At 59.1% G+C, this 41491-nt stretch carries 39 protein-coding genes and 5 pseudogenes (1 of these 44 only partly in view); 19 read left to right on the top strand and 25 right to left on the bottom strand.

The window, feature by feature from the left end; all coding sequences use genetic code 11:
• Window positions 1–192 precede the first annotated feature (192 nt).
• The 4 genes and pseudogenes from FHL16_RS17195 to FHL16_RS17180 all read left to right on the top strand — a co-directional run bounded on the left by FHL16_RS17195 (window position 193) and on the right by FHL16_RS17180 (window position 5687).
• A pseudogene (locus FHL16_RS17195) lies at window positions 193–1628 on the top strand (IS1182 family transposase).
• Window positions 1629–2122: 494 nt separating this feature from the next.
• Window positions 2123–3256 (top strand): aminotransferase class V-fold PLP-dependent enzyme, encoded by a 1134-nt coding sequence (locus tag FHL16_RS17190; protein WP_077748808.1) that lies wholly within the window; start codon window positions 2123–2125, stop codon window positions 3254–3256.
• A 737-nt stretch (window positions 3257–3993) separates the two neighbouring features.
• Window positions 3994–4800: a glycosyltransferase family 2 protein gene (locus tag FHL16_RS17185; protein ID WP_077748807.1), complete on the top strand. Its 807-nt coding sequence runs from the start codon at window positions 3994–3996 to the stop codon at window positions 4798–4800.
• An 83-nt stretch (window positions 4801–4883) separates the two neighbouring features.
• Window positions 4884–5687, top strand: coding sequence for a 2OG-Fe(II) oxygenase (locus FHL16_RS17180; protein WP_077748806.1), 804 nt, complete (start codon window positions 4884–4886; stop codon window positions 5685–5687).
• 66 nt (window positions 5688–5753) lie between these two features.
• On the opposite strand, the pseudogene FHL16_RS17175 reads toward FHL16_RS17180, so the two are convergent.
• The 3 genes and pseudogenes from FHL16_RS17175 to FHL16_RS17165 all read right to left on the bottom strand — a co-directional run.
• Window positions 5754–5919: pseudogene (locus tag FHL16_RS17175) on the bottom strand (alcohol dehydrogenase catalytic domain-containing protein); the annotation flags it as partial.
• Window positions 5920–6079: 160 nt separating this feature from the next.
• Window positions 6080–6442 carry a DUF6463 family protein gene (locus FHL16_RS17170; RefSeq protein WP_010459092.1) on the bottom strand — a complete coding sequence of 121 codons (363 nt, stop codon included), beginning with the start codon at window positions 6440–6442 and terminating at the stop codon, window positions 6080–6082.
• A 453-nt stretch (window positions 6443–6895) separates the two neighbouring features.
• Complete coding sequence (locus FHL16_RS17165) at window positions 6896–7258, bottom strand: DUF6124 family protein (protein WP_010459091.1); 363 nt, start codon at window positions 7256–7258, stop codon at window positions 6896–6898.
• Window positions 7259–7903: 645 nt separating this feature from the next.
• On the opposite strand from FHL16_RS17165, the gene FHL16_RS17155 reads away from it, so the two are divergent.
• From FHL16_RS17155 to phnE, 4 genes are read left to right on the top strand one after another with little or no spacing between them, the layout of a single operon-like run.
• Window positions 7904–8755 carry a putative selenate ABC transporter substrate-binding protein gene (locus FHL16_RS17155; RefSeq protein WP_077748805.1) on the top strand — a complete coding sequence of 284 codons (852 nt, stop codon included), beginning with the start codon at window positions 7904–7906 and terminating at the stop codon, window positions 8753–8755.
• Window positions 8752–9549, top strand: coding sequence for a phosphonate ABC transporter ATP-binding protein (locus FHL16_RS17150; protein WP_077748804.1), 798 nt, complete (start codon window positions 8752–8754; stop codon window positions 9547–9549). Before FHL16_RS17155 ends, FHL16_RS17150 begins: the two co-directional genes overlap by 4 nt.
• Window positions 9543–10370: a PhnE/PtxC family ABC transporter permease gene (locus FHL16_RS17145; protein WP_077748803.1), complete on the top strand. Its 828-nt coding sequence runs from the start codon at window positions 9543–9545 to the stop codon at window positions 10368–10370. The genes FHL16_RS17150 and FHL16_RS17145 overlap by 7 nt, the downstream gene beginning before the upstream one ends.
• On the top strand, window positions 10367–11134 hold the full coding sequence (gene phnE / locus FHL16_RS17140) for a phosphonate ABC transporter, permease protein PhnE (protein ID WP_077748802.1): 768 nt from the start codon (window positions 10367–10369) through the stop codon (window positions 11132–11134). Before FHL16_RS17145 ends, phnE begins: the two co-directional genes overlap by 4 nt.
• 18 nt (window positions 11135–11152) lie before the next feature.
• On the opposite strand, the gene FHL16_RS17135 is transcribed toward phnE, so the two are convergent.
• Window positions 11153–11545 (bottom strand): GFA family protein, encoded by a 393-nt coding sequence (locus tag FHL16_RS17135; protein WP_010459086.1) that lies wholly within the window; start codon window positions 11543–11545, stop codon window positions 11153–11155.
• A gap of 261 nt (window positions 11546–11806) precedes the next feature.
• Between FHL16_RS17135 and FHL16_RS17130 the strand changes: the two genes are divergently transcribed.
• Window positions 11807–13513 (top strand): amidase, encoded by a 1707-nt coding sequence (locus FHL16_RS17130; RefSeq protein ID WP_077748801.1) that lies wholly within the window; start codon window positions 11807–11809, stop codon window positions 13511–13513.
• Between the two features lie 285 nt (window positions 13514–13798).
• On the opposite strand, the gene FHL16_RS17120 is transcribed toward FHL16_RS17130, so the two are convergent.
• The 8 genes from FHL16_RS17120 to FHL16_RS17090 form a co-directional block, all read right to left on the bottom strand.
• Complete coding sequence (locus FHL16_RS17120) at window positions 13799–14950, bottom strand: carboxylate-amine ligase (RefSeq protein WP_077748800.1); 1152 nt, start codon at window positions 14948–14950, stop codon at window positions 13799–13801.
• Window positions 14951–14983: 33 nt separating this feature from the next.
• On the bottom strand, window positions 14984–15913 hold the full coding sequence (locus tag FHL16_RS17115) for a ZIP family metal transporter (protein WP_077748799.1): 930 nt from the start codon (window positions 15911–15913) through the stop codon (window positions 14984–14986).
• Window positions 15913–16083 (bottom strand): hypothetical protein, encoded by a 171-nt coding sequence (locus tag FHL16_RS34055; RefSeq protein WP_154504182.1) that lies wholly within the window; start codon window positions 16081–16083, stop codon window positions 15913–15915. Before FHL16_RS34055 ends, FHL16_RS17115 begins: the two co-directional genes overlap by 1 nt.
• Before the next feature lie 65 nt (window positions 16084–16148).
• The gene (locus FHL16_RS17110; protein WP_077748797.1) at window positions 16149–17033 is read right to left on the bottom strand and encodes a manganese catalase family protein; all 885 of its coding nucleotides are present in this window, start codon (window positions 17031–17033) and stop codon (window positions 16149–16151) included.
• A gap of 328 nt (window positions 17034–17361) precedes the next feature.
• Window positions 17362–18186, bottom strand: a complete 825-nt coding sequence (locus FHL16_RS17105) for a DUF3618 domain-containing protein (protein WP_077748796.1) — start codon at window positions 18184–18186, stop codon at window positions 17362–17364.
• Window positions 18183–18614, bottom strand: coding sequence for a phage holin family protein (locus FHL16_RS17100; protein ID WP_077748795.1), 432 nt, complete (start codon window positions 18612–18614; stop codon window positions 18183–18185). The genes FHL16_RS17105 and FHL16_RS17100 overlap by 4 nt, the downstream gene beginning before the upstream one ends.
• A complete protein-coding gene (locus FHL16_RS17095; RefSeq protein ID WP_077748794.1) occupies window positions 18614–19240 on the bottom strand; it encodes a hypothetical protein in 627 nt (208 codons plus the stop codon). Before FHL16_RS17095 ends, FHL16_RS17100 begins: the two co-directional genes overlap by 1 nt.
• Window positions 19241–19477: 237 nt before the next feature.
• Window positions 19478–19858, bottom strand: a complete 381-nt coding sequence (locus FHL16_RS17090; RefSeq protein ID WP_010459079.1) for a RidA family protein — start codon at window positions 19856–19858, stop codon at window positions 19478–19480.
• A 164-nt stretch (window positions 19859–20022) separates the two neighbouring features.
• On the opposite strand from FHL16_RS17090, the gene FHL16_RS34050 reads away from it, so the two are divergent.
• A complete protein-coding gene (locus tag FHL16_RS34050; protein WP_162179681.1) occupies window positions 20023–20172 on the top strand; it encodes a hypothetical protein in 150 nt (49 codons plus the stop codon).
• Between the two features lie 63 nt (window positions 20173–20235).
• Here FHL16_RS34050 and FHL16_RS17085 read toward each other — a convergent pair whose 3' ends face one another.
• Window positions 20236–21252, bottom strand: a complete 1017-nt coding sequence (locus FHL16_RS17085; RefSeq protein WP_077748793.1) for a succinylglutamate desuccinylase/aspartoacylase domain-containing protein — start codon at window positions 21250–21252, stop codon at window positions 20236–20238.
• 173 nt (window positions 21253–21425) lie between these two features.
• Between FHL16_RS17085 and FHL16_RS34490 the strand changes: the two are divergent.
• A pseudogene (locus FHL16_RS34490) lies at window positions 21426–21911 on the top strand (TetR family transcriptional regulator C-terminal domain-containing protein); the annotation flags it as partial.
• Here the strand turns inward: FHL16_RS34490 and FHL16_RS17075 are convergent.
• From FHL16_RS17075 to FHL16_RS34720, 5 genes are all read right to left on the bottom strand, one after another.
• Window positions 21867–22874 carry a DMT family transporter gene (locus FHL16_RS17075; RefSeq protein ID WP_077748791.1) on the bottom strand — a complete coding sequence of 336 codons (1008 nt, stop codon included), beginning with the start codon at window positions 22872–22874 and terminating at the stop codon, window positions 21867–21869. The pseudogene FHL16_RS34490 and the gene FHL16_RS17075 overlap by 45 nt on opposite strands.
• Window positions 22874–23572: an ABC transporter permease gene (locus FHL16_RS17070; RefSeq protein ID WP_010459072.1), complete on the bottom strand. Its 699-nt coding sequence runs from the start codon at window positions 23570–23572 to the stop codon at window positions 22874–22876. Before FHL16_RS17070 ends, FHL16_RS17075 begins: the two co-directional genes overlap by 1 nt.
• A 5-nt stretch (window positions 23573–23577) precedes the next feature.
• Entirely contained in the window at window positions 23578–24291 is a 714-nt protein-coding gene (locus tag FHL16_RS17065) for an ABC transporter permease (protein WP_077748790.1), read from the bottom strand.
• A 173-nt stretch (window positions 24292–24464) separates the two neighbouring features.
• Window positions 24465–25253: a transporter substrate-binding domain-containing protein gene (locus FHL16_RS17060; RefSeq protein WP_010459068.1), complete on the bottom strand. Its 789-nt coding sequence runs from the start codon at window positions 25251–25253 to the stop codon at window positions 24465–24467.
• Between the two features lie 28 nt (window positions 25254–25281).
• Window positions 25282–27285, bottom strand: coding sequence for an aminotransferase class I/II-fold pyridoxal phosphate-dependent enzyme (locus FHL16_RS34720; protein WP_077748789.1), 2004 nt, complete (start codon window positions 27283–27285; stop codon window positions 25282–25284).
• 303 nt (window positions 27286–27588) lie between these two features.
• Between FHL16_RS34720 and FHL16_RS17050 the strand changes: the two genes are divergently transcribed.
• Entirely contained in the window at window positions 27589–28134 is a 546-nt protein-coding gene (locus tag FHL16_RS17050) for a hypothetical protein (RefSeq protein WP_077748788.1), read from the top strand.
• A gap of 39 nt (window positions 28135–28173) precedes the next feature.
• Here FHL16_RS17050 and FHL16_RS17045 read toward each other — a convergent pair whose 3' ends face one another.
• Together FHL16_RS17045 and glcC are read right to left on the bottom strand one after the other, a co-directional pair.
• The gene (locus tag FHL16_RS17045; RefSeq protein WP_077748787.1) at window positions 28174–28809 is read right to left on the bottom strand and encodes a hypothetical protein; all 636 of its coding nucleotides are present in this window, start codon (window positions 28807–28809) and stop codon (window positions 28174–28176) included.
• 107 nt (window positions 28810–28916) lie between these two features.
• Window positions 28917–29684, bottom strand: coding sequence for a transcriptional regulator GlcC (gene glcC, locus FHL16_RS17040; RefSeq protein WP_077748786.1), 768 nt, complete (start codon window positions 29682–29684; stop codon window positions 28917–28919).
• 235 nt (window positions 29685–29919) lie between these two features.
• Between glcC and glcD the strand changes: the two genes are divergently transcribed.
• From glcD to FHL16_RS17020, 4 genes are read left to right on the top strand one after another with little or no spacing between them, the layout of a single operon-like run.
• A complete protein-coding gene (gene glcD / locus FHL16_RS17035) occupies window positions 29920–31419 on the top strand; it encodes a glycolate oxidase subunit GlcD (RefSeq protein WP_077748785.1) in 1500 nt (499 codons plus the stop codon).
• Window positions 31419–32483 carry a glycolate oxidase subunit GlcE gene (gene glcE, locus FHL16_RS17030; protein ID WP_077748784.1) on the top strand — a complete coding sequence of 355 codons (1065 nt, stop codon included), beginning with the start codon at window positions 31419–31421 and terminating at the stop codon, window positions 32481–32483. The genes glcD and glcE overlap by 1 nt, the downstream gene beginning before the upstream one ends.
• A gap of 3 nt (window positions 32484–32486) precedes the next feature.
• Entirely contained in the window at window positions 32487–33728 is a 1242-nt protein-coding gene (gene glcF / locus FHL16_RS17025; RefSeq protein ID WP_077748783.1) for a glycolate oxidase subunit GlcF, read from the top strand.
• Window positions 33725–34126 (top strand): heme-binding protein, encoded by a 402-nt coding sequence (locus FHL16_RS17020; protein ID WP_010459048.1) that lies wholly within the window; start codon window positions 33725–33727, stop codon window positions 34124–34126. Before glcF ends, FHL16_RS17020 begins: the two co-directional genes overlap by 4 nt.
• A 150-nt stretch (window positions 34127–34276) precedes the next feature.
• Here FHL16_RS17020 and FHL16_RS17015 read toward each other — a convergent pair whose 3' ends face one another.
• The gene (locus FHL16_RS17015) at window positions 34277–34612 is read right to left on the bottom strand and encodes a hypothetical protein (protein ID WP_371917154.1); all 336 of its coding nucleotides are present in this window, start codon (window positions 34610–34612) and stop codon (window positions 34277–34279) included.
• Window positions 34613–34711: 99 nt separating this feature from the next.
• On the opposite strand from FHL16_RS17015, the pseudogene FHL16_RS17010 reads away from it, so the two are divergent.
• Window positions 34712–35093 (top strand): annotated as a pseudogene (locus tag FHL16_RS17010) (FAD-dependent oxidoreductase); the annotation flags it as partial.
• Between the two features lie 223 nt (window positions 35094–35316).
• A complete protein-coding gene (locus tag FHL16_RS17005; RefSeq protein ID WP_077748782.1) occupies window positions 35317–36777 on the top strand; it encodes a M15 family metallopeptidase in 1461 nt (486 codons plus the stop codon).
• Between the two features lie 74 nt (window positions 36778–36851).
• Here FHL16_RS17005 and FHL16_RS17000 read toward each other — a convergent pair whose 3' ends face one another.
• From FHL16_RS17000 to FHL16_RS16985, 4 genes and pseudogenes are all read right to left on the bottom strand, one after another.
• Complete coding sequence (locus FHL16_RS17000; RefSeq protein WP_077748781.1) at window positions 36852–37310, bottom strand: GNAT family N-acetyltransferase; 459 nt, start codon at window positions 37308–37310, stop codon at window positions 36852–36854.
• A 20-nt stretch (window positions 37311–37330) separates the two neighbouring features.
• Window positions 37331–37984 (bottom strand): peroxiredoxin, encoded by a 654-nt coding sequence (locus FHL16_RS16995; protein ID WP_010459028.1) that lies wholly within the window; start codon window positions 37982–37984, stop codon window positions 37331–37333.
• A 159-nt stretch (window positions 37985–38143) separates the two neighbouring features.
• Window positions 38144–38386: pseudogene (locus tag FHL16_RS16990) on the bottom strand (cytosine permease); the annotation flags it as partial.
• 72 nt (window positions 38387–38458) lie between these two features.
• Window positions 38459–40360 carry a potassium transporter Kup gene (locus FHL16_RS16985; protein WP_077748780.1) on the bottom strand — a complete coding sequence of 634 codons (1902 nt, stop codon included), beginning with the start codon at window positions 40358–40360 and terminating at the stop codon, window positions 38459–38461.
• A gap of 394 nt (window positions 40361–40754) precedes the next feature.
• Between FHL16_RS16985 and FHL16_RS16980 the strand changes: the two genes are divergently transcribed.
• On the top strand, window positions 40755–41491 hold the 5' portion of the coding sequence (locus FHL16_RS16980) for a glutamine synthetase family protein (RefSeq protein WP_077748779.1). Its footprint extends 637 nt past the window's final position; only the first 737 of its 1374 coding nucleotides appear in the window; its start codon is at window positions 40755–40757; its stop codon lies off the right edge, out of view.

The raw sequence follows: 41491 nt of genomic DNA, 5'->3' as shown, positions 1-41491 counted from the left end.
CATCCAAAAGAGCAAGTGGTCGCGTTAATTGAAGATACTCAAGAAACTAGAGTGCTTACTTTTGCCGCGTGAAAAACTTCCTGACGACCATTCGCCGATGTTCGCCAATGACGTCCGCTTTGGGTCCAGGCTGTGTGAAAACACCTGCAATTGTCTAATCTTCTGATCGTCTAGATCGTATCGAGGACGATCATGAAGCGATTCATTGAAGGCGAGGCCCGGACGCAAGTGACTCTGCTGCCGGAGTGCCTGGACGATTACGTAACCGAAGAAAATCCAGTCCGAGTGGTCGACGTTTTCGTCGATGAACTCGACCTGGGCGCACTTGGGTTTGAGGGCGTCGATCCTGCTGCAACGGGTCGTCCGGCCTATCATCCAGCGGTCTTGCTAAAGATCTATATCTACGGCTATCTCAATCGGATTCAGTCCAGCCGCCGGCTTGAGCGTGAGGCCGAGCGCAACGTCGAGTTGATGTGGCTAACGGGGCGTTTGGCCCCGGACTTCAAACCATTGCCGACTTTCGCAAAGACAACGGCAAAGCCATTCGCAGCGTATGCCGCCAGTTCGTAGTTCTTTGCCGCAACCTCAATCTCTTCTCCCAGTCGATCATCGCCATCGACGGCAGCAAATTCAAAGCCGACAATAATCGCGACCGCAACTTCACTCAGGGCAAAGTGAAGGCACGCATGCAGCAGATCGAGCAGAGTATTGATCGATATCTGGCGGCGATGGATTCGGCGGATCGGGCAACACCCGAAGTCGCCGAGGCCAAAGCAGAGCGGCTTAAAGAAAAGATAGAAACACTGAAAAAGCAGATGCAGAAACTCAAGGAAATCGAGGCGCAGCTCCACGAAAGTCCAGACCAGCAGATCTCCCTCACAGACCCAGATGCACGCTCAATGGCCACAAGCGGTCGAGGCACCGGAACGGTTGGCTACAACGTACAAACAGCTGTCGACGACAAACACCATCTGATCGTTGCCCACGAGGTGACCAACGTTGGTAATGATCGTGGGCAACTGAGCAATATGGCGAACCAGGCGCGTGAAGAAATCGAGGCTGAATCGCTAACGGTGGTGGCCGACCGAGGCTATTACAAAGGTCTGGAAATCCTTGCTTGCGAGCAAGCCGGCATCACTACCTTCGTACCGAAACCCCTCACATCTGGCAGCAAAGCCGAAGGCCGATTTGGTAAGCAGGACTTCATCTACCTTGCTGCATCGGACGAGTATCGATGCCCTGCGGGACAGTTACTGACCCGGCGGCATTCTTCGGTGGAAGACGGCATGCTTCTGCACTGTTATTGGTTCTCGGGCTGCCAGTCCTGCGCAATGCAGAAGCAGTGTACGACCGGTAAAGAGCGCCGGGTAAAGCGCTGGGAACATGAAGCCGTAGTCGATGCGATGCAGGTACGGCTGGAAAATGATCCAACGATGATGAGGCGTCGTCGACAGACCGTTGAACATCCTTTTGGAACGCTCAAATACTGGATGGGAAGTACCCACTTCCTGACCAAAACCCTGCCGAAAGTGAGCACCGAGATGAGCCTTCATGTGCTCGCCTACAACCTCAAACGGATGATGAGTATCTTCGGCATCTCAGGACTGCTTGAAGCGATCAGGGCGTGAATCCAGCCGTTTGATCGTCCGTGAGTGGCTGTTTGGGCCGCTGACGCGGCCCAAACAGCATTTACGAACGCCTATGTAACTGACGAGGGCAATTCACGCTTCAGTCTGCTGGTTTCGCAGGCAACGCCCGTAGCTCTCAACTTTCGACGTATTCAGTGCGTTTTCACACGGCCTGGGTCGGTTGCTGCCCTTCGCGACAGGCTGTAATCGGTCATAAGCAGTCAGTGGACAGACTGGTTGTAACCTGATTGCCGCGTTGCACCATCGTTGTCGGCCAACCGGACTGGGGGCAGTTGCACCGTTTTACTCGTTATCGGTAATTGCCTGCTTTTTACCGTTTCATGTGCGCAATCTACGCAGTTAGAACCCGTTGCCGCCCACAGGTGATGCCAGCCGCTCGACAGAAGTCGCAATTCGTCCCGAGCAATCTTGTCATTTGCCAAGGCTTAGGGCAGGGTCGATACCACTGACATCTCTGCCAAAGGAGTCACCCCATGTCAAAGGTATATCCCAGTATCGATCCCGAGGGGTTGGTCGAGTACTCAGTGGTCTACACCGACCGCTCGCTCAACCACATGTCGCAGTCATTTCAAGACGTGATGAAGAACATTTCCAGGACCTTGAAACAGGTCTACAACGCCCAGGCTGTTGCGGTGGTTCCGGGCAGCGGCACATTTGGCATGGAAGCGGTGGCGCGCCAGTTTGCCACCGACCAGCAATGCCTGGTGATACGCAACGGTTGGTTCAGTTATCGCTGGAGCCAGATCCTTGAGATGGGCAACATCCCGGCGGCCACCACGGTGCTGAAAGCCCGACCGGTCGAGACTGGTCGTCAGGCGGCCTACGCCCCGCCCCCTCTGAACGAAGTGCTGGCAGCCATTCAGGCGCAGAAGCCGCAGATTGTCTTCGCCCCCCACGTTGAAACCTCATCAGGGATTATCCTGCCCGACGAGTACCTGCGGGCCGTCGGCGACGCCGTGCACGCGGTGGGTGGCCTGTTCGTGCTGGACTGCATCGCCTCAGGCACGCTTTGGGTTGATATGCAGCAATGCGCAGTCGACCTGCTGATCAGCGCACCGCAGAAAGGCTGGAGCGCCTCCCCTTGCTGCGCACTGGTGATGCTCAGTTCGTTGGCCCTCGATCGCATCGAGCGGACGCAAAGCAGCAGCTTCGCCTGCGACCTGAAAAAGTGGCTTCAGATCATGCAAGCCTACGAACAGGGCGGATATGCCTACCATGCGACCATGCCCAGCGATTCCCTCGCGCGTTTTAACGAAGTGATGAAAGAGACGCAAGCCTACGGTTTCGACAAGGTCCGCGACGAACAACAGGCCCTGGGCGATCGGGTGCGCGCAATGTTGACCGGCAAAGGCATCAAAAGCGTGGCCGCAGCGGGCTTTCAGGCGCCTGGCGTAGTGGTGAGCTACACCGATGATGCCGACATCAAGAGCGGCAAGAAATTTGCCAACCACGGCCTGCAGATCGCCGCCGGAGTGCCGTTGCAATGCGACGAGCCGGCCGACTTCCAGACCTTCCGCATCGGTCTGTTCGGACTCGAAAAGCTGCACAATATCGAGCGCACGGTCAGCACCCTCGAGCAGGCACTGGACGAGGTGTTGGTTAACTAAGCCCTCATCGTGCCCGCAGCACATGCCGGACTTGTGAATTCCAGGAAGGCATCCTGCCCCGGGCACTGACGGCCCATGGCGCTAATCTTCGACAAATATGACGCTAGTCGCCCGGACGTCATGTTAGAACCACAAGGGAGCGCCCGTGCACGCGTCTTACTGACACGTGCCCCCTTCAGCGCTCTCAGAAAAGGGTTCCAACGAAGCCTTTCACGGGGTGGATGATTGGCGGCTGTATGACTCGGATTGCCCCATTGCAGACGGTGGCGACGGGCAAAAATCGGCCAAGAGCAGACGCTGCTTGTGTCTTAATCCCAAGTTACATTCACTGATGTGGACGTACCCTAAAAATGGATCGCGTGCACCCTATGCGCGCTCAAACGCGGCACACGCATGACGACCCTGCTTGGGAAGACTCTGTAGGTGCTAACACACCGAATGTGAACGCCACACGTAAGCTCAGCTCACCCTTCCCCGAGAAGCTCGCCTGACCAGCCTCCTTATGTGACGAATTAATTCACGGATATTTACCGATGGAGTAGGTCCTTATACGATGGAGTCCGCATTTATTCCTGCCCATCACGTCTGAGTAAGCTATGGTTATTCGGTGTATGACAAAACGGATTAACAAATTGTGTTTTATAGTCACGCGAAATTTTTCGCAGACAAATAAGCGGCAACTGTCCATAGGTCAGTTATTTCTATATTCACATACAACACCGTTGGGTGCCTGAGCGATGAATAACACTAGTTTTCTGGGTGAAAGCGCTAAGAGCTTCAGTATAGTGATAGTGAATTACAAGACACCAGAAATCACCAAGATATGTTTGGATTTATTGCATCAGCATGTGGGTGGTATCGTTCCAGTATGGGTAGTTGACAACTATTCCGCCGATGAAAGTACTGAGTACTTGCGGACTCTTGACTGGATCAACTTAATCGAGCGTACTGTTTCTGAACCAGAGCAGGGCCATATCGCCCATGGCAAAGCACTTGACATGGTTTTGGAGCGGATTGAGTCTGATTATTTACTCCTGATGCACACCGATACATTTATTTTCGATAAAAATGTTTTTCCAATGATGCTAAATAAATGCATGAAAAACCCCAACATTGTAGCCGTCGGTTGTGTAGAGCAACTAAATCGTGGGACCACGAGAACCCTTTGGCGGTTTAGCTCACGATTGTTAAAGCACCATTTCAGACGCCTGAAAATCTCCTTGGGATTACGTTCCAGAGAACCAAAACCGTACAGAGAAGTCTACTTGAAGAGTTTCTGTACATTGTGGAACTGCAAACTTATCAAACAGCACGGCTTGCGTTTCTCGATGGATGATCGTGTGCCCGGCTACACCCTCCAAGACCGCATGACCGAGCTTGGCTATGTCATTGAAATGTTATCGCCGCGTAAAATTTTCAGCTATCTAGATCACATTCAGTCCGGCACTGTCGCAGCGGCTGGTGGCTATGAAAAGACTCATAGACGAACCAAAATGTACAACAACATTCTCAAGCGTCTTAACAAAGACAACAGCCAAAGCTAAGCGTTGAAGGCACGCAGCGAGTAGTGTGTGCGACACGGCTTGAAATTATCCTTGGGTTTTTATATTAAGTTATTGGAGCGGTAATGGCCCCCATCACTCAAACACTACCTATCACCCTCTCCCCGGAGCTTGATTTCGACCAGAGCGCCGCCAGCGCTTTGGGTGACTCGCTAGCCAGTAGCTATATCCAGGCTACGCCATTTCCGCATATAGTCATCGATAACTTTTTACAGGAAGACCTGATTGCGAGTATCTGTTCGCACTTCCCAGTCGAGCCAACTAACAACGAAATGCTCTACGAGCGTGGCTATAAAGGTCAGCGCAAACGACAAATCAGTCCCAACGAATGCGCCCCCTATTTGAAGACTGTTTTCAACGCCTTTAACTCGGCCCCCATGTTGCAGTTTCTTGAAAAGCTCACGGGCATTGAAGGTTTGATACCCGACCCCTACTTTACCGGTGGCGGGCTGCATGAAACGAAAAGTGGTGGCTTCCTAGGTGTTCATTCGGACTTCAGACTCAACAAAAAGCTTAATATTGAACGCAGGTTGAATGCCATAATTTATCTGAATGAAGACTGGCAAGAGGAGTACGGCGGCAACCTGGAACTTTGGGATATCGACATGAAGACTTGTCTTAAAAAAGTGCTGCCAATTTATAACCGCTGTGTCATTTTCAACACAGACAAAGACAGTAATCATGGGCACCCCGAGCCTTTAACGACTCCGGAGCACATCACGCGCAGGTCTATAGCGCTTTATTATTACACCGCACAAACCATGGCGGCCGATCCCGCACAAAGAAATAAAACACATTACAAGCCAAGGCCCAAAGATCGTTTAAGCCTCAAGTACTATTTGAACAAACTAATCAAAAAGAGAAACTAAGCTATATCGCTAGAGAGGACGCCTCCCCCCCGCCGTTCCGCCGACTAGGCTCAGGCTTACCGCCTAAAGATGGCTCGGCGAGGGAGACTTCTTCCCGATAATGCTTTCTGCAGCAGCGTGGCACTCGGCATAATTTCCTGGCCGGGGTGTACCAGACTTCGTCTCCTGGTGCCAAGGCCATCACACCCGGCCCCACTTCTTCGACAACGTCAGATACGTCGTGTCCGGTAAGGGTAACCGCCGAGTTTATGCGGTAATACTCGGCCAACCGGATGACAATTGCGATGTGACTTCACTAGAACAACCTTGAACGCTCTGAATAACCAAGATTTCGTAGACTAGACCGACTGCTTTTGGCCGATTGTTGCCTGTCGTGAAGGATGAACCGTTTGTCAGGCATACAAGCCATACCCTGCCGCGATGATCAGCGGAGAAACCAGGAGCGTTGCCCAGAACCCAGATTTTGGAACAGCAATGACGCAAATGATCGAGATCATCAGCACATAGATGCCAACAATTTTAAGTAGCGCAAGATCGCCAACGGCTACGGCGTGGATCGCTGTCTGCCCTGCGAGCATAAAAAGCGGCCCCAGCATGGTAAACCAGAGGGCTGCACGCCGATCTTCGTGCGCCCTGAACTGGTCAACGAAGCCAGCATTTACAGCGGCGGCGAATGCTGCTTTGAACTTGAAAATACCGAATGGAATATGGAGCACACCCAAGGAGAACAGGGTCCATGCGACGATGTTTGACATGTCTTATATGCTCCGTAACGGTAAGGAGGTTTAGAAGTGGTCACGGCAAATGCGACATTGCTGAGGGAGAAACGCTGCATGGTTGACCGCAAGGACTGCAGCCCTCGAACGAAGCTATCCATTTGCCATCACCGTGTCCACCGTTCACTTTTGGCCGACTGCAGTCAGTCACGAAAAGCCGCAGTCGACCCAAAGCGCAGGATGTGTCGAGGCAAATTCGTCATTACTTTTTGCAGGGGCCTCGCGTCAGGGGGCGATGCGGCCCCGCTCATCCCGCCAGTGCAACGGTTCTTCGAACGGGAAGGAAGAGGGACGAACATACCTGAGCAATAGGCTGGGCAATTCGTGTAAATCTTTCATAACCGAATACCCCCCGGTTCGGACCTTTGATTCTGATGCAGTCACCTCCCCTCTGTGACGACGGGTTAACCCACCGTCACAGAGGGTTCACTCTTACTCTTTCACCTCAACCTTATCCAACGCCTGATTCACCGCCAACTCCCCCAACATCACCACTTGGGTAATCCCCAACAGCGTCTTGCGATGTGAGTTATCCAATAACGCCGCAAAATTGCTGAGCATAGTAGTGGCCGAGCCCAGTGATTCGCTGGCGTTGGCCAGCAGGGACTCGGTGTCGTATGCCGGGTTGGCGAGGAACATGGGTTCGGGTTCGTGGTTGCTGGCCATGATGTGGGCGCCCGGATTGAGGTAGTGGTCGAGGGCGCGTTCGGCGGCTTCGTGGAGTTTTCTGGAATCGAGGGATTCGTAGGGGGATGCCGGATTGGTGTCCGGTGGGTTGGGTGTTGGTTTGATCATAGATGAAGCTCCCGTCACAAATATAAGGAGCCATCACTCTCGCTACCAAACGAGGGTGGCGGCCATACGTGGGTTGGTAGACCGGTTGCGACAGGAAACCCGGCGCTCACAAAGGAGCCCCACGCATGCCCACCATAAAAGCAGAGTCCGAAAGAAGGGACTGCCTAAGGTGTCGCCATGCGACTGTCACAAGCGGGCTACCAAACCCGATCACTGTTTTTCAGTGACAGGGAAACGATATAGCCCCCCCAAAAGCCGCACAAGCCGGCGGATTCTGGCGCACGCGTAGGCAACGACGCAAGGCGTTGTAGCCGTTAGGACGTAACGCCGAGTGTCTTTAAACGCGCGCGCACAAACATGTTTAAAGCACTCAAAAAACAGCGACGCGTAGCGCTCGCCCAAAAGCGTACACGCAGGCCTGTTTGCGTCAGAAAACAATGAGAGCGATTAAAATGCCGGTTAAATGCCAACGGCGTAGTCAAGGTTCAGTTCGAGCAATGGTTGTGCAGTCCATCACGACACATATTGACTAGGTCAAAACCGGTTAATATGCCCCCGCTTCGTCTACCCTCACAAAGCGCCAAGCAAGTTCAGCTTGCGTCAGGCGCATCGATCATTTTTCAGTTTATTCACCGGAGAGCTTCCATGCTCAAGCGTACCCTGGCATTGGCCGTCGGCCTTACCCTGATATTTGGCAGCCTGTTGGCGCAGGCCGCCGACACCTTGAAAGTCAGCGCGATTCCCGATGAAGCCCCTACTGAACTGCTGCGCAAGTTCAAGCCGCTGGGCGTTTATCTGGAGCAAAAGCTGGGCATGAAGGTTGAGTTCGTGCCGGTGAGCGACTATCCGGCCGTGGTCGAAGCGCTGGCCACCGACCGCATCGACCTGGCCTGGCTGGGCGGCTTCACGTTTGTGCAGGCACGCCTGAAAACCGGTAATGCCATTCCGCTGGTGCAGCGCGAACAGGATGCCCAGTTCACCAGCAAATTCATCACCGCCGACCCGAACGTCAAATCCCTCGCCGACCTGAAAGGCAAGACCTTCGCGTTCGGCTCGGTGTCCTCCACGTCGGGCAGTCTCATGCCGCGCTATTTCATGCTCAAGGATGGCATCAAGCCAGAAACCTACTTCAGCCGCGTCGGTTACTCGGGCGCCCATGACGCCACCGTCGCCTGGGTCCAGGCCGGCAAGGTGGACGCCGGGGTGCTGAACGCCAGCGTGTGGGAAAAACTGGTCGCTGCCGGCAAGGTCGACACCAACAAGGTCAAAGTGTTTGCGACCACCCCGGCCTACTTCGACTACAACTGGACAGTGCGCGGGACCCTCGACCCGGCGCTGGCGGCGAAGATCAAGGCGGCCTTCCTCGCACTCGATCCGGCGAACCCGAAGGACAAGGAAGTTCTCGATTTGCAGGCAGCCAGCCGGTTCATCGAAACCAGCCCAGACAATTACAAAGGCATCGAGGAAGCCGCACGCGCTGCCGACCTGCTGAAATGACCTTGCGTCTGACCCAGGCCAGCCTGACCCATGCCAACGGCGTCAAGGCATTGCGAGAGGTGAACCTGCACATCGGTGCAGGCGAGCAGGTTGCCGTCATCGGCCCGTCCGGCGCTGGCAAGTCGAGCCTGCTCAACTTGCTGGCTACCGCGTTGCGACCGGACAACGGCGAGTTGCAGGTGCTCGGCGAGCGAGCGTGGCAGCTGTCTGCCCGGCAGCGCCAGCGTTTGCGCGCACGCATCGGTCTGATCCATCAATCGCCGCCCCTGCCACCGCGCCAGCGTGTGGTCACCGCGGTGCTGGCCGGAAAGTTGGGTCAATGGGGCCTGGGCAAGAGCCTGCTGAACCTGATGCATCCTCTGGATATTCCGGGCGCCCGCGCGGCGCTGGCCAGGCTGGACCTTGGCGATAAACTGTTCGCACACTGCCAGCAACTGTCCGGCGGCCAGCTACAGCGCGTGGGCATTGCCCGCGTGTTGTATCAAGCGCCCGAGGTGCTGCTGGCCGATGAGCCGGTTTCGGCAATGGACCCGGTGCTGGCCGAACACACGCTTTCGGTGCTCTGCCGCCACGCCCGGGAGCACAACGTCACCCTGATCGCCAGCCTGCATGCGGTGGAGCTGGCCCTGGCGCACTTTTCGCGGATCATCGGCCTGCGTGACGGGCAGATCCTGTTCGACCTTGCGGCCGGCGACGTCGACCGCGAGCTGCTCGACACACTCTACGCCAATGAGCAGTTGCACACCTCACCGGTGCCTCCAGTGTCCTTGAGTGTGCAGATTCCCCGATGCTGACGTCTGCCTCGCGCGATCCCGCCGCCCTGCCCCGTTTGCTCCTCACCCTGCTGGCGATCGCCCTGTTGTGGCCGGGCATCCACTTCAGCGAATTGGACCTCGGCGTTTTAGTGGCGAGTGACAGTCAGAGCGAGATGGGCCGGTTTGTTTCCGCCTTCTGGCCTCCGGCCCATGACGCCGAGTTCATCGAACTGCTGTTGCAAGCCACTCTGCAGACCCTGGCCATCGCCACGGCCGGTATGGCCCTGGCGTTGCTGTTGGCCGTCCCTGCCAGCCTGCTGGCCAGTCGCGCCCTGTCGCTGTCGGCCGCATCCCGTGCCGGTCACCCAAGCTTCGGCGGCCAACTGCTGCGTTGGCCGGTACGCGGTTTGTTGATCTTCCTGCGCAGCGTGCCGGAAATCGTCTGGGCCCTGCTGTTCGTGCGCGCCGTCGGCCTCGGCCCGACCGCCGGGGTATTGGCTATTGCGATTACCTACAGCGGCATGTTGGGCAAGGTCTACGCAGAAATTTTCGAGTCGGTCGACCAGCGACCGGCCCATGCATTACTGCGTTCAGGCAGCGGTCGACTGGCAGCGTTTTGCTACGGGATTTTGCCCAATGTCGCGGCGGAGCTGCTGTCGTACACGGTGTACCGCTGGGAGTGCGCGATCCGCGCCTCGGTGGTGATGGGCTTTGTCGGTGCCGGCGGTCTGGGTCAGCAGATGGATCTGTCGTTACGCATGTTCGCCGGGGGTGAAGTGGCCAGTTTGTTACTGACGTTCCTCGTCCTGGTGCTGCTCGCCGATCAACTCAGCCGCCTGCTGCGCTGGAGGCTGACATGAATCGCCTGATCAACCTGGTGCTGCTCCTGAGCATTGGCGCCGCGGCAGTCGCCTCGTTCATCTACCTGAGCATCGACCTCGGCGAACTCGGCAGCGCCGGCAACCTGAAGCAGATGGCTGCCTATGTGCAGCGTTTCCTCAGCCCGGACCTGAGCGCGGGTCATCTGCAAGCCATCGGTCACGGCGCGCTGGAAACCGTTGCCATGTCCGCCCTGGGCACCCTGCTCGCGGCGGTCTTCGGGCTACTGTTGGCATTGCCCGCGGCCGGGCGTTTCGGCTGGCCGTTGCAGAGTGCATCGCGCCTGGTCCTCAATGCCTTGCGCGCGGTCCCGGAACTGGTATGGGCGGCGCTGATGGTGCTGGCCGCCGGACTCGGCCCCAATGCAGGCACCCTCGCCTTGGCCCTGCACACCACCGGCGTACTCGGCCGGCTGTTTGCAGAAGCTCTGGAAAACACCCCGCCCGAACCGGCCGATGCCATCCGCCTGCAGGGCGGCAATGCCATCTCGGCGTTCTGTTACGGCACCCTGCCCAACCTGTTGCCGCAGCTGCTGGCGTACATCCTGTACCGCTGGGAAAACAACATTCGCATGGCCAGTGTGCTCGGATTCGTCGGTGCCGGTGGTTTGGGGCAAATGCTGTATGTCAGCCTCAGCCTGTTCCAGGAAGCTCAAGCCAGCACGGTAATCCTGGCCATGTTGCTACTGGTGATCGCCGTCGATTCATTGAGCAGCTGGAGCCGTCAACGCTGGGTCAAGGCTTGACTGCTTTCGCAGAACGCCCTACTCCTCCAAACGCCCTGTACCCTCACGGTCGTGTTCGTAGTGCCTGATGAGCGCAAACGCCGGCAACCAGGACTCGCGACGCACGATCCAGCTTTCGTAGGTTGGCGTCAGTTGATCAGGGGCATCGAGAGACCCCAGGTTCACTTCGATTTCATCGGCGGTGCGTGCGAAAACGGACGATCCACAGCGCGGACAAAAATGCCGCCCGGCGTAGTCGCGTGTTTCGCCCTCGATCGTCACCGCCTCCTGAGGGAAGATCGCGCTGGCATTGAAAAGGGCCCCATGATGCTTGCGGCAATCGAGACAGTGGCAAAGGCCGACCCGGTAGGGCCGTCCTGATGCCTCGATTCGAACATTGCCGCACACGCAGCCACCGGTGAATCGGTCCATGTTGCATCTCCTCTGAATCAAACACGACGGGATGGAACAGAAGGTGTCGTAACCGGCACAATCCGCTGCACCGTTTCCCTCCGTGCCTTCCTTGGTGCTAAATAGGCAGCCCAGGTTTCAAGTCCAGACCCTGTCGTGTATTGCCGTGAAACGAGAAATCGATATGAACACCCATTTTCAGACAAGTGATACCCCTGAGCCCAAGACCTGGCAAGAGGCCAACCGCCACCTCCTTCCCCATCAGCCGTCAGTGGTAACAGCATGATCGAAGTCACCGAAGTGTCCATTGCCCGATTGCGAGCGGCGCTGGAGTCTGGCCAGACCACGGCAGTTGAACTGGTCCAGGCCTACCTTGCCAGAATCGACGCCTACGACGGCCCCGACACGCCAACCGCGCTCAACGCGGTGGTGGTTCGCAACCCCGAGGCGCTCAACGAAGCGCAAGCGTCCGATGCCCGTCGGGCCAAGGGCGAAACGCTCGGCCCGCTGGATGGCATTCCCTACACGGCCAAGGACAGTTATCTGGTGAAAGGCCTCACCGCGGCCTCTGGCAGTCCGGCCTTCAAAAACCTGATTGCCTATCGCGATGCCTTCACCATCGAACGGCTGCGCGCCGCCGGGGCCATCTGCCTGGGCAAGACCAACATGCCGCCGATGGCCAATGGCGGCATGCAGCGCGGGGTCTATGGCCGTGCCGAGAGCCCGTACAACGCTGACTACCTGACGGCGCCTTTTGCATCGGGCTCATCGAACGGCGCCGGGACGGCCACCGCCGCCAGTTTCGCGGCCTTCGGCCTTGCCGAAGAAACCTGGTCGAGCGGCCGCGGTCCGGCCTCGAACAATGGCTTGTGCGCCTATACCCCTTCGCGCGGGGTGATTTCGGTGCGCGGCAACTGGCCGCTGACGCCGACGATGGACGTGGTTGTGCCCTACGCGCGAACCATGGCTGACCTGCTTGAAGTGCTCGACGTGGTGGTGGCGCAAGACCCGGATACACGCGGCGATCTGTGGCGAATGCAACCCTGGCTGCCGATACCGAGCGTCGCGTCGGTGCGCCCCGCGTCCTACGCCGGGCTGGCCGCGACCACCGATGCGCTCGCTGGAAAACGCTTCGGCGTGCCGCGCATGTACATCAACGCGGACCCTGACGCGGGCACCAGCGAGGCGCCGGGCATCGGTGGCCCGACGGGGCAGAAAATCAATACCCGCCCTAGCGTGATCGGTCTCTGGGAAGACGCCCGGCGGGCACTCGAAGCCGCTGGTGCCGAGGTGGTCGAAGTCGACTTCCCGCTGGTATCGAATTGCGAAGGCGATCGTCCGGGCGCGCCGACCGTGTTCACCCGCGGCCTGGTGTCCAAGGAGTTCCTGCACCATGAGTTGTGGGACCTGTCGGCCTGGGCGTTCGATGATTTTCTGCGGGCCAACGGTGATCCGAAACTGAATCGCCTGGCCGATGTCGACGGGCCGCTGATCTTCCCGCATGACCCAGGCACCCTGCCCAATCGCGAAGACGACCTTGCCGCCGGCATGGACGAATACGTGAAGATGGCCGAGCGTGGCATCACGCCGTGGGATCAGATCACCACGCTGCCGGACGGCCTGCGCGGGCTTGAAGAAACACGTCGAATCGACCTTGAAGACTGGATGGACCGGCTGAAGCTCGATGCGGTGCTATTCCCGACAGTGGCCGACGTCGGGCCGGCAAATGCCGATGTCGATCCGCAGTCGGCGGACATCGCGTGGAGTAACGGTGTGTGGGTCGCCAACGGCAACCTCGCCATCCGCCACCTCGGTGTGCCGACGGTCACGGTGCCGATGGGCGTCATGCCGGACATCGGCATGCCGGTCGGGCTGACCTTTGCCGGTCGTGCCTATGACGACTCAGCGCTGCTGCGCTTCGCTTCGGCGTTTGAGTCGGCCGGCAGCAAACGAATGATCCCGCCTCGGACACCGCCGTTGCAGGGCTGAAATAGCTGCGCGCGGGATTGGGCCAGTGCAGGCTCCAATCCCGCCTTGTCATCAATTCACCCGGACTCCAAAACTCAAAACTTCACTGATCCAAGACAATCTCCAGTCGAACAAGAACCCTGTGGCGAGGGAGCTTGCTCCCGCTGGGTCGCGAAGCGCCCCCAAAAAGGGCCTGCTGCGCAGTCCAACGGGTGCAAGCTCCCTCGCCACAGATACGACGTTGCGTTTAAGTGAACAGCATTACTCGCCACAGGGGGCTTGTTCGGCTGGAGATTATCTTCGGTCTTAGGTGAGCGCCGTTTCACTGATGCACGGCGCCTGCGACGTTTCCATCAGCAGTTGATCCACGACTTGCGACAACGCGGCGTCAACATCCCCTCCCCCACGCAAGGCTCGCGCATACACTCTCCGCTGCCGGTCCGCACTGGTGCCGTCCCGGAGAATCCGGCGGGCCTGGGCGAACACATCCTCCACGCCCATCTTCTGCGCCGTGTCTCCAAGAATCTGTTGCGCCCTGAACAGCCATTGCGCCGCAGAGAACGGTCGATCGTAGCCTTCAACGATGAAGGCTGCGTGGATGCCGGACCGTTTCGCCCGCCAGCGATTTTCCTTGAGGATCCATTGCGACACTTGCGAATAGCTCAATCCCGGGCGAGGTTGGTCAATGGCATGGGCCACCAGCAAGCGAAACAAAGAGGCGATGCACAAGACGTCATCCAGGCGCGGACAGGCATCCGTCATGCGCATCTCCAGCGTTGGGTATTTCGCGGCAGGTCGTAAGCCCCACCAGCAATCGCCCGCCTGCTTGATTGTGCCCGTGCGGATCAGCATGGCGACGTAGGCTTCATAGGCGCTTTGATCTTCGAAGAATTCAGGAATGCCCATCCGCGGCCATTCATCACACGCCGTTTGACGGTAGCTCATGAAGCCGCTGTCGGCGCCGTCCCAAAAAGGTGACGATGTGCTCAGTGCCAACAACAGCGGCAACCACGGCAGGACTTCGTTCATCACTTGAATACGGTCCACGTGCCCTGGCACTTCAACATGCACGTGCAGGCCGGACAGCACGCTGCGCCTTGCCACGCGCTGGTAGTCTTCAAACAGTTGAACAAAATGAGGATGGTCGGTGGCGTGCTGCAAACGCCAATCGCTCAATGGGTGGCTGCCGGCACTGAGCAGTCCCAGACCGTGACGTTCGAGCGTCCCCCGCAACCTTGAGCGCGCAGAAAACAGGTACTGCGCTGCTTGCGCGACACTGGTGAAGATGGGGGACGCGACTTCGATCTGCCCCTTGAACATTTCATGGGCGAAACAATCGCCGAGCACCCCCTGACACGCTTCAATCGATACGTCGGGAGGATTCTCGGCCATACGCCGGGTGGCCAGGTCCGTGATGAAGTATTCCTCTTCAATGCCAAACTTCAGGTGCCTGTCCATCGCCTCACCCCTCACCTTGCCCTTGAATCAAGCCTAGCCTAACGCCGTATCGAGAAACATCATGAGCCCGAACCCTAGCATCAGGCCCAGCGTCGCCGGGGTTTCGTGGCCATTGCGGTGTGTCTCGGGAATCACCTCGTGGGAGACGACGAAAATCATCGCGCCCGCCGCCAGGCCCAGAGCAACCGGGTAACCCAGCGCGAAGCCGGTGGAAATGCCCAGTCCCACGACAGCGCCCAATGGCTCCATCAGCCCTGAGCCGACCGCGATCAGCGCCGCCCGCAACGTCGACACACCCGTCACTCGCAGCGCCAGTGCAATGGCCAGTCCTTCGGGGATGTCCTGGATGGCAATCGCGGTGGTCAATGGCAGACCCACCGTCATGTCCCCGTTGGCAAAACTGACGCCGATGGCCATGCCTTCCGGCAAGTTATGTAGCGTGATAGCCAACACGAACAGCCAGACTCGATTGATGCGCTGTGCGTGCGGGCCCTTGCGACCAATCTTCTGATGCTCATGGGGGACAAAGCGATCCAGCCCGATCATCAGAGCCACACCCAAACCCAACCCAAGGACCACGACACACGCCGCCAGCAGCTTATTGCCGCAAATGGCCTGCGCCGCCGCGATGCCAGGAAGAATGAGTGAGAACGAACTGGCCGCGAGCATCATGCCCGCGGCGAAACCCAGCATGATGTCCTGAGTCCGTGCGGCAATGTCACGCAAGACCACGGCCAAAACGGCGCCAAGTGCGGTCGCGCCGAAACCCGAGACGCCGCCCAGGAATGCATACCGCAAGTTGACTCGATCCGCCCCGGTCAAGGCGCTGTAGCCGCTGACCAGCAGCAGAGCGGTGACACCCACCAGAGTTGACCAGAACAGAATGCTCAGCCAACTGCCGCTTTTTCCTGGGGCAAACCAGGCGCGCCAAGGGCCTCTTGCAGGCGAAGAATGGTCCGACATCAGGACACCTGTTTTCCGTTGGAGCGCTTACGGGTCGCTTCAGGCGCAGCCATCCGGATCTGTTTTGATATCCGCAAAGCGTCTCGTTCGAACGCCATTGCAGTGGTATTGAACAGCCGGTAAAAGTCCTGTGTAGCCTCTGCGGAAAAAGCGTCTGGATTGGAATTCATGGGGTTCACCTCAACTCTCCAGCACCACAAAAAACCGCACGCCGGGTGGCGTGCGGTGACCCTCGTCACGCATCGGGTTTTCCGTAGAGGCCCGCCCCCAAGTCAGCACCCGTGATCGGATCGCTTTCAGGGTCAGACATCGTGCGGACTTTCATGGCCAGCAACAGCTCCTCGTCTTCGGCGCTGAGCTGGACGCTTGCCGTGCCGTCCCCGCCATCGACTGCCGGCTGTGGATCGTTCACGTAGTTCCAGTCCTCGCCCTGGTTCCATGGCCCGCGAGTGCTGCCTTCGCCTTGGGACAGGTTGAAATAGACGTTGGTGAATTCCGGCATGCCGGGAAGCTTGCCCTGCGGAAAGTTCGGCTGGATCGCGTGCAGGGCTTTTTCAAAGGAGAGTTGATGGGCGATCTCGCGGGTCATCAGAAACCCCAGCGCCTCTTTCACCCCGGGATCATCCGTGATGTTCATCAAGCGCTCGTAGACGATTTTGGCGCGAGCCTCGGCGGCGATGTTGGAGCGGAAGTCAGCGGTCGGCTCACCGATGGTGTCGACATACGCGGCCGACCACGGCACTCCGGCCGAATTGGTCAGCGGTGCCCCGGCGCCGTACAGCAGGCTGGTAATGTGCGAGTCATTGCCCGCTCCATTGATCGCGCGGTACAGCTCGCCTTCTTCGTCCACCCCTTCTGCCAGTTGACCCTTGGCGCCCTTGTTGAGCATCACGATGATCGATCCGACGACCTCCAGGTGACTGAGCTCTTCAGTGGCAATGTCCATTAGCAGATCCTTTCTTCCCGGATCATCCTCGGCCAAAGCCTGGGTGAAGTAGCGGGACGCCGCCGCCAGTTCGCCTTGGGCGCCGCCGAATTGTTCGAGCAAAAGGTTCGCCAACCCCGGATTGGGTTGGGCGACACGCACGGTGTATTGAAGTCGTTTGTTATGTAGAAACATGACGAATCTCCTCAGGCCTGAAGGGGCGTCGATATCCATCCGGCAAATGACCAAATGCGCCGCCCACAGTTATCTGAAGGTGCCGCGCCTGAGAAAATTTTAAAAAGATTGGTCACTCGCGACAGGCGGCATTGGAGGCGGGTTTTGGCATGCTTTTGTCACCAGTCGTCGGCGATCAATCAATCGATTCAAACTTTTATCGGTCGCCAGATCTCCACCGCTGTCTCACCTGTTTTTCATCGTTCGACGGTGCTTGAGAAGCGGAAAAAAACGGGAGGTCTGTGTCAGGCCTCCCGCTGTTTTTTGCAGCCCTTTATGAAGCGCCGGATTACGAGGTGCCCAAACCTCGTGACAGATCGGCTGGCGTATCGGAGGCCGCGTGGTATTCCCCTTGCGGTTTCGTTTCTACGTCCGAGTGATCGGTGGTTTTGGTCACGGTGTCGCGCACAGCCTCGAACCCCTCCCTCGCCTGTTGCTTTACCTTATCGGCCAGGCCGGCGCTGGTTTTGCCCATGTAGCGTTGCTCGGTCGCTGTCGAAGGCAATGCCGCGCCCAGCATGGCACCTAACGCGATGCCCGCGGCGGCGACCATCAGGGGTTGCTCCTTCAACAACTGACTGAATTGAGTCCCCAGCACCTGCGAACTGCGGACCAACCGGTCACTGGCATCATGCACGGCATGACTGATGGTGTCGGTAGCAGCACCCAGGTTGTCGCCCATGTGAGCGGCCTTGCCCTTGATGGTCTGATAACCGTCCTTGAGCGTGTCAGTCGTCTGGTGCAAATGGTCACGGGCACTGTCGATGCCATCAGCCAGACCGTCGGCCCACTCGCCGACTTTGTTTTGATCCGGACCCACGCGATAGCCTGGACGGGGTGACGGCGGGCGATTCTGACTCATCATCAACCACAGCAAACCGACGGATGTCAGGACGGCGGGAACCGGATTGTTGCGAACGCTGGTGCCCAGGTTAGTCAGGAATGTCGTGCCGTTGCTTTGCATCATCGTCAGCGCCTGATCGAACATCTGCCCAGGGGTGAACTTGCTTTCCAGCGCATCGACGATGTTGCCGATACTCGCCCGCTGAGCATCGATTTCACGCTCGATGGCTTCAGGGCTTTTTGCCGCTTCGATGTCGAATTCACTGTTCATGAGACTTTCCTCCGCAGCGCTTCCTGGTCTTTGTTCAAGGCATCCAGCGTGCGATCAGGCTTGAAGTGGGACGGCTCGAATTGTTTTTTCCCGGACTGCAGCATGGCGAACCCGACGATCATCACCACCACGCCGACAATCAGCGCCGCCAGCCACGGCGCCATCACGGTGCTGAGGCCATAGACTGCGGACATCAACAGAATGATGAACCCCGCCAACAGGACAATCGCCCCTCCCGCAACCCCGGCGATGCCGGCTTTGAGTGTTGTGAGACTGGCTTGAAGTTCGGCTTTGGCCAGCGCCAGTTCCTTGGTGAACAGCGCGGGCACTTCACGGGATAACTGACGTAATAGACCGATGACCGAAGCGTCATGGTCCGGCGCGTGCACCGGTCTTGAGCCTGGAAAATCTGGATCTTCTCTGTTCATCACAGTGCTCCATTGACGTTTGTCGAACCCGGTGTGGAGGTCGTCGCGAAGTTCGAAGGGTGGTCTTGCTCGCTCGGGGAGGCCGGCGTGTTGTCAGTGCGTGACGCGACTGAGGTTTCATAGGGGCGTTGCGCACCAAAACCGCCTGGCGGAGGCATCGAGTGGCCGGCTGCCGGGTTGTTGGCATCGGTGAAGGTGGCCGCTGGGGAACTGCCGGCCTTCAGGAATCGCGACAGGCCGAAGCCCAGCGCGATGCTGCCGGCAATGAACAGCCCTGGATTGCTGCGGGCCAGCTCGGCCCCGTCATGCAGCAGCTGTTCGGCACTTTTGCCGCGCAAGTTTCCGGCCAGGCCACTCATGGATTCCGCCATGTCGGCCAGGTAGTCGGACATGCCGAGGGTGTCCTTGCTTTCGAGTTCGGAGACAACCGATTTCGCGCCCTTGGCCAAAGCCTCGATCTGATCGGCGGCGGTGTCGCGGTATTGCCCGAACTGAGCGTCCGCCTGTTGTCGTGCACCCTCAAGTGCCTCCGTCACGTCCTCCTTCAAGTGCTCAAAGCCTGGCTCCGGCCCTGGGGAATCGGGTTTGTCTGGCTGACTCCCGGTGGTGCTGTCTGAAGTATTCATGTCATCCCTCGCCTTCTGTCTGTAATCAAGCGTTCCGGGAGTTCGCAGTGAGTGCAGCCTCCCTCACTGCAGATGACGAAGGGGGGTGATGGGGAGTTCCAACGGAGTGATGATCTGCTTTTCTGTGGGAGGCGAAACTAAATTCGTAGAGGGATAAGGGGTATCGCGAGGAGGCATGCAAGGTCGTTTTTTTTGAAACCGGGTCAGGCGGATTTTCATCACACCTGACCCGCAACGTCAGGCTTTGGCGGCCATCGCGGTGACTTCCACGCGCATGCCTTCGACCGCCAAGGCGGCCACACCAACGGCGGCACGAACCGGCCACGGTTTGGCGAAGAAGCGTTTATAAACCTCGTTGAACGCGGCGCGGTCGGCCATGTCGGTGAGGTAAATGGTCAGGTGCAGCACCCGGTCCATGGAACTGCCGGCACGCTCCAGCGCGACCTTCAGCGCCTGCAGCGTGCACTCGCTCTGCAGGGTGATATCGCCCAGTTCCAGGCTGCCATCAGCGCGGGTGGGGATTTGGGTGGAGACCAGCATGCCGCCGAAACCGGCGACGTCGGAGGAGATGGAATCCGCGTCGGGATCAGGGGTGAACGTGATGTCTTGGTTTGCCATGGAGGATCTCTTTCTTGAAGGAATAACGAGGCGGTCGATGCCTTGAGCGCGGACAGTTTACAGGCCGAAGCCGGGATTGCATGTGCGCTTGAACCCCGGCAAAAAAATCTCGAACTCCCTCTGCGCCCCTGCATCCAATGTGTAGATCAACGGAGGTACACGCGATGAACAGCGATGACAGTGACATCGAACGGGATCGGAAAGACAAGGACGCCGAAGAGCTCGATTCAGAAACGCATCCCGAAGAGGATGAAGCCGAGGCGCTCCAACGAAAGATAGATGAGATAGAACGCAAAGTGGCGGATGGGAACTAGCGTGAAGGCCACCCCGCTTATCTTCAGCGGAGGTGGCCAACAGGCTGAACGAATGCTCTGCGCCTAGTTCGGGTCCAGCAACCCGCCACTCCAGTTGCGCGAAATCCGGCTCCCGGTGAATTTCGCCACCACCATGCCCTGCGACACGAGCCGGTCCCGATAGCGTGTGACCATCCGCCCCGCCTGCTCGGCCACCAGCACCACTTCGGAAGACGGATCACCGGGCCGCCGCAGAATCCGCGCAAAGCGCTGCCCTTCCTCGACGAAGTCACCGAGTTCCTTTTCAAAGATCAACACCCCGGGTTGCGGCGCGAGGATGGTTTCCATCTGGCCCATTTCCATCACTTCGACGGGCCAGTCACCGGGTGACAACGCCTCGTCGATGACCCCGCAACTGCACAGCCAGGCGTACAGTCCCGCGGCGTCCTGCTCGGCCAACCGATCGCTGACATCGCCCTGCCCACGCAGCTCCAGGGTCGCGGCCATGCGTTGCGCGGTGACGCCATCACGCAGCCACGGGGCGATGATGGTTTCTTCGAAGGAGCCGTCGCCGCCGTCATCCCAGATGATCGCCACGTCCATCTTCATCGCCGCCGCCAATTCGCGGGCACGGGGCCAGAAACGGCGGTGCACGTAGAGGTAGGGCAAGGCTTCGTCATCGGTGTGCAGGTCGAGCATCACCTGCGCCGTGGACGCCAGTTGCACCAGGCTTTTCTGCCATTCCTGGACGTTGGTCGAAGGTTGCTCCATCGCGGCTGACTGGTCGAACGCGCGGTTGAAGTTATGCCCGGTCGCATCGTGAAAGCGACCGAGAATCCGCCCCTGGCGAAACTGCCCGATCCCCAGGGGATTGGCCTGCGGCACCACCGTCACACTGCCCTTGAGCCGGCCCTCGGCCTCGACGACTAGAAGCCGTTGCATCAACAGATGCAACACCAGCATCCCGGCGATTTCATCAGCGTGCACCCCCGCCTGCAAATGCACCATCGGCCCGCTGCCGTCGCCCCCGAAACGCCACGCGCCGACCTGCACCGGATCGCCATTGTTGTTGCGAACACTGAACGAAATATCCTGCGCCATCTGCTTGTCCTCCCCCGTCATGAACGTTAAAAACCGGTGCATCACTGCGGCCGACACTGGAGATTGAACGCATGTTCAACTAAGCTCGCCAACCTGGCACTGCATCCAAGGATTTTCGTGTGACAACCCCCTCTCCAAAAAACCGTCGCGCGGAGCCCGATGAGCGTCGCGAGATGCTGGTGGCCGCCACGTTGCGTTGCCTGGTCCGCGACGGCCATGCGGGCATTTCCGTGCGCCGTATTGCCACCGAAGCCGGGGTGTCCGTCGGCCTGCTTAATCACCATTTCGGCAGCATCGATGCGTTGATTGCCGACACGTACCAGAAGATCGCCAGCGAACTGACTACCGCCCTGCGCCTGGAAATCCAGCAGGCCACCACCCCGGCGCAAAAAATGGACGCGTTTCTCGTCGGTTCTTTTTCGCCAAGGGTCATGGACCCGCAATTGCTTGGCGTCTGGGTGGTGTTCTGGAGCCTGATTCGGCACTCCGAACACGTCAGCCAGTCCCACGAAAAAAGCTACCGCGCCTACCTCGATCTGCTGCGCCAGTTGCTTGATGACATGGCCGCCAGCGAAGGTTTCGTGATCCACGACACACGCCTGGCCGCCATCGGTTTATCGGCGATGCTCGACGGACTCTGGATCGAGTGGTGCCTCAACCCCGAAACCTTCAGCCCCGCCAACGGCCTCCACATCTGTCGCTGCTGGATAAAGGGGCTGCGTCACGGAGCATTCAGCACCGACGACATCCTGTGAGGGGTGGCGCCCGAAGATCATCGCCAGGGTGCCGCTGACCGCGATCAGGCCGGCACCGATCATCAGCGACACATCCATCAATGTGCCCCAGATCAGACTCGACAGCAGGAACGCCCAGATCAACCCGGTGTACTCGAACGGCGCGAGCAAGGTGGCAGTGGCCCGTTGAAAACTGGCAAACAGCAGGAACTGACCGATACCACCCACCAGACCGGCAACCAGCATGCCCAGCCACGCCGGCGTCGGTGCCGGGGTGAACGTCCAGGGCAGCGCGACGGTCATGCACAGCACGAACACCACGTTGGTGATCAGCATCTGCTCCAGCACTGACGTCTGGTCATCCACCTGACGCAACTGGATGTAAGTGAACGCCCAGCACATCGCCGCCAGCAGCGTCAGCACGATGGGCCACGGATCGGCGATGTTGCTTGGACGACAAGCGATGATCACCCCGACAAACCCCAGGATCAGGGAAAACCACTGCCAGCCGCTGGCCCGTTCCTTGAGAATCACCGTCGCCAGCACCGTGACCATGATCGGCGCGGAAAAATACAGGGTGGTCATTTCCGCCAGCGACAGGTCCCGGGCGGCCGTGTAATACAGCAGCCAGGCCACGATCGACAACAAACCGCGCACCACCAGCAAGCGCCGGCTCGGCGAACGCCAGGCCCGCTGGACCAGGCGCAGGCGCCCGGCCAACAGGCACGCGACGACCACCACCAGGCTGCGCCAGAACAGGATGGTGACCACCGAATAATCGGTCACCAGCCACTTGATGACCGCGTCCTGCAACGTCAGAAACATGTACCCCAAGGTGCACAGGCCGATGCCCTGCAGCGAACGGTCGACGACCTGTGAGGTGCTCATTACACCGACCTGCGCACAGGCGTCCCGCGCCGTTCGGCAAAGGCAAACAGCGCCTCGATCAGGAACGTCAGGCAGACGTAGACCCCGGCCACCAGCAACAACGGTTCATAAACCTGCAAGGTCTGCGCCCGCACCACGTTCGCGGCACCCAGCAGATCGACAATCGCAATCGTCGAGGCCAGCGCCGTGGATTTCAGCAACATCACGGTTTCCCCGGCCAGTGTCGGCAACAGCAACCGCAGCGCCCGAGGCAATCGCACCCGCAGCAGCGATTGGCGCGGCGTCATGCCAAACGCCGAGGCCGCTTCCATCTCGCCTTTTGGCACCGCCAGCAGCCCGCCGCGAATCACTTCGCCGACATACGCACCCACCGACAACACCAGGGCGAACACGATGTACCAGTAACCGTCGCGCAAATACGGCCAGAGAAAACTGCCGCGTATCAGCGGGAACTGCGCAAACACGCTGCCGAGCCCGTAGTAGAAGATGTAGATCTGGATCAGCAACGGCGTACCGCGCAACACGCTGGTGTAGAACTGGCTGGCCTTGGCGATCCCCTTGTTTTTCGAGATCCGCGCCAGCGCCACCAGCACCGCCAGCGCAAAACCGAGCACACTGGAAATTAACAGGATGGTGATGGTCGTTTGCAGTCCCCGGCCCAACAGCGCCGCGTATTCAACTATCCACGCTGGAATCATTTCATTCACTCAGCCAAAGGCATCCAGCGACGAATACGCCGCTCGAGCCGTCCAGACAGGTAGTTGGACACCAACGTCACCGCGTAATACAACGCCGCGGCCGTGAGGTAGAACAACAAGTAATGACGCGTCGAACCCGCCCCTTGCTTGGCGGTGTACAACAACTCGTTGGTGCCAACCACACTGATCAAGGCGCTGTCCTTGATCAGGTTGATCCACAGGTTAGCCATGCCGGCCATCGCATACGGCGCCATGATCGGCAGCGTGACGCGTCGGAACAGACCGAAACCGCTCAGGCCGAAGGCCTTCGCCGCTTCAATCTGGCCGAAGGGGATCGCCTGGATCGCCGCGCGGAAAATCTCCGAGGCGTACGCGCCCTGCACCAGCCCCAGCACCACGATGGCGGCCAACGGACCGCTGACATTGACGACGCCGTAGCCCATCTGCGTCATCAGCGAATTGAGGAGCATTGAGCCGACGTAGTACAGCAGCAGGATCAACAGCAACTCCGGAATCGCCCGGAACAAGGTCGTGTAACCACGCATCAGCGCCGCAATCGGCTTTGGCGCACCGAGCTTCAGGCAGGCCACCACCAGACCGATGAACAGCCCGACCACAAAAGCCCCGGCCGAGATTTGCAGGGTCATCCAAAGACCCTTCAACAGCGCACTGCCCCATCCTGTTTCGCTGAAGTTGATCAATTCGAACATGGCTGGCATTTTCAGTCTCCAATCGGTGGCCTGGACGCACCACCGCCCTCTTGTAGGCGCGAGGCTTGCCCGCGAAGCTTTTGGCGGCTTCAAGGGCCCTTTCGCGGGCAAGCCTCGCTCCTACGGGGATGGGTGTTTCTTCAGGAAAATTTCATTCCATGGAGTTGTTTTGCGCGTGGCCGTCAGAACGCGGGTTTCACGCTGGTACCGAAATAGTGCTGGGACAGGTCGTCATAGTCTTTGCTGGCCAGCAAAGAGGTGATGGCTTTGTCGAGTCGGGCCTTGAGTTCGGCGTCATCCTTGCGCAGACCAGCGCCCACGCCTTTGCCGAAAATCGGGTCATACGGCACGGCGCCCAGGTATTCCAGGTTGCTGTTGCGGGCATCCGGGGTCTGCACGAAGGCTGCCATCGCCGTGCCGTCCGCCATCATCAGGTCGATGCGACCGGCAATCAGGTCGGCGTTGGCCGAGTCCTGGGTGTCGTAATACTTCACGTCAGCGATTTTTTCGTAGTACTGCTTGAGGTAACTGGCGCTCACCGTCGAGTTCTGCACACCGATGATCTTGCCCTTGAGGTCATCCGGATACGTTTTCACCGACGAGCCCTTCGGCCCGACAATCGCAATCACGGAGTCGTAATACGCCTTGCTGAAGGCGATCTGTTTTTCGCGCTCCTCAGTCACCGACATCGACGAGAAAATCACGTCGATCTTCTTCGCCAGCAACGATGGAATGATCCCGTCCCATGCCACTTCCTTGATCTCGCACTCGGCTTTCATTTCGCTGCACAGCTTGTGGATCAGGTCGACTTCAAAGCCTTTCCATTCACCGTTGGCCTGCTTCTCGGTGTACGGCGGATAGGGTTCGGCTGCGACTGCGAACCGTATAGGTTGTGCTTGTGCCGCGCTCATCCCGGCCAGCAATACGCAGGCCACGCCCGTCATCCAGTTTGCCAAACGTCGATTTCCCATGATTTTTCCCCGTCTTTTTATGATGTTTTCAGCGAGTCTGATGAGCGTTGACGAATTGTCGGCAACGCTCGCTGCGTGGGTGTACAAACACGTCGTCCGGCGAACCGGTTTCCTCGATCAGCCCTTGGTGCAGGTAGGCGACTTGGGAAGAGACATCGCGGGCGAAAGCCATTTCATGGGTCACCAGGATCATGGTCCGGCCTTCTTCCGCGAGGGAGCGGATCACCCGCAGCACTTCGCCGACCAGTTCCGGGTCGAGTGCCGAGGTGGGTTCATCGAACAGCATGACCTTGGGCCGCATGGCCAGGGCCCGGGCGATGGCCACCCGCTGCTGCTGTCCCCCGGAGAGAAACGCCGGGTACTCGTTGCGCTTGGCCGCCAGTCCCACGCGTTCGAGCAAGGCTTCGGCCCGTTCAGTGGCCTCCGCACGGCTTTCACGCAGGACCTGGGTCGGCGCCTCGATGAGGTTTTCCAGCACCGTGCGATGGGGCCAGAGGTTGAAGTTCTGGAACACCATGCCCAGGCTCGAACGGATACGCACCAGTTGCCTGGCGTCCTTCACCAACGGCGTGCCGGGACGATCGAAGTTCAGGTGAATGCTTTCGCCGTCCACCAGAATGCGCCCCTGGTCCGGCACTTCGAGCATATTGATGCAGCGCAGCAAGGTGCTTTTGCCCGAGCCGCTGGCACCGATCAGTGAGATCACATCACCTTCGCGAGCAGTAAGGGAAACGCCTTTGAGGACCTCGATATTGCCAAAGCGTTTGTGCAGGCCATCGACTTCGATCATGGTTTTGGGCTTGACCGGCTCAACCGCCGCTTCGCAGGTCACACGGCTGATCACCGGCCGCGGCGCTTCGCCTTTCAACACCCGCACAAAGTCGCGAATGCGCTGGCAGGCCTGGGCCAGTCGTTCTTCACCCAGAGTGAACGAGAGCCGCACAAAGCCCTGGGCCGGCTCGCCGAACGCCGCCGCATCCAGCACCGAGACACGCGCCTCGCGCAACAGCCGCCAGGCGAACTCCAGAGAGGTCAGGCCGGTGTCACGCACGTCCACCAGCACGAACATGCCGGCATCGGGAGTGAGCACAGAAATTCCCGGGCAATCCGACAGGCTGGTCACCACCAGATCGCGACGACGGCGATAGATGTCGCGCATGCCGTGGGTCACCTCTTCATGGGCTTGAACTGCCTTGAGCGCAGCCTCCATGACAAAGCCCGGCAAACCGTAAAGCATGCTCAACACCAGGGTTTCGGCGTGAGCCACGAGGGCTTCATCGGCAACGATCCAACCGGTACGCCAGCCGGTCATCGCGTGGGATTTGGACAGGCTGCCGATCACTACGCAGCGCTCGGCCATGCCCGGCAACGCGGCCAGGCTGAGGTGCTCGCGTTCGAAGGTCAGGCTTTCATAGACCTCGTCCACCACGACCCACAGGTCGTACTGGATGGCGAGGTCGGCGATGGCTTGCAGCTCTTCGCGGTTGAGCACCACACCGGTCGGATTATTCGGATTGGAGAAGAACAGCGCCCGGGTGCGCGGGGTGATGGCCTTGGCCAGTACGGCGGCATCGAGCCGGAAACCTGAATCCGCCGAGCACGGCACGCGCACCAGCGTGGCGCCGGACGCCTTGAGCGTTGCCTCATAGGTCACGTACATCGGGTCCAGGGCAATCACTTCGTCGCCGGTATTGAGCAGGCACATCGAGGTGATGAACAGCGCGTTCTGTGCCCCCGCCGAAATGATGACGTTTGGCGCCGTCACCTCACGGTCAAACAGCACGCTGTACCGAGCGGCGATGGCTTCCCGCAAAGCCTGGCGACCGGCGATCTCGGTGTAATGGGTGTCACCCTCACGCAGTGCATGAATCGCGGCATCGGTGATGAAGTCGGGGGTGGGGAAATCCGGGTCGCCGACGCTGAGAATAATCACATCCTCACCGCGGCGCTGGGCTTCAAATGCCGCATTGTGAATATCCCAGGCCGCTACACCGTCGCCAGAAATCCGCTCAACAAAGGGTGAAAACCGCATGCCAGTGCCTCGTTCGAAAAGAAGAAACGCAAGCCCGCGCAACCAGCCGGGGAGGTGGAACGAACATAGTCGAAGCTGAACACTCGTTCAACAGAAAAGTGAACAGGGTTCGCGTTCAGCGTAAACAGGTCGTTTTTACGACAGTCGTGCCGTTTCCAGGGGTAATCGACAGCCCAATCAACTTAAGGGAAACAACTTGCCCTGTGCGCAACGCTTCTCTGAGCGACGTTTAAAAGCGAGTTGCTAGCCATATGCCATCAGTCGATAATCCTGCCCCCGGTAACACTCACGTAAGGAAACGCCGTGAAAAAACTTCTATTGTTGGTCCCTCTGTTCGCCCTGTTGCTGCAAGGTTGTGGCGTGACCATGACCCGTTATGAGCCGAGCTTTGAAAACGTCCAACAGCTCAAGCAAACCCCACCCTTGCAATCGATCAGCAATGCTCTGGTCAAGGCGGATGCCGGTAAGGGCTCACTGACAGTCCGGGCCAACCCGATCAGCTCGCCGAGCGGCAGTATCACGCAACATATACAGGACGCGATTACCGAAGAACTGGGTCGGGCGGGCCTGCTGAACCCGCAAGCTCAGCGACATCTGGATGTGCTGGTCGTCAAGAATGAACTGACCGCAGGCATGGGCACTGGCACGGGCCAGCTTGCTGCGCGCTTTACATTGCTCAAGGGCAACGAGGTGGTTTACGACGCGACCAAGGATGTCAGCCGCCAGTGGGACAGCAGCTTTTTCGGCGCCATTGCGATCCCCAATGCGGCCAATGCCTACAACCCGATGGTTCGTGATTTGCTGAAGACGTTGTACAGCGACCCGCAGTTCATTCAAGCCCTCAAGTAAGGGCAAAAAAAGAGCCGCTTGTGCGGCTCTTGTTTTTTGTCAGGCCCGCGGCACATGTGCATCGAGTGCCGAGTATTTCAGGCTTTTGCTCTCGACGACTTGCTTGAGCAGAGCATTGACCTGGCGGCTGAAGGTATCGCTGATTGCCTCTTTCGGGGTGTTGGCCATCAACGGCACAAACCAGATGCCCATCCAGGTATTGATTCCGTCATGGTTGCTCGCGTTGGTCAGCGTCTGCCCTTGGGAATCCAGCGTCTCCAGGCTCATGGTGTATTGGTCGGTCGCCAGTGTCGGGATGACGGTAAACGTCAGGCCACTGATAAAGGCCATGACCATCTGACCACCGCCCGGTGGATGGTTGTAAACCTTCAAGCGCAGGTTGTAATCACCCGGCTGCTTCTGGAACTCGTCCAGTGTGACGCGACCGAACAGACCGGAATCGGTCAGCACTTTTTGCAGCTCCGGCTTTAGCATGTCGCGTGCTTGCGGCATTTCAACGGCTGAAGCGCTTTTCGGCTCGCCTTGATAGAAATCGAAGTCTACGTAGACATTCGGTTTGTTCGAATAACTGGCCATCGATGGCAAATTGACCGGAGCGACTTCGTCTTTGGTAAAGCTGGCGCAACCACTTAGCCCGAGCACCAAGGCCAACCCTAGAATTTTCCCAAATTGCATGACAACTCCTTTAAATGATGGCATTGCGCCTCCACACCAGAGGGCGGCCGCGAATTCTAGAGCCTTGCCAGCAATAGTAAAAGGCCATCACTCAAAAACGGCAGGCCTCACGCCCACCCTTCCAGGCGTAGCGTGGCCCGGACCAGACGCTGCTCCTCGCTTTCGATTTCCCTGAGGTTCTCGCAGATGCTCTGGATGTGCGCGATGGCCGCCTTGCGCGCCTGCTCCGGCATGCGGCCGGTCACGGCGTTGTAGAGCCGGGCGTGCTGACGGTCGATCTGGCGTTTTTGCGGTGCGCGGTGGTAGAGGTTGTTGACCGAGGCAAACACGGTGTTGAGCAGCAAGTCCGTCAGCGAGCGCAAGGTTTGCACCAGCACCGGGTTGTGCGAAGCCTCGCAGATCGCCAAGTGAAAGGCATGATCGAGCCGGGCGTGTTCGCTCGCTTCCATCGACCGCGTGCGGGCATCGAGCAGCGCTTCATAGCTGCGGGTGATGAGGACAAAATCCGCCTCGGTCCCGCGCAAGGCGGCCAGGCGAGCGGACTCTCCCTCAAGCAGGCTGCGCACCTCGAACAAATCGTAAAGTGTGCGCGGTTGTGAGCTGAACAAATGCATCAGCGGCGATGCGGCGCCGTGGCCCGACAGATCAGCGACAAAGGATCCCTTGCCCTGCTCCGTCTTGATAATCCCCCGGGCGCGCAACAACTTCAGGCCCTCGCGCAGCGCCGTGCGCGAGACGCCGAGTTTTTCGGTCAGGCGCCGTTCCGAAGGCAACAATTGCCCGGTCTTGAGGACCCCGTCGACGATCAGGCGTTCTATGCGCTCACAGACCACGTCTGCGACTTGAGGATTACGGGTCACTTTCGCACTCTCCATCGAACCTCCCACTGGTATGACCAGCCTCACCGGCAAAACCCGTCACGTTCGAATACAACCCTAAGTTTATGTATAGGCAGTTATTTTTCTCAAAAACGGGGAAACAACCCCTGAAGAACTGGTTCGACCACTCAAACAACACATGGACAGTAGGTCGCGTCAGGCCAATGATGCAAGTGAGCTTTCACCGCAAACAGACCTCTAATAAAAACAAACGGAGGGTCGTGAACCGCCTATGAACATCCTCTACGATGAACGCGTCGACGGCGTTCTGCCTGATGTCGACAGAGCCGCCCTGCTCCAGGCACTGAGCGCTCGCCTGCCGGACCTGGAAGTCCTGCATCAGCGCGAAGAACTCAAGCCGTATGAATGCGACGGACTGTCCGCTTACCGCACTACACCGATGCTGGTGGTGCTGCCGCGCCATATCGACGAAGTCCAGGGTGTGCTCAAGCTCTGCCATGAGTTTCACGTCCCGGTGGTTGCTCGCGGCGCCGGCACCGGTTTGTCCGGCGGTGCTCTACCGCTCGAAAAAGGCGTACTGCTGGTGATGGCGCGTTTCAACAACATCCTGCACATCGACCCCGCCGCACGCACGGCGCGGGTTCAACCGGGCGTGCGCAACCTGGCGATTTCCCAGGCCGCCGCACCGTTCGGCCTGTATTACGCGCCGGACCCCTCCTCGCAGATCGCCTGTTCAATCGGCGGCAACGTGGCCGAAAACGCCGGTGGCGTGCATTGCCTGAAATACGGCCTGACCGTGCACAACCTGCTCAAGGTCGACATCCTCACCGTCGATGGCGAACACCTGAGCCTGGGCTCCGAAGCGCTCGACTCGCCCGGGTTTGACCTGCTGGCGTTGTTTACCGGTTCCGAAGGCATGCTGGGGGTGATCACCGAAGTCACGGTCAAACTGCTGCCCAAACCGCAAACCGCCAAGGTGCTGCTGGCAGCGTTCGATTCCGTCGAAAAGGCGGGTCGTGCAGTCGGCGACATTATTGCCGCCGGCATCATTCCGGGCGGTCTGGAAATGATGGACAACCTGGCCATTCGCGCCGCAGAAGATTTTATTCACGCCGGTTATCCGGTCGACGCCGAAGCCATTCTGCTGTGCGAGCTCGATGGCGTCGAAGCCGACGTCCACGATGACTGCGACCGTGTGCGCCAGGTGCTGGAACAGGCCGGCGCCACCGAAGTCCGCCAGGCCAGGGATGAGGCGGAACGCGTGCGCTTCTGGGCCGGGCGCAAGAATGCGTTCCCGGCAGTGGGCCGCCTCTCGCCGGATTATTACTGCATGGACGGGACGATCCCGCGCCGCGAGCTGCCCGGCGTGCTGCAGGCGATTGCCGCGCTGTCGGCTGAATACGACCTGCGGGTGGCCAACGTTTTCCATGCCGGTGACGGCAACATGCACCCGCTGATTCTGTTCGACGCCAACCAACCCGGCGAACTCGACCGCGCCGAAGTCCTGGGCGGCAAGATCCTCGAATTGTGCGTGAAAGTCGGCGGCAGCATCACCGGTGAACACGGGGTCGGCCGCGAGAAAATCAATCAGATGTGCGCGCAGTTCAACAGCGACGAACTGACCCTGTTTCATGCCGTCAAAGCCGCGTTCGATCCGGGCGGCCTGCTCAACCCTGGCAAGAACATTCCGACGCTGCATCGCTGCGCCGAATTCGGCGCGATGCACGTACACCTGGGTCAGATGCCCTTCCCTGATCTGGAGCGATTCTGATGCGCAGCGAACACGACATCGATGACAGCGGCGCGCTACTGGACCAGGTTAATCAGGCCCTGCAAAACGCCACGCCCCTGCGGATCCAGGGCGCCAACAGCAAAGCGTTTCTGGGCCGTATCGCGGCGGGCGAAGTGCTCGACACCCGCAGCCACCGAGGCATCGTCAGCTACGACCCGACCGAATTGGTGATCACCGCACGCTGCGGCACGCCGTTGGCAGAACTGGCCGATGTGCTGGATGCGGCGCAGCAGATGCTGCCGTGCGAACCACCCTCCTTCGGAGACGGCGCCACCGTGGGCGGGATGATTGCCAGTGGACTGTCCGGGCCGCGGCGCCCGTGGTCAGGCTCGGTCAGGGACTTTGTGCTCGGGACACGGGTCATCACCGGCCACGGCAAGCATTTGCGCTTCGGCGGCGAAGTCATGAAAAACGTCGCCGGCTACGATTTGTCGCGCTTGATGGCCGGCAGTTATGGCGCACTGGGTGTGATCACTGAAGTCTCGCTGAAAGTGCTGCCGAAACCTCGGCAAGCGTTAAGCATCAGCCTGGAAATGGACAGCGATCGTGCCTTGCTGCGCCTCGCCGAATGGGGCCAGCAACCGCTGCCGATCAGCGCCGCGTGCCACGACGGTCAGCGCCTGCACTTGCGGCTTGAAGGTGGCGAAGGTTCGGTGGCAGCGGCGCATGACCGCTTGGGTGGCGAAGTGCTGGACGCTTCGTATTGGGCGGATCTCAACGAACATCGACTGAGCTTCTTTGATGAAGACCAGCCGCTGTGGCGCCTGTCGGTCCCGCACAACACGCCTCGACTGTCCCTGCCCGGCCTGCAAATGATCGACTGGGGCGGCGCCCAGCGCTGGCTCAAATCCGATGCCGAAGCGGCGTTCATCCGCAAGGTCGTCGCTGAAGTCGGCGGGCACGTGACCTGCTACAGCCACGGCCTGATCGACAGCCCCTTCCAACCGTTGCCGGACGCGCTGATGCGCTATCACCGCAACTTGAAGGACCAACTCGATCCACGGGGCATCTTCAACCCCGGTCGCCTGTACGCGGAGCTTTGACCCATGCAGACCACCTTGAGCGAACAGGCCCGCCAACTGCCCCGCGCCGAAGAAGCCGAAAGCATCCTGCGCACGTGTGTGCACTGCGGTTTCTGCAACGCCACCTGCCCCACCTATCAACTGCTCGGCGATGAACTGGACGGGCCGCGCGGGCGCATCTACCTGATCAAACAGGTGCTGGAAGGCAACGAGGTCACCCAGAAGACCCAACAGCATCTGGATCGCTGCCTGTCTTGCCGTAACTGCGAAACCACCTGCCCCTCGGGCGTCGACTATCACAACTTGCTCGACATCGGCCGCGCGGTGGTCGATGCGGCTGTGCCGCGTTCGCTCGACCAACGCTTGTTGCGCGAAGGCTTGCGCAGCATCGTACCCAACCCGGGGTTGTTCAAAGCGCTGCTCAGCAGCGGTCAGGTGTTCCGTGCGCTGCTGCCCGACACGCTGCGAGCCAAGCTGCCGCGCCGTGTGTATCCGGCCAAACAACGTCCGACCGCCCGCCACACCCGACAGGTGCTGATGCTGGAAGGGTGCGTGCAGCCGAGTCTGTCGCCGAACACCAACGCGGCCACCGCGCGTGTCCTGGATCGACTGGGGATCAGCGTGACACCGGCGCGCGAGGCCGGTTGCTGCGGCGCGGTCGATTATCACCTGGACGCCCAGGCGGCCGGCCTTGATCGCGCGCGCCGCAATATAGACGCGTGGTGGCCGAGCATTGAACAAGGCGCCGAGGCCATCGTGCAAACCGCCAGCGGTTGCGGTGCCTTCATCAAAGACTACGGCCACCTGCTCAGCACCGATCCGGCGTATGCCGAGAAGGCCAGAAAGGTCAGCGCACTGGCCAAGGATCTGGTTGAAGTGTTGGGCGAGGAGCCGCTGGACCAGCTCGGCATCCACAGCGACCAGCGCCTGGCCTTCCATTGCCCCTGCACCTTGCAGCACGCACAGAAACTCGGCGGATCGGTTGAGGCGCTGCTGACGCGCCTGGGTTTCAACCTCACGTTCGTTCCCGACGGTCACCTGTGTTGCGGCTCGGCGGGCACCTATTCGCTGACCCAACCGGAGCTGTCCCGGCAACTGCGCGACAACAAGCTCAATGCGCTGGAAAGCGGTCATCCCGAAGTCATTGTCACGGCCAATATCGGCTGTCAGTCCCACCTTGACGGCGCGGGCCGAACCCCTGTGCGCCACTGGATCGAACTGGTCGAAGCCGCGTTGCCCTCATCGAACCCCGGAGTATCCCCATGAAAAGCAAAGCCGTCCTCAGCCAGACCGAAGTCAGCCGGATTCTCAGCGCCGCACGCAACGAAGCACAGAATAATCAATGGGCCGTGACCATCGTGATTGTCGACGACGGAGGCCATCCTTTGGCCCTGGAGCGCCTCGACGGGTGCGCCCCGATCGGCGCCTACATCGCGACCGAAAAGGCCCGCACCTCAGCCCTTGGCCGACGGGAATCGAAAGGCTATGAAGAGATGGTCAACGGTGGACGCTACGCGTTTTTGTCCGCGCCGTTGCTGACGTCCCTGGAAGGTGGCGTACCAATCATCGTCGATGGCCAGGTGATCGGCGCGGTCGGCGTGTCCGGCGTCAAGGCCGAGCAGGATGCACAAGTGGCCAAGGCCGGCGCGCAGTGCCTGAACTGAACTGAAAGCCCGATCAACACCGCATAACCCTGTGGGAGCGAGCCTGCTCGCGAATGCGGTGGATCAGCTGATATCAATGTTGATTGACACACCGCTATCGCGAGCAGGCTCGCTCCCACAGGGAATTGCGGTGGGTCCTACACCTCAGTTTTACTTGCGCACCAGTTTGTAGCGCACGCACTCTTCATAAAAATTCTGCCGGACATCCGCTGGCTTGAACCGCGACTTGCTGTCGTAAGTCTGTTCGGTGATGCCCATCGCCATCATGCGCATCCACGCCTTGCTGAATTTGTAGGCCTGTAGCTTCTGCCGGGCGGCATACAGGGAGACCCCGGCCAGCTTGAGTTCCTGGGCCCTCGCCGCCGTGCCCGCCCCCCAGCTGCACATATACCGGTCATTGGACGCCAGTTCCTTGGCTTGGGCAGAAGCTGCAACGCTGGCCAGGGCAAACGAGATCATCGTGACAAATACTCTTCGCAATTGCATTCCGCCTAACCACCTGAAAATGAAGTGGATTTTGGCGATAACCGTGACGCTTCGGGGCCAGCAAAATGCCTCTTTTTCAGCTATTGCAGCTTGAGCGTCTACGACAGCATCGAGACCGGCACCGAAATGCCGGCGCGCCTGCGGGCCGTGCTCGGTGACGATCAAGATGTGCGCGTGATCATTGTCGACCGTGCGCCGCAGATCGGCGCGACGATGGGGGATGGCATTCGTCCCTCCATCATCGAAGCGTCCGAACACCTGGGCGTCGAATGGGTGGTCAACGCCACTGTCGCGGCAGTGGACGGTGATCTGGACCGTCGGTTTCCGCGCCAGCCCGCTGACCGAACACCTGACCAGCGATCGCGACCCACAAGGGCGCTTGCACGTCGATGAGAACCTGAAGGTATTGGGCCAGACGCATGTCTATGCTGCCGGCGACGTCGCCTATGCCGCGACCGACGACCTTGGCAACTTCGCCGCTGATCGTGCCACCGCTCTGGCAGCGGCCGACCCGATGATTCCGGTGGCCTGAAGACCCGCCTGAACGTGGCGTCCGCGACAGCATCGCGGGCGCCTTTGCGTTTTCCATCGTAATGCCTGCACCCAATATGAATCAGCCAGACACTGGCGGTCATGGTTTAAGATCGTTTGAAGCGTCCTCCGGACTTGATAACCACTTCATGCGCTTAAACCTGAAGGTTCGTATGCCCTCCTCGCCACCCTTACCGGTTCAATGCCCCCGCCAGCCCGCCCGCACATGGCTGCGGTCACTGCTGTTGCAGAGCGCCATCCTGCCAGGCATCGCCAATGCCGGGCCCAGACCCGACAACATGGTTTATCTGCGCACGATTGACCCCACCATCGAGCAAGATATCCGCTACGCCAGCGCCCACAACTTCACCGGACACTCGCTCGACGGATACGATGCCGCCGAGTGCCTGCTGTCGCTGGACACCGCCCAGGCCCTCGCCCGGGTGCAACGGGCACTTCAAAAGCAAGGCTACGGCTTGAAGGTGTTCGACTGCTATCGACCCAGCCGTGCGGTGGCCGATATGGGCCGCTTCGCGACTGAGCCGGGGAACCCGCGCAAAGCCGAGTTCTATCCGCGCGTCGACAAGCAGGACTTCTGGCGGCTGGGGTATGTGGCGCGGGTGTCGAATCACTCCAGAGGCTCAACCGTGGACCTGACGCTCATCGGCCCCAAGGCTCTGCCCGCCGACACCTGGATACCCAAGGCCGCGCAAGTCGATTGCACCGCGCCTTATGCCCAGCGCTGGCGCGACGGCGCACTCGACATGGGCACCGGGTACGATTGCTTCGATGAGCGTGCGCACACCGCCAACCCGACGATCAATGCGACGGCAAAGGAAAACCGTCAGCGGCTCAGCAGCGCCATGGAGAAAGAGGGTTTCGCCGGTTACTCGAAAGAATGGTGGCACTTCACTTTCGGTGGAGACGGAGCGCCGAAGAACGTGATGGATTTTCCCATCACACCGCTGAGTACCAACGAGGTACTGGACAGCAGTCACCAATTGATTGTGGTCACCACAAAAAACTGGGATGACATTCAGGGCATCGCCCAGCGCTATGAACGAGACGGGGCCAGCTTTCGAAAAGTCGGCGACGGCTTTGCGGTGGTGGTCGGCAAGAACGGGATGGCGTGGGGTAAAGGGTTGGGCAACGTTGAGCCTGGTGAAGGACCGGTCAAACGTGAAGGTGATGGGAAAGCACCTGCCGGGATCTTCAGACTCGGGACTGCGTTTGGTTATGACGCGACGGCCGCGACAAAGCTGCCTTATCTTGCGCTGACCTCGACCACAGAGTGTGTGGATGACAGAAAATCCGAACGTTACAACGAATTGGTCGACGGCGCGGCGATAGCCAAGGACTGGAACAGTTCCGAGCAGATGCGCGAAGAGGCTGGGTATCGCAAAGGGATCTTTATCGAGCACAACACGCCAGCGTCACCGGGTGCAGGTTCGTGCATCTTTTTCCATATCTGGCGGGGACCTGCTTCGCCTACGTTGGGGTGTACGGCAATGGATCAGGGGGATATTTCGCGGTTGTTCGAGTGGCTGAATCCCCGTGAGTCTCCGGTGTTGGTGCAGATGCCTGAGGGGGAATATGAGCAATTGCGCGAGCGATGGAAGTTGCCTCAGCGTTGATGGAAGAGGTGAATCGAGTGCTGGATAACAGGTTCCGGCCGGCTAATCACGGAGCCCTGTAGCGGCTGCCTTGGTCAGCCCTGCTTCAAATCAAGGCAGTAGGTGTAATACCCCGTGTCGCGCACGTAACCCAACGATTCATACAACCGTTGCGCCCCCACATTATCCGTGGCCGTTTCCAGCACCATGCCCTTGGCGCCGGTCGACAGCGCAAAGGCTCGGGCAGCGTTCATCAGTAACCTGCCCACGCCCTGCCCCCTGGATTCGGGTTTGGTGAACAGGTCGCTGAGCAACCAGGTGCGGTGGGCGTCGATGGAGGAAAACGTCGGGTACAGTTGGACGAACCCCAGCGCATCACCGCAAAGGTCCGATGCGAAAAAGATCACGGATTCCTCCCGGTCAATGCGTTCGGCGATGAAGTCCCGGGATTGCGGCAGGTTCGAGGGCTGGCCGTAGAAGCCTCGATAAGCGTCGAAGAGGGGGGCGATTTTGTCGATGTGCGTTGCCTCGACGCGCAAGACTTGGACGGCCATGCCTGGGGTCTCCCTAGGGGTTACTTGGGTTGCGCCACCGTGCGCAAATAAGGTTTCACCGTTTTGAAACCATCCGGGTATTTCTTCTTCGCGTCCTCGTCAGAGACGGAAGTCGGAATGATCACATCCTCACCCGGACGCCAGTTCACCGGCGTGGCAACGGTGTGCTTGGCGTTCAGTTGCAGTGCATCGAGCAGACGCAATACCTCATCAAAGTTGCGCCCGGCGCTCATCGGGTAGATGAGCATCGCCTTGACCTTCTTGTCCGGCCCGATGATGAACACGGAACGCACCGTGGCGTTGTCCACTGCGGTGCGTGCGCCGCCGCTGGCATTCGGATGGATCATGTCGTAGAGCTTGGCCACCACCAGGTTTTCGTCGCCGATCATGGGGTAGTTGACCGCATGCCCCTGGGTTTCTTCGATGTCCTTGGCCCAGCTCGCATGATTGCTGACGGGGTCGACGCTGAGCCCGACGATCTTGGTGTTGCGTTTATCGAACTCTGGCTTGAGCCCTGCCATGTAACCGAGTTCAGTGGTGCACACCGGGGTGAAGTCCTTGGGATGCGAGAACAGAATCGCCCACTTGTCGCCGATCCACTCATGGAAATGCAGCGTGCCCTCGGTGCTTTCGACGGTAAAGTCCGGTGCTTCGTCGCCAATGCGGATGGTCATATCGTTCTCCTGACTGTGAGTTCGTAGGGAGGCCGTCGCAACGCCAGTCGCTGTTCCAACGGCATTCGGGATCTGTGTTGAACCGATCAACGCGCATCAGTATAGGAGACGCTTCAAGACCTGCCGGTAACCGGGACATTCACTTTGTAAGTCGTTGATTCAGGCCCTTGAAGGCTGCTCAGGCAACACCGCCAGCGCTGATGTTCTCGCCATCAGGTAGTAGAGAATGCCCGGCACCACCAGTCCCACGATCCAGGAAACATCGACACCGCCGAGCTGCGCGACCATCGGCCCGGAGTAGAAATGCGTGTCGACGAAAGGCAACTGGATCAATACGCCGATGACATACACGCTGATCCCGCGCGCGTTCCAGCGACCATACCGGCCCGCCGGATCGGACAGCTCAATCTGCACCTCAAGACACTCACAGAAACTCTGTGAGTGAACTGACCATATTCGCGTCCTTGTTTGTCCTTACATCTCCACCTGAGTCCCCAGTTCAATCACCCTGTTTAGTGGCAATCTGAAATATTTCAGGTTGCTGTTGGCGTTTTTCAGCAGGAACGCGAACAGACTTTCTCGCCAGCGCGCCATCCCAATGCGCTTGGTAGGGATCACCGTCTCCCGACTGAGGAAATAGGTCGTGCGCATCGGGCTGAAATCCAGCTCATTCAAGTGACAAAGACTTAAGGCCGTCGGTATATCGGGCTCCTCCATGAAACCGAAGTGCAGACTGACTCGGAAGAACCCTTCGCCATAGGCTTCAACCTCAAACCGTCGATCAGCAGACACCCGAGGACTGTCTTCAGACACCACGGTTAGAAGTACCACCTGCTCGTGCAAAACCTGGTTATGCAGCAGATTGTGCAGTAGCGCATGCGGAACAGCATCGGCCCTGGCCGTCAGAAAAACCGCCGTTCCCTGCACCCGATGCGGAGGCTGCGAACGAATGCTGCTGATGAACAACGGCAGAGGCAGCGCGGTCTCGTCCAACCGCTCGACGATGATTTTTCGCCCTCGCTTCCAAGTGGTCATCAAAATGAACAGGCCAATACCGGCGATCACGGGAAACGCTCCGCCCTGAAAAATCTTCGGCGCATTGGCAGCGAAGTACAGGCCGTCTACCAGCAAAAATCCGATCAGCATCGGGATGGCCAGCCAGCGAGGCGTTTTCCAAAGAAGCAGGACGACAGCTGAAGATAAAATGGTGGTGATCAACATGGTGCCCGTCACAGCGACCCCATAGGCAGCGGCCAAGGCACTGGACGACTCGAAGCCGATCACAAGCAGCACAACACCGACCATCAACGCCCAGTTAACCGTGCCGATGTAAATTTGCCCCTGCTCCTTGCTCGAAGTGTGCTGGATGAACATTCGAGGGACGTACCCTAACTGGATGGCCTGGCGCGTAAGGGAAAAAGCACCAGAGATCACGGCTTGAGACGCGATGATGGTTGCCAGCGTGGAGAGCGCGACCATCGGCAGCAGTGCCCACTCGGGAGCCAGAAGGTAGAACGGATTGCGCACAGCCTCCGGGTTGCCCAGGATCAAGGCTCCCTGGCCAAAATAATTGAGTACCAACCCTGGCAACACCAGAATGAACCAGGCACGGGCAATCGGTTTGCGACCAAAGTGGCCCATGTCGGCATACAGCGCCTCAGCACCGGTCAGTGCCAACACGACAGCGCCCAAAATCGCTACACCCATGCCCGGATGAACCACGAAAAATTGCACGGCCCAAGCGGGGTTGAGCGCTTGCAGGACTTCGGGGCGCTCAAAAATACCGTAGACACCGAGTGCATCCAACACCACAAACCACAGCACCATGACAGGGCCAAACAGGATGCCGATTCGGGCCGTGCCATGTTTCTGGATCAAGAACAGCGCCACCAACACGATCACTGACAAGGGCACGACCCAGTGCTCTATCCCGTCAAACGCCAGCTGAAGTCCTTCGACCGCAGAGAGCACCGAAATAGCCGGGGTGATCATGCTGTCCCCGTAAAAAAGTGCCGCACCGAACAGGCCGAGCAACACCAGGACCTTGCTCATGTGCGGATAAGGTGCGGCCGCACGACGGGCTAAGGCCGTCAACGCCATGATGCCGCCTTCACCCTGATTGTTGGCACGCAGGATGAACAGTACGTATTTGATCGAGACGACCCAGATCAGTGACCAAAAGATCAACGACAGAATGCCCAGCACGCCGTCATGGTTTACCTGGACGCCGTAGTGGCCGGAAAATACTTCTTTCAGCGTGTAGAGGGGGCTGGTGCCAATGTCCCCGTAAACCACTCCGACAGCGGCGACGAGCAAGCCCACTCCTGACGTTTTTGATGGGGAGTCTTCGTATGCAACGGTTGCTGTCTCACTCAAGGGTCGCTTCTCTCAAATTACGGGGAGGAAGTGCATCCCATCCTTGGGCAATACAGTTTGCCAGGGCCATATGAAAAGCAAGGCGCATGGACGATCAAAAAAATCGCGCCCAGTATCGTTGCGGGCAAAAGCACCGATCGTAAAGAAAGCGTAAAAATTTTTACGGCAGCCAGGTAATCCGGGGGCTGCTGTTCGAGACGTGGGTAGCTGTTGTGCACTTTTTTTTTGCGCTTTTTTTGTCTCGTCGCGAGAAAACTTGCGTTCAGCAACCGTAAGCTAAGCTTAGAGCAGCTTATTGCACACGATGCTCGCGTCTGCAGGTTTGGGGTTGTTCTGGAGAGCGTCTGCAACAGCTATTTCAGACAGGCCCAACCTATTCACGCAGGACTACGTGATGACCGAGCCCCTCCTCAGTTTTGATCAACTCAAACGTGCTGCCGCCTCCGGCGAGATTGATACTGTTCTGGTTTGCATGGTCGACATGCAAGGCCGACTGGTCGGCAAGCGATTCCAGGTCGAGTTTTTCATCGACAGCGGCCACGAAGAAACCCACTGCTGCAATTACCTGCTGGCCGACGACATCGACATGGAACCCGTACCGGGTTACGCCGCCGCCAGTTGGAGCAAGGGCTATGGCGACTTCGTCCTCAAACCCGACATGTCCACTTTGCGACGGGTGCCCTGGCTGGAATGCACGGCGCTGGTGCTGTGTGATGTCCTCGATCACCACCATCGGCGGGACCTGCCGCACAGCCCGCGGGCGATTCTGAAAAAGCAGATCGAGCGACTGCGCGAACGCGGCTACACCGGCATGTTCGCCTCGGAACTGGAGTTCTATCTGTTCGACGAGAGCTACGAGGCCATCCACAAGCGCAACTACCTCAAACCAAAAACCGCCGGCCACTACATCGAGGATTACAACATCCTCCAGACCACCCGCGAGGAGCCGGTGCTGCGGGCGATTCGCAAGCATCTGCAAGCGTCCGGCATTCCCGTGGAAAACTCCAAGGGTGAATGGGGCCCGGGCCAGGAAGAGATCAACATACGTTACGCCGATGCGCTGACCATGGCCGACCACCACGTCATCATCAAGCACGCCTGCAAAGAGATCGCGCAGCTGCAAGGCAAGGC

The sequence above is a fragment of the Pseudomonas sp. FSL W5-0299 genome, assembly GCF_005930655.1.
In the GTDB taxonomy this organism is placed as follows: Bacteria; Pseudomonadota; Gammaproteobacteria; order Pseudomonadales; family Pseudomonadaceae; genus Aquipseudomonas; species Aquipseudomonas mandelii.
This window is presented reverse-complemented; position numbering and strand designations above follow the sequence as displayed.

Excerpts from the sequence above, each read along its gene's own strand:
- FHL16_RS17190 (WP_077748808.1), top strand. The coding sequence starts at position 2,123 with ATGTCAAAGGTATATCCCAGTATCGATCCCGAGGGGTTGGTCGAGTAC.
- FHL16_RS17185 (WP_077748807.1), top strand. The coding sequence starts at position 3,994 with ATGAATAACACTAGTTTTCTGGGTGAAAGCGCTAAGAGCTTCAGTATA.
- FHL16_RS17180 (WP_077748806.1), top strand. The coding sequence starts at position 4,884 with ATGGCCCCCATCACTCAAACACTACCTATCACCCTCTCCCCGGAGCTT.
- FHL16_RS17170 (WP_010459092.1), bottom strand. The coding sequence starts at position 6,442 with ATGTCAAACATCGTCGCATGGACCCTGTTCTCCTTGGGTGTGCTCCAT.
- FHL16_RS17165 (WP_010459091.1), bottom strand. The coding sequence starts at position 7,258 with ATGATCAAACCAACACCCAACCCACCGGACACCAATCCGGCATCCCCC.
- FHL16_RS17155 (WP_077748805.1), top strand. The coding sequence starts at position 7,904 with ATGCTCAAGCGTACCCTGGCATTGGCCGTCGGCCTTACCCTGATATTT.
- FHL16_RS17150 (WP_077748804.1), top strand. The coding sequence starts at position 8,752 with ATGACCTTGCGTCTGACCCAGGCCAGCCTGACCCATGCCAACGGCGTC.
- FHL16_RS17145 (WP_077748803.1), top strand. The coding sequence starts at position 9,543 with ATGCTGACGTCTGCCTCGCGCGATCCCGCCGCCCTGCCCCGTTTGCTC.
- phnE (WP_077748802.1), top strand. The coding sequence starts at position 10,367 with ATGAATCGCCTGATCAACCTGGTGCTGCTCCTGAGCATTGGCGCCGCG.
- FHL16_RS17135 (WP_010459086.1), bottom strand. The coding sequence starts at position 11,545 with ATGGACCGATTCACCGGTGGCTGCGTGTGCGGCAATGTTCGAATCGAG.
- FHL16_RS17130 (WP_077748801.1), top strand. The coding sequence starts at position 11,807 with ATGATCGAAGTCACCGAAGTGTCCATTGCCCGATTGCGAGCGGCGCTG.
- FHL16_RS17120 (WP_077748800.1), bottom strand. The coding sequence starts at position 14,950 with ATGGACAGGCACCTGAAGTTTGGCATTGAAGAGGAATACTTCATCACG.
- FHL16_RS17115 (WP_077748799.1), bottom strand. The coding sequence starts at position 15,913 with ATGTCGGACCATTCTTCGCCTGCAAGAGGCCCTTGGCGCGCCTGGTTT.
- FHL16_RS34055 (WP_154504182.1), bottom strand. The coding sequence starts at position 16,083 with ATGAATTCCAATCCAGACGCTTTTTCCGCAGAGGCTACACAGGACTTT.
- FHL16_RS17110 (WP_077748797.1), bottom strand. The coding sequence starts at position 17,033 with ATGTTTCTACATAACAAACGACTTCAATACACCGTGCGTGTCGCCCAA.
- FHL16_RS17105 (WP_077748796.1), bottom strand. The coding sequence starts at position 18,186 with ATGAACAGTGAATTCGACATCGAAGCGGCAAAAAGCCCTGAAGCCATC.
- FHL16_RS17100 (WP_077748795.1), bottom strand. The coding sequence starts at position 18,614 with ATGAACAGAGAAGATCCAGATTTTCCAGGCTCAAGACCGGTGCACGCG.
- FHL16_RS17095 (WP_077748794.1), bottom strand. The coding sequence starts at position 19,240 with ATGAATACTTCAGACAGCACCACCGGGAGTCAGCCAGACAAACCCGAT.
- FHL16_RS17090 (WP_010459079.1), bottom strand. The coding sequence starts at position 19,858 with ATGGCAAACCAAGACATCACGTTCACCCCTGATCCCGACGCGGATTCC.
- FHL16_RS34050 (WP_162179681.1), top strand. The coding sequence starts at position 20,023 with ATGAACAGCGATGACAGTGACATCGAACGGGATCGGAAAGACAAGGAC.
- FHL16_RS17085 (WP_077748793.1), bottom strand. The coding sequence starts at position 21,252 with ATGGCGCAGGATATTTCGTTCAGTGTTCGCAACAACAATGGCGATCCG.
- FHL16_RS17075 (WP_077748791.1), bottom strand. The coding sequence starts at position 22,874 with ATGAGCACCTCACAGGTCGTCGACCGTTCGCTGCAGGGCATCGGCCTG.
- FHL16_RS17070 (WP_010459072.1), bottom strand. The coding sequence starts at position 23,572 with ATGATTCCAGCGTGGATAGTTGAATACGCGGCGCTGTTGGGCCGGGGA.
- FHL16_RS17065 (WP_077748790.1), bottom strand. The coding sequence starts at position 24,291 with ATGCCAGCCATGTTCGAATTGATCAACTTCAGCGAAACAGGATGGGGC.
- FHL16_RS17060 (WP_010459068.1), bottom strand. The coding sequence starts at position 25,253 with ATGGGAAATCGACGTTTGGCAAACTGGATGACGGGCGTGGCCTGCGTA.
- FHL16_RS34720 (WP_077748789.1), bottom strand. The coding sequence starts at position 27,285 with ATGCGGTTTTCACCCTTTGTTGAGCGGATTTCTGGCGACGGTGTAGCG.
- FHL16_RS17045 (WP_077748787.1), bottom strand. The coding sequence starts at position 28,809 with ATGCAATTTGGGAAAATTCTAGGGTTGGCCTTGGTGCTCGGGCTAAGT.
- glcC (WP_077748786.1), bottom strand. The coding sequence starts at position 29,684 with ATGGAGAGTGCGAAAGTGACCCGTAATCCTCAAGTCGCAGACGTGGTC.
- glcD (WP_077748785.1), top strand. The coding sequence starts at position 29,920 with ATGAACATCCTCTACGATGAACGCGTCGACGGCGTTCTGCCTGATGTC.
- glcE (WP_077748784.1), top strand. The coding sequence starts at position 31,419 with ATGCGCAGCGAACACGACATCGATGACAGCGGCGCGCTACTGGACCAG.
- glcF (WP_077748783.1), top strand. The coding sequence starts at position 32,487 with ATGCAGACCACCTTGAGCGAACAGGCCCGCCAACTGCCCCGCGCCGAA.
- FHL16_RS17020 (WP_010459048.1), top strand. The coding sequence starts at position 33,725 with ATGAAAAGCAAAGCCGTCCTCAGCCAGACCGAAGTCAGCCGGATTCTC.
- FHL16_RS17015 (WP_371917154.1), bottom strand. The coding sequence starts at position 34,612 with ATGCAATTGCGAAGAGTATTTGTCACGATGATCTCGTTTGCCCTGGCC.
- FHL16_RS17005 (WP_077748782.1), top strand. The coding sequence starts at position 35,317 with ATGCCCTCCTCGCCACCCTTACCGGTTCAATGCCCCCGCCAGCCCGCC.
- FHL16_RS17000 (WP_077748781.1), bottom strand. The coding sequence starts at position 37,310 with ATGGCCGTCCAAGTCTTGCGCGTCGAGGCAACGCACATCGACAAAATC.
- FHL16_RS16995 (WP_010459028.1), bottom strand. The coding sequence starts at position 37,984 with ATGACCATCCGCATTGGCGACGAAGCACCGGACTTTACCGTCGAAAGC.